This is a genomic window from Burkholderia sp. BE17 (assembly GCF_009362305.1).
Taxonomy (GTDB): domain Bacteria; phylum Pseudomonadota; class Gammaproteobacteria; order Burkholderiales; family Burkholderiaceae; genus Burkholderia; species Burkholderia pyrrocinia_C.
The window spans coordinates 1-54,838 of sequence record NZ_WHNU01000059.1; the positions used below are offsets into that span (position 1 = coordinate 1).

Sequence of the window (54,838 nt, forward strand, 5' to 3'; positions counted from 1 at the left end):
GGGCAGGCGTGGGCACGGCGAAGATCGAATGACGAGGAACGTCCACCAGTATAAGTGGATGCCGCCCGGCCTGCCGGCAGCGTCACATCGGTCCGCAGATGCGCGATGTGATCTCGCTCGTCCATCACGCAACCGACATCGATTCGTTCATGCAGGCCGGCGATATCCGCAACACCTGCTTCGCCGGGCCCTGTCCGGTCCGGTCACGACGGCGATCCAGGTCGAGCGTCTCTACCATCCGGATCTGCAGATCGAGATCACGGCTGCGGCCGGAATCCCGCTGGCGCGGTTTCGCCGGCCTTCGCCTCATGCATGAATCGCAGCCGCCTCGCGCGGCGTTGCGCGCCGGCCGGGGCATACCCGGCCGGCAGCGCACGCGAAACCCGCGCTTACTTCGACGGCGCACCCGGCTTCACGGCATCCGCGCCCGACTTGTCGCCCAGCGGCTGCCACGCGGCGCCGAGCGCATACCAGTCGATGCGGCGCGTGAGCGTCATGATGCCGGCGAGGATCGCGAACAGCAGCAGCGAACCGAGCATCAGCGCGTTGTCCTCCGACAGCAGCAGCCCGTAGAGCGCCGCATACAGCATTGCGAGCAGCGCCGCGAACGTCGCGCCGCGCTTCACGCTGTGCAGCACGAACGACAGGTAGAAGCCGAGCAGCCCGATGCATGCGCCGCTTGCCGCGAGATACGCATAACCGAACGCGATATGCTCGGACAGGCTCAGCAGCAGCAGGAAGAACAACGCGAGCGACAGGCCGACCAGCAGGTACTGGATCGGGTGAATGCGCAGCCGCTTCACGAGTTCGTACATGAAGAAGCTCGCGAACGTGAGCATCACGAACAACGCGCCGTACTTCGTCGCGCGTTCGGCCTGCAGATAGACGTTCACGGGTTCGATCACCGATACCGACGCCATCTCGATCGCGCCCTCCCCGTTGCCGGTCGCGACCTGCTCGCGCGCCTTCGTGTTGAACGACGTCACGTGCCAGTTGCCGGTGAAGCCGTGCGCATCGATCGTGCGCTCGCCCGGCAGGAACGCGCCGCCGAAGCTCGGATGCGGCCACGTCGATTTCAGCGAGAAATCGTTCTGGTCGGCCACCGGTGCGAACGCGACGGATTCCGCACCCGCCAGCGGCAGGCCGATGCTGAACGGCACGACAGCCCCTGCGTTTGCGTCCGCCAGCGCCGCGAGATCGATATTCGCGTGCACACCCTGGCGCAGGCTGTCCAGCCGCGTACCCTGCTCCACGTCGAACCGCTTGCCGCCGAGGCGCAGGTCGGGCTGCGCCTTCAGCCCGCGAATGTCGCCGATGCCGATCGCGACATACGCGCTGTCGACCGCGAAGCTCACGTGGCCGTCGGCCTGCGGCAGCTTCTTCAGGTCCGGCAGCGCAAGCGTGCCCGTCAGCCGGCTATCCAGCCCGTACACGAGCGCCTTGTGGATGCCGCGATAGCGCACCTCGACGTTGAGCGTGCCGTCGACGTTCAACGTCTTCGGAAACACCAGCAGGCGCTTCGTCTCGCTTCTCAGGCTCGTTTTCGCCGCGCCGCCGGCCGGCGTGTCGTCGCGCACGCGCGTGACTTCCGTGTAATGCACGACGAGCACCGGCCCCGTCACCGTCTGTGGCCCCGCGTAGCTGGCCCAGATGCTCTGCAATGCGCTCTCGCGATACTCGGCGCGTTCCCGCACGATGCTTTGAACCATGTGCAGCGGGATCAGGATCGCCAGCGCGAGAAACGCGGTGATCACGGATTTGAACAACAGGACTCGATTCATTGCTGACGGGTACCGGAGTGGAAGATGCGGTCAGCATGAACGGCCCCGGTGAACGGCGATTGAAGCCGGTGTGAAGCGAATGTGTGGCGAACGTGAAGCGCGCTCAGCCCGGCGACGGCAGCGTGAGCGTCGCGCACGCGCCGCCTTCGTCGCGGTTCGCGAGCGCGACCTGGCCGCGATGCAGCATCGCGACTTCGCGGACGAAACACAGCCCGAGTCCCGTGCTGCGATCCTGCCCGTCGGGGCGCGGCAGCGAATAGAAGCGTTCGAACACGCGCGACAATGCATAGTCGGGCACGCCGGGGCCGTCATCGGACACGCGCACCACCGCGACATGCGCCCTGCCCGCCGGCTGCCGTTCGAGCGCGATCCGGATCGTGCTGCCTTGCGGCGCGAAATCCAGCGCGTTGTCGAGCAGGTTGCCGAGCGCCTGGCGCAGCAGGAACGGATCGCCTTCGACGACTGCCGGATCGGCCGCGTCGTTCGCGCCGTTCGCGTCGATCCGCAGGCTCACGCCGCGCTGGCGCGCGCGCGGCTCGATATCCTCGACGAGTTGCTCGAGCACCGGCAGCAGCGCGACCGGCTCGCGTACCGACAGGCGCTGCTTCTGCTCGACTTCGGCCAGCGCGAGCAGCTTGCGGATCATCTGTTCGAGGCGGCCGGCCTGGCGGCGGATGTTCTCGGTGAAGCGCCGGCGGTTCGCGACCGGCATCTCTTCCTGCAGCAGTTCCGCCGCGCCGCTGATCGCGGCCAGCGGGCTTTTCATCTCGTGCGTGAGCGTGTGGATATAGGTTTCGACGTACTGCCGGTCCTCCAGACGCTGGTGCATGCTCTCCACCGCGCGCCCGAGCTCGGCCAGCTCGTTCGCGCCCTGCAGCGGCATCGCCACGCGCTCGCCGGCCGCGATCGCGCGCGCATAGCGTTGCAACCGCCGCAGCCCGAGCACCAGCCACCATGTGCAGGCGGCGCCGATCAGGATCGCGCCGCCCATCAGCAACGCGCCATACAGCATGATCTTGCGCTGGCTGCGCGCGATGAACGGCTCGACCGTCTGGTTCGGTTTCGCGATCGTCAGCACGCCGATGATCTCGTTCCCGCGCCGGATCGGCGCCGCGACGTGCATCACGGTGCTGCTGTCGTCGTTCGGATCGGCACGCGTGCTGCGTGCGCCGTATTCGCCGCGCAGCGTCCGGTACACGTCGTTCCAGCGCGAATAGTCCTGCCCCACTGCGCTGCCGGTCGAGTCGTAGCGCACGATGCCGTGCACATCGGTGATGTAGATGCGGTAGCTGATCGTGTTCTTGTGCATGCCCCACACGTTCGCGCTGACCGGGTTCTCGTGCAGTTTTTCGAGCTGCCGCGCGAAGGCGCCGTCGGCGATATGCCCGTTCGCCATGTCGGCGGCGGCCAGCGTCGCCAGCACCTGTGCGACGTCGACGAGCGTGTCCTCCATCGCCTCGCGCACCCCCGGCTTCACCTCCTGCACGAACACGCGCAGCGTGATCAGCGCGGCAAGACCGACGATCAGGAAAAAACCGAAGAAGATGCGCAGGCCGATATGCATGGCGGTGCCCGTCGTTACGGTTGCAGCGAATAACCCATCCCGCGATGCGTGCGGATCGGGTCGCGCTCGGGATCGATCGCGCGCAGCTTCGCGCGCAGCGTCTTGATGTGCGTATCGACCGTGCGGTCGGCCGAATCGAGCGCCTCGTGCCACACGAGGTCCATCAACTGCTCGCGCGAATAGATGCGCCCCGGATGCCGGACCAGCAGCGCCAGCAGGCCGAATTCGTAGCGCGTGAGGTCCAGCGCGTGGCCGAGCCACGACACGCGCGCGCCTTCGGTGTCGAGCACGAAGCCAGACGCGGTTGGCGCGGTTGGCGCGGCCTGCGCCTCTGCCGGCGCGGGTGTCGGTGCCGGCGTGGCCGTGCGGTAGAAGCGCCGCAGGATCACGCGCACCCGCGCGGCCAGCTCGCGCGGCGAAAACGGCTTGACCACGTAATCGTCGGCGCCGATTTCGAGCCCGACGATCCGGTCGATTTCGTCATGCCGCGCGGTGAGGAAGATCACCGGCACGTCGGTGAACGTACGCAGCCGCCGGCACACTTCGAAGCCGCTGAGGTCCGGCAGGCCGACGTCGAGCACGACCAGGTCGAAGCGCGACTCGCGCAGGTGGTCGAGCGCCGCCTGCCCGAGCGTGCAGTGGACGGTCTGCATGCCGTCGGTGCCGAGGGCGTAGACGATCGTGTCCGCGATCGCCGTTTCATCTTCGACGATCAGGATCTTGGGCTGATTCATGGTCTCAGGCTGGGCTCGCACGTTTCCGGTGCGACATTGTACGCACGGCCGGCCGCGGCGCGAGCCGCGACGCGGCGAGCCCCGCCCGCGCGTGCTACGCCACGCGGCCGTTTACCGGAATCGACGCGCCGGTGATCGCCTGCGCATCGGCCGACAGCAGGAACCCGATCGTCGCCGCGATCTGTTCCGGCCGGACCCAGCGCGTGAAATCCGCGTCGGGCATGTCCGCGCGGTTCGGCGGCGTATCGATGATGCTCGGCAGGATCGCGTTCACCGTCACGCCGCGGTCGAGCAGTTCGGCCGCCAGCGCCTCGGTGAGACGCGCGACGCCGGCCTTCGCGGCCGCATAAGCGCCCATGCCCGCGCCCGCCTTGAACGCCGCGCCCGCGCCGATGTTGACGATACGGCCGGCCGGGCTCGCGAGCAGGTACGGCAGCGCGGCCTTCGACGCGTTCAGCGCGGTCTTCACGTTCAGCTCGTACATGCGGTCCCACGTGGCGGCGTCGCCGTCGGCGATCGTCTGCCATACGAACGCACCGGCGATGTTCAGCAGCGCGTCGACCCGGCCGAATTCGCGGTTTACCGATTCGAGCGCCCGTGCGGCGGCCTGCGGGTCGACCAGGTCGATGCCGCCGATGCGCAGCGCGTCGGCCGGCACGCCGGGCAGCGTCTGCGCAGCCGGCGCGGCGCCGCGGCCGATCAGCGCGACGCGGGCGCCGCGCTCGCCCAGCCATGCGGCCGTCGCGACGCCCAGATGACCGAATCCGCCGGTGATCGCGACTGCCTTGCCTTTCAGGTCGTGTTCCATCGATGTGCTCTCCTGGATCGAGGGTGGATTGTCGATGCGTGATGCATGGGTCATGCCGGCCAACGCACAGGCGTGCGCGGCTGGCGTTTCGACAGCGTAGCGCCGTTCACGCCTGCGTGCGCGCGGCGACGAGACTGCGGCGCAGCTCCCCCGCCGTTTCGCGCTGGTTGCCGGGACGCCAACCCGGCGGCGGCATCGCGAAGCGCATCGCTACCCACATGTCGCGGGCCGTCGCGATGTCGCAGGCGAGGCTCGCCCGGTGCTTGAGTTCGACGACGAACGGATTGCGTGAGCGGGTCGGCGTGACGAGGCGGTAGCGGCATCGCGCGTTGGCTCGTTCGGCTCGTCGGCTCGTCGGCGCGTCGGCGCGTCGGCTCGCTCGGCTACGCACAGCGACCAGGTGGCTGCCGACGGCGTCGGCGAGCCGACGCGCCGCGACTCCGCACGCGAGGCCCGGCAGGCACGCATGCAAACAGCCGGGCATAATGCGCGAGGCCCGTTCGGCGTGGCGCGAGCCGCGACCGGGCCGTGCCGGGCTACCCGACGCCTACGCCGATCCCGATCAAATACTGAACCTCAACCCGTCAATCCCATGCAAGTACTCGTCGTTGGAACCGGCAAGCTGGCCAATGAGCTGCTCGGCTCGCACAAGCTCGACCCGGCAACCTGTCGCGTGATGCGCTGGTCGGACAGCGCGCGAACCGATGAGCGGCGTAACGATGCCCGACGTGGCGACGCCCGATCGATCGTCGTGCATGCCGGTTCCGGCCGCGAACTCCCGGCCGCGATCGCGTTCTGCGAGGCCACCGCGTCGCCGCTCGTCGAACTGTCTACCGGCTCCGACGTCGAAACCGGAACGCACGGCTTCCCGGTCGTGCTGTGTCCGAACACGAACATCCTGATGCTCAAGTTCATGAGCATGCTCGAAACCAGCGGCCACCTGTTTCGCGACTGCGAGATCAGCCTGACGGAGTCGCATCAGGCAGGCAAGACGTCCGTCCCCGGCACGGCCGTCGGCATCGGCCAGTCGCTCGGCGTGCGGCCGGAAGACATCCGCTCGGTGCGCGACCCGAACGTGCAGCGCAGCGAATTCGCGATCCCCGACGACCAGCTCGGCCGCCACGCGGTTCACCGGATACGCATCGACGACGGCGCGTGCAGCCTGCAGTTCGAATCGCGCGTGTACGGCGCGACGCCCTACGCGGATGGCGTGTCGCGCATCATCGAGGCCGTCCGGCAGCACGATCTCGAGAACCGCCGCTATTCGATCGTCGAGTTCATCCGCAACGGCTGGCTGTAGTCGCGGCAATGTGCGGCGGGGCCGACGATCGCGCCGCCGCAGAACCCTGCCGGCGAAATCGCGCCACGGCCGCATCGGATGCCGGTTCGACGCCGCCGTCACAGGTCTGCCAGCACCGCGCCGCTCTCCGGCAAAGTCGCGCCGCCGTCGACGACGATCGTCTGCCCCGTGATGTACGCAGCATCGGCCGAGGCGAGAAACAGCATCGCGTTCGCGATGTCTTCCGGTTCGCCCATCCGCGCGAGCGGAATGTCGCGCGCGATCTGCGCCGCGACCGACGCGTCGCCGAGATTGCCGGCCGCCGGCGTGCGAATCATCCCCGGCTCGACACCGTTGACCGTCACGTTGCGGCGCGCAAGCTCCAGCGCCGCCGCGCGAATGAAGCCGTTCACGCCGGCCTTCGACGCAGCGTAGTGCGCGAGCCCCGGATAGGCGACGCGCGGCCCCGTCACCGACGACGTGACGAGCAGCCGCCCGCCCCCCGCACGCTCGAATGCGGGCAACGCGGCCTGCGCGAGCCAGAACAGCGCCGACAGGTTGACCGACAGCGTTCGCTCGAGCGTCGGCTCGTCGATTTGCGCGAACGGCGTCAGCGGAAAATACGCGGCATTGTGGACGACGACATCGAGCCGGCCGCCGTCGCGCTCGACCGCCCCGACCAGCGCGCGCAGTTCGTCGCGGCTGGCGGCATCCACCCGATACGCGCACGCATCGCCGCCCGCGCCGGCAAGCGCATCGGCCTGCGCGGCGGCGGCCTCGCCGTTCAGGTCGGCGAGCGCGACGAACGCGTCGGACTCCGCGAAACGGCGCGCGATCGCCGCGCCGATCCCTTGCGCGGCGCCCGTGACGAGCACGACACGCCCGCTGAAATCCGCACGCAGGCGGCCGCTGTCCGGCACGGCATTCATCGCTGCGCCTCGCCGCCGAGCGGATACACGGTTTCGTTCAGCACCTGCGCATGGGCACCGATCTGGAAATTCGACAGCGCGCCGAAATCGCCGCCCTGGTAGCCGAAGATCTTGCCGTCGGTCTTGCGCTGCGCGAGGTCGATCAGCACGACGCCGAACGTCGGCACCACCTTTTCGCGCCACACGAACAGATACAGCTCGTCGGCGATCCGGAAGTAGTGGCAGCGGTCGACGTCGGCCAGCCCGCCTTCGACGCCCTGCAGGCACTGCCACGCGTAGAAGTTCTCGTTCAGGTAGATGTGCTCGTAGCATTCGGTCGGGCTGTAGCGGTACATCGTCCGCTTGCCGATCAGTTCGCGCGTCGGCCCGTGCAGCGGCCCCGGCCGTGCGTGACCGCCGAGCGTGCCGTGCCGGAACGCCGCGTCGACGGCCGTCAGCGGCAGCCCGCGCGCGACGCGCGTGAACGCGTCGATGCGCGTGTCGGCTTCGGTCGGCAGCGTGCCGACGACCGACGTCCATACGCCGCTGTCGAGATCGATCACGAGGCTGACCGACGTCGCGCGGGCGGCCGTATCGATGTAGTCGACGAAGTACAGAGCGTCGCGCAGCCGCGTGACGCGGCACGGTTCGCGGCCGCCCGTGCCGGTCGCCGCGTCGCGCCACTGCAGCGCGCCCCGCTCGAACGTATAGACGCGCCAAGCGCCCGATACATCGCCGAGCGCCAGCGTACGCCCCGCGAGCGCGTCGACGGGCGCAAGGATGTTCGCTTCCGGCGCGAAGCCGTCCGCGAGCGCGCCAACCTGAATGAATACCGGATCCTGTCGTTCCACCTGCCGCCTCCCGCGCAGCTTCAGGCCCGGCGGGCCGTATACGCTGCTCATGTGTACATGGTGCGGGCTGCGCGCGCCGCGCGGTATCGGCCAAAAGGATGAAGGGCGCGCGGCGGCGGAACGCGCTAAAGTGCACGTGATCCGCGCCGCACCCGGCGCGAGGAGCGCACATGCACCGTGTCACCCACTACCGACGGACCGGCGAAGGCATCGAGGCGATCAGCCTCGAATCCGACCGCGCGTTTCCGCGCCACGCGCACGACGAATTCGGGGTCGGCGTGATCGTCAGCGGCGCGCACCGGTCGTGGAGCGGCCGCGGGCAGGTCGACGCGCTGGCCGGCGACGCGATCATGGTCAACCCCGGCGAAATGCACGACGGCTCCCCGATCGATGCCGGCACGGGCCGGCGCTGGCGGATGCTGTACCTCGCGCCCGCGCTGGTCGCGGGCGTCGCGGTAGAAGAAGGCCTCGGCGGCGTCGAGCTTGCGCATCCGGCGGTGCGCGACGCGCGGCTCACGGCTGCCGTCGGCCGGTTGCATGCGCGCATCGTCGCCGGGGAAACCCAGCCGCTGGCCCGCGACGAGGCGCTCGTGATGCTCGTCGCGGGGTTGCTCGCCCGGCACGCGAACCGCACGTTGCCGGCGGCCGGCGTCGCGCCGGCGATTCGTGTCGCCCGCGAACGGCTCGACGCGGCGCCAGCCGCGCCCGTTTCGCTCGCCGAACTGGCCGATCTGAGCGGCGTGAGCCGCTTCCAGTTGCTGCGCGGGTTTGCGCGCGAACTCGGCATCACGCCGCATGCCTACCTGATTCAGTCGCGCGCGCGGCTGGCGCGCACGCTGCTCGCCAGCGGCCTGCCGATCGCGGATGCCGCGGCCGAAGCCGGTTTTGCCGATCAGAGCCACCTGACGCGCGCATTCGCGCGCCAGTTCGGGATCACGCCGGGGCGGTTTACGCAGGCCGGTTGACGCCGGTGGCGTCCGCGCGCAACGCGATCGGGCGCATGGCGATCGAAGACGGGTTCCGCGTCGACGATCGTGGCTGCTGCTGCTTCGGCTTCGGCTTCGGCTTCGGCTTCGGCTTCGGCTTCGGCTTCGGCTTCGGCTGCGGCTTCGGCTTCGGCTGACACTAACACTGACGCACGCTCGCAAGGCGGCTCCGCGCACCGCCCTCGACATCCCCTCGCGCCCGCTGCAATTTCATTCAAGACGCGCACCGTCGCCGTACGCGACGATGCGGCGCATGAAGACACGACTGATTGGCTATCTCTATCTCGCCGCCGCGATGGCGGGCGTCGGCAGCACCGTCATCGCGAGCCGTCTCGCGGCCGGCGGCCTGCCGCCGTTCGCGGCCACGGCGCTGCGCTTCCTGATCGCGACACCGCTGCTGTTCGCGCTGATGCGCGCGCAGCGAATGCGCTGGCCGCGCATTTCCCCACGCGACGCCGTGCTGCTCGTCATCCAGGCCGCGGCGGGCGGCGTCGGTTATACGGTGCTGCTGATCAGCGGCACGAAGCTGTCGTCGCCGCTCGATGCGGGTGTGATGCTCGGCACGCTGCCGGCGATGTCGACGCTGATCGCGGCTGTCGTGCTGCGCGAGCGGCAGACGCCGCGCGACTGGCTGGCCGCCGCGCTCGCCACGGCCGGCGTGCTGTTCGTCACGTTCGCGCCCGGCCAGGCCATGCCGTCGCTCCAGACGCTTGCCGGCGATGCGCTGGTGCTGGCCGCCGTCGCGTGCGAAGCCGTCTTCATCCTGCTCAACCGGCGGCTGGCCGCATCGTTGCCGCCGCTCGCGCTGTCCACCGCGATGTCGGGCCTCGGCTTCGTGCTCGCCCTCGTGCCGGCCGCGTTCGAATGGCGCGCGGCGGCAACCGGCTGGACCGTCGGCGCCGTGTCGGCGATCGCCTACTACGCACTGGTGCCGACCGTGCTCGGCTACCTGTGCTGGTATGCGGGCTCCGCGCGCACGAGCGGCACCGAGGCCGCGCTGTTCACGGCGGTCGCGCCGGTCTCGGCCGTGCTGTTCGCGGTCGCGCTGTTCGGCGAGACGCTGACCGGCACGCGTGTCGCCGGCATCGCGCTCGTCGTCGCAGGCATGCTCGTCGGTGCGACGCGGCGGCGCGAACCGCCCGCGCACACCACCACGCGCGATGCGAAGCCGGCGAACTCGATACAGCCTGCAAGCCCCGCGCCGTCGGCGCAAACCGCCACCGACTGACCCGAACCCGCGCTCATGCAAAAACGACGGCCGCGCATTTCCGTCACATGGCCGGTCGATCCCCCTACTCTCGCAAAGCCGCCGGCGACTGTAGGAATGTGTCCGCGCGCCGCAAAACCGTTGCGCACCACCGCACAAGATGCAATATTCGCGTGGCCGGAACCTTTGACAACCATCTAACAACAAGCCGCCAAGCAATGAACAGGAAGGATGCCAAAACAAGAATCGCGGTGCTGCTGTCCGCGGGAACGAGGAAGGCCGACGTGCTGGCCGAGCTGTCCGGACAGGGGCTCAAGGATCGCGTGATCGCAAGCCTGATCGCGTCGCGGCCCGATCCGGAACGCTGTCGCAAGAACAAGGTGCACACCTGGATCCTGGTCGCGCTCGGCACCCTCCAGCTGGCGATCAGCCTCGTGCTCGCCTATTACTTCTCCGCCGCCGCCGGCGACCTTGGCGTGTCGGGCGCACTCGGCAATGGCCTCGTCGTCGTGTTCCTCGCGCTGACCGTGCCGCTGTCGCTGCTGTTCATCTGGGGCTTCGCGACCCATCGCGTCGGCGCGTATCACGCGTTCATCCTGCTGTCGCTGCTGCAGTTGCCGAAGACCGTCGCCGAGCTCGGACGCGATCCGTCAACCGCGCTGCCGGGCCTCGCGGTCACGCTGGTGCTGGTGGGCTACGTCTGGTTCGTGCGCAACCGGATGTTCCCCGACTACGGCTGGTTCACGCCGCGCAAGGTCGAAGGCCGCTATGCGTTCGTCGAACGCGCGTGACGCCACCGGCGTCAACGCCGCGCTGTCCAAAAAAATGTTCATCGTGGATTAGCGGGGAACGCGGGGCAGACTGTCGGCGGTCGGCCATATGGCGTCTTTCGCTCGTAGCGTCGCGTAGACATTCAAAGGTCGGGTCCAGTCGCGAACTGGACGTTGGTTTTCGCGAAGTCTGGATGTTGCACACCAACGGCCGCGCGGGTGAGCTGACAACGGCGACACGACATCCGTGCAGCACTGGTCGCACGTCGCGCACTCAATCCATATCTCTGCGCGGCCCGATCGTCAGAACTACCGCCCGGGGATAAAGAGCGAATTCAGTTCGAAGTCGTCGATGGAACCCGATGGCACAATGGCTTTTCCCTCGATTGCCGGCACGGCCAAAACCAGGGCTCGCGCGACACGGTGCGCTTCGACAGGACGAAAGGCCGCGGGAAGCAGCGGTCGCAGCAACTGGCTCAGCCAGATGCCGATCTTTTCGCCGTAGCGCGCAGGCTGTTTCAGAGCCTTCCGGTCTCCACGCAGGAACGAAGGCCGTACCACGACGAAGGTTTCGGGGCCTAGCGCGGCAAGTGCATCTTCGAGTTCGCCCTTGACGCGGTTGTAGAACACGATCGACCGTGCATTTGCGCTGATGGCGCTGACCATGCCAAACCGTCTTGCACCAGCCGCCAGACTGGCTTTCGCAACAGCAAGATTGGCTTCGAAGTCCACGGCGCGAAATGCGGAGCGGCTTCCCGCCTGCCTGATCGTTGTACCCAGCGCAAGATATGCTTCGTCGACTGGAGGCAAAGGCGGGATCGACCGGAAATCCACCAGGTGAACCGTCAGCTTTGGACTGCGTACCGCCAGTTCACGCCGGCATAGAGCATGCACCTCCGCCACGGAAGGATCGTCGAGCAGTTGCCGAAGGATATTGGCTCCCACGAGCCCTGTGGCGCCGGCAACCACAACCCGGCGATGAGACGGCGGCTGGCGTACATGCGCCAGATCGGATGACGACTGCTGGAACGAGGTTTGCATCATCTGTCAGCGGAGTGTTGCGTTGGAAATTGGCGCGTCCGGTGCGGAGCGTAGCACCTGCCGCCGCAGCCGGAGAAGCGCCTCCAACTGCGGAGCGGCGGACTTTGCCGCGTCGTAACCCGCCTGCCGCACACGCTCCCTTCCGGCTGCGTCCCGAGCGCCCGCGGGCGAAACGGCCGGCGCGATCAGGACGTCCGCTTCAGCCAGTTCGTTTTGTGCGATCAGTCAACTCTGGACCTGCGTGGTCCTCAGCACGATGGACACGATAGAAGTTGCGGGATATCGGGGACTGTGACAGTAAATGTCTACCGCGACGACGATGTCGGCACCCATGGCCCGCGCCACGCGGACGGGCACGACAGACGTGACCCCGCCGTCCACGAGCATACCGTCCCGATATCGCATCGGGACAAACACGCCGGGGATCGACGCAGACGCTCTCGCGGCCTCGCCTGCGTCCCCCTGCGTCCCCCTGCGTCAGGATGACGGGTATGGAGCGCTCGAGGTCACTCGCTACGGCTGCAAATCGCTTCGGAAAACGTTCGATGGGCTTGCCTGCCACAAGCGAGTCGACCCAGCGGGCGAGCGCTTCTCCCTTGACGAAGCCCATTCCAGCGGAAGTGAGATCCGCGAGCGAATAGACCCTGGTGTCTTCCGCGCTGGTCCATAGCTCGCCCGGCGAAGCGCCGGCAGCATAAGGCGCGCCGACAACGGCGCCGATGGATGCCCCGACCACGATATCGGGATCGAACCCGATCGCCTCCAGTGCCTGCAATACCCCGATATGGGCATAGCCGCGCAAGCCGCCGCCACCGAGGACGATCGCGACGACGGGCCGGTGACGGAGCGGGTCTGACGTCATGTCTGTCTCGGTCCGCATTTCCTCCAGCGTCATGCCGCGAAGACCGTCGTCGCGCGCCGCCTCGCTCGTGCTGGAAGGTCCCGCGCAGGACGTCGCCAGAAGCGCGCACAACAGGGCAGGTAGCACGCACCTCCATGACAGTTTCATCGGACCGTTCCAAAAGACCTGCCGGTAAACGCCCGTGGCATCCGGTCGTCCCTTGTGTCTTTCCCGCTGTATTGCGTTACCCATTCACGCGATGGAACACCCTGGTCTGTCCGAGGGCGGATATACCGAGGTAGCCGCGCAGATGCATCTTTCCGTCCTTGATGGTCGCCTTGCAGGTGTATGTGCGGCCCGAGGACCCGTCGTAGAGCGAGCCTCCGGTCCATTCACCGTCGTCCCAGCGAAGGCCGGACAGAAACACGATGTTCTTCAGCGAGCGGGAGCGCAGCGCAGGGTCGGGGTTCCTCGTGTCGAGCTTGAAGGTAACGTTATCGGACTCCACCACCTGATTTCCGTACAGCAGGCGTGCCTCGAAGGCGGCGCCTGCCTTGTACATTTCGAGCTTCACGCTGCCGTCGTCGGCTTCCCATATTCCAACGATCCCGTCGGCTGGAGCCTGCTGGGCATGAGCGGTTAGCGTGACAAACAAGCTCATGACAAAGAGCATCATGAAGACGGCCGATTGGCGTAAAACCAGGCTTGCGTTCATGCCGGTGATCCTATTGAGGGGTTTCGAGGAAGCAATCTCGTTCCGGGCGTCCGGCGGACCGCAGCCCTCACAGAGGCAGCGCACGCCGTCCGGCAGGACCGGCTCACGCACACGAGGCGTGATCAAGATTGCGACAGACGACCGGATCGTAAGGACTGAGCCCGGATCGCACAGTGGCGGATGACGCCGCTCCTGTTGCGAGTAGCGCCATTCTTCCCGGAACGGGAGGGCTGGGTGGCGGATCGCTTTCTGGTCGCCGTTCTCGCCATGGCGCGAATTGCGACCTTTGTGGCGTCTTTCGTTAGTGCGCCGGCGCCGTGCGGAGAGTAACGTTCACTCCAGTCAGAACTCGCTGAGAGACCACGATGTTTGATAGAAGCAAGAAGACGGCCCTCGTGACGGGCGCCTCCTCGGGCATGGGCAAGGAAATCGCCCGGCAACTGATCCACGACGGCTTCCAGGTCTACGTGGCTGCACGGCACGTCGACAGGATGATCGACCTGGAACGCCTCGGCGCGAGGCTGCTGCGCATGGACCTTTCCCGCGAAGCAGAGATCGTGTCGGCAGCCGGGACAATTCTCAGGGAAACCGGCGGAGTGGACGTGCTCGTCAACAACGCCGGGTTCGGGCTGTACGGGCCGGTGGAGGACATCGGCATCGAGGAGGCGCGATACCAGTTCGAGGTCAACGTGTTCGGCACGGCCCGCCTCACGCAGTTGCTCCTGCCTGCCATGCGCGAGAAGGGAAGCGGCACGATCGTCAACATCACGTCGATGGGCGGCAAGATCTATACGCTGCTCGGCGCGTGGTATCACGCGACGAAGCATGCCCTCGAAGGCTGGTCGGATTGCCTGCGGCTCGAGCTCGCGCCGTTCGGCATCCGCGTCGTGATCGTGGAGCCCGGTCTGATCGAGACGGGGTTCGGCGACGTGGTTTCGCGCAGCCTGCTGGCCCGCTCCGGCAGCGGTGCCTACGCGAAGCTGACCCAGGCTGTCGCAAAGTCGACGCAGCAAGCCTATGGCAACGGACGCGGTACCGACCCGGGTGTCATCGCCAACGTGGTATCGCAGGCCGTGCGCGCGAAAAAACCGCGCACGCGATACGTCGCCGGCAAGTACGCGAAACCGATGATCCTGATCCGCGCCTGGTTTGGCGACCGCATGTTCGACCGCATGATCATGAGCCAGATGCGCTAGGATGGTCCGCGCGCCCGTCACGGGCCGGGCGCGCACGCGCGGCAAAGGCTATTCCACGTAGAGGCGACGATGGGCGCAGTCATGGCAGACAGATGCAAGATACCGCAGGCGTTCTGGCGCGCGATTGCGCACGCCGGCTTGCCGCCGGCCGCGGTACTGCGCCAGGCCCGGTTACCCGCCACGCTGCACCTGAATCCGCAGGCGCTTGTGAGTACCGAGCAGTACTTCGCGCTATGGAAAGCGATCGGGCAGCTGGCGCCCGAGCCTGGTCTGGGCATCGCGCTGGTGACCCGGAGCGAAGCCGAAACGCATCCCCCTTTCCTTCTTGCCGCATTCCATGCCCGGGACTATCGCGATGGCCTCGAGCGGGTAGCCCGCTTCAAGAGGCTCTGCACGCCGGAGCAGCTACACATCTCCGAAGACGGCGCCGAATGTACGCTCACCTCGCAGTGGCCCTACGCAACTGAACCCGAACCCGCCGTTGCCACCGACGTCACGTTTGCGACGCTGCTCGAGCTCGGCAGGCGGGGCACCGGGCAACACCTGACTCCGCGCCGCGTGGAGTTCGTTCGCACAGGCCCCAAGGAAGAGGTCTACCGCGAGTATTTCGGCTGCCCGATTCGCCACGGCGCGTCGCGCAATGCGCTCGTGCTGAAGTCGGCCGATCTGGACCGTCCGTTTCCCGGCCACAACCCCGAACTGCTCGACATGCTGACCCCCGCACTTACGGCAGCGCTGGGGGAAATCGAAGCGCGCAGCTCGATCCGCGAGCAGGTGAAAGTCGTACTCAAACGATGCCTCGCAAGCGGCCGGCTGGAACTGTCGGACGTGGCGAGCGACCTCGGGATGAGCGAGCGGACGCTGCAACGGCGCATCACGGACGAAGGCACGACATTCCGGGATCTGCTTGCCGAGGCTCGACAGGAGCTCTGGCGCCGGTTGCTCGCGGACCCGGCGGCGGGCATCGATGAGGTTTCCTGCCTGCTGGGTTACCAGGACACGAGCTCGTTCTATCGCGCGTTCCGCGATTGGGAGGGCGTCACCCCGAACCGCTGGCGCGAACTGAATTCGCCGGGCATTGCCGCCGAACCGATCTGACGCGCCCCCCGCACGCTCTTTGCCCAAACTTCTCTCCGTAGCTTCGACTCGTTGCCGGCCATGCAAAGACCGGTGGTCGAAGCTGTCCTGCAGTCCGCCACAGTGAAGCAGCTGCTGCGCTGCGGCGCACGTCACGTCCATTCGATTGGCGCCGGGTGCAACGGGCATGGCGCGCTCTGCCAGTGCATCCGATCTGGCAAGGCGGTACAAATCTGCCTGCAACAGCTATCCATTTCGAGAGGCATTCCATGACAGAAAAAGTGTGGTTCATTACCGGTGCATCCCGCGGCTTTGGCCGCATCTGGGCCGAGGCGGCACTCGCGCGAGGCGACAAGGTCGCCGCGACGGCGCGACAGCTGGCCAGTCTCGACGGGCTGGTCGAACGTTATGGCGACGCGGTGCTTCCTCTCGCGCTCGATGTCACCGACTCCGCTCAGGCTGGCCACGTCATCGCGCAGGCACATGCGCACTTTGGCAGGCTCGATGTCGTCGTGAACAATGCGGGCTACGCACTGGTGAGCGCGATAGAGGAAGCGAGCGAAGCCGACGTTCGCGCCGAGTTCGAAACCAACTTCTTCGGCGCCTGGCGCGTGATCCGGGCTACGTTGCCGTTTCTGCGCGAGCAGCGCCAGGGCCACATCGTTGGCGTATCGAGCGTTGCCGGCATTGTGGCGGGGCCTATCGTCGGTTTCTATCACGCCTCCAAATGGGCGTTCGAAGCAATGCACGAGAGCCTCGCGCAGGAGGTCAAGGACTTCGGGATCAACGTCACGCTGCTCGAACCCGGCGCATTCGCCACCGATTTTTCGAGTCAGGCATCGCTGAAACTGGCGGCCGGCAACGATGCCTATGCCGCTCTCCGGGCACGGGTCTTTTCGTCCAGTGGACAGATCGATTTCGGCGACCCCCGCTCGACCGCTCAGGCTGTCCTTGAGATCGTCGATACGGCCAATCCGCCATTGCGTCTCTTTCTCGGCACCGAAGGGCTTCCTGTCGCGCGTTCCGCATACGCCGAGCGTCTTGCCACCTGGCAGGCGTGGGAGCCGGTCTCGAGTGCGGCGCAAGGCAATTCGAGGCGGCAGGATATTTTGCTGTGAAAGCAGGCAGTTCCCACGTCCAGCCGTGCCGGCCCGAGATTCATCGAGCCGCAATGCCTGCATAACGGCTGGGTGTCGCTTCGCACCAGGCCAATCCGCCATCCCAATCACTGGATTTCATCGACCGGACAACCGATGCCACTTCACTTCTCCTGCACGATGTGCGGTCGGTGCTGCCGGGACCTCCGGGTGCCGCTCGGCCTTTCCGAAGCGCTGGACTGGCTGCGCGATGGCGGTGAAGTGCAGCTACTCTGTGAAGCCATTCCCTGGCTGGTCGAGCCGGCGGCGGATGATCTGGCCGCCGCCTACAAGTTCCGGCGCTCGTTCGCGGCGTTAAGCGGTACGTTACCGTTGCGCGTTATCGTGACGGTCGTGGCTGCGTTCGAAGGACCGTGCCCCCATCTGCAACCCGATCTGGCATGCGGCATTTACGAGCGGCGGCCGCGCGTATGCCGCATTTATCCTGCCGAGATCAACCCGTTCATCGAACTTCGCCCGGCTGGAAAGGCATGTCCACCGGATGCTTGGAGCGATCGTCATCCTGTGCTGGAAGCGTCGGATCGATACGTGGAGCCGTCGCTTGTGGCAGGCATCGACGCTTTCCGAGACGCGGACGTGGGCGATGTTGGCGCGAAACTGATGCTGTGTGCCGTCCTTGGCGTGAGTTCGACTGCGCTCGCCAATGAGGGTTTCGTCGCTGTGTTGGTGGAACGCGAGGCGATGATGCGGGCAATCGGGACTGCAATCGATAGGGCCGAAGCCATCGAGGGCAACGCGTGTGCGGAATCTTGGACCGTCGTTTCGAATCGCCGCCGGTCCCGTGAGGCGCTCGCCTCGGTCGACGCTCGTACCGTAGCACCCGAAGCGTTGCCTGCCCAACAAAAGTATCTGGGATTTCACGCGTCCAGCGACGATTAATCAGCGCCTCTTGGCCAGCAATCGAGCCCCGGGCGCGCATGATGTTTGCGATGCCAAATTGAGGTAGCAGTCTGCGCGAAGATGGATGTCGGACACCGCCTCAAAGCCGTCATTGAAGTTCCGCTGATCCGAAGGGTGGGTTCGGGTCGGCAAGCACCATCCACGGAATTCCGCAAAGAACCAAAAAAAGCGCCGGGCCGCCCCGCAATCGCGGGACGGCCCGGCGCCTTCTGCATTCCGGAACCGGTCGGCTTACTTGGCCTTTTCGGCCGTATCGCTGATCGCCTGGCCACCCTTCGAAATGTCCTGGCCCACGCCGGCGACCGTATTGCAACCGGCGAGCGCAGCGGTCACAACCAGCAACATTGCAGCAATCGTACGCGTCATTCTCATTCTCCTTCGAATCAACAAGCCCGACCGGGCGAATCGTTTGCGGCATGGCGCCCTGCCGATGCAGGGCACGGGGCCTGACCTGATTATACGGAGACGAACGCCGCGCGCCAGTAAGAGCCCGTCGAGCGTCATACGTGCCGCACAACCCGATCACGCAGATTTTCCTTGACTTCACTGCGCCACGAACTAATATACGCACCGCGTATATTTTCCGTCAGGAGCCGCCGATGACCGTTCCCCAGCAAGCCTTCCTCCGCGACGCGATGCGCCGCCTCAACATGACCCGCGAAGCGTTCGCCAATCGCATCGGCGTCAGCCGGCGCGCGCTCGATACCTGGCTGCTGCCCGACGATTCGCAGGAATCGCGCGGGATGCCCGAGATCGTCGAGCGCTTCGTGTCGGAAATCGTCGAGCGTTCGGCACCGGAAGGTGGGGGCTATACGCAAAGCGTAGACAACCACGGGCTCGCGAAGCAGTTCCTGTTCGAAGGCAAGCCGCAGTTGCTGTCGGTCGACCAGTTCTCGCGGGAGTCGGTCGAAGCGCTGTTCCGCGTGGCCGACGTGATGCAGCCGATCGCGCGGCGCCACAAGATTTCGCGCGTGCTGGAAGGCGCCGTGCTCGGCAACCTGTTCTTCGAGGCCAGCACGCGGACGCGCGTGTCGTTCGGCGCCGCCTTCTGCCGGCTCGGCGGCTCGGTGTGCGACACGACCGGCTTCACGTTCTCGTCGATGGCCAAGGGCGAATCGATCTACGACACGAGCCGCGTGATGGCCGGCTACGTCGACGCGCTCGTGATCCGCCACCCGGAGAAAGGCTCGGTGGCCGAGTTCGCGCGCGCGACCAACCTGCCCGTGATCAATGGCGGCGACGGCCCCGGCGAGCACCCGAGCCAGGCGCTGCTCGATCTCTATACGATCCAGCGCGAGTTCTCGCGGCTCGGCAAGATCGTCGACGGCGCGCACATCGCGCTGGTCGGCGATCTCAAGTACGGCCGCACCGTGCACTCGCTCGTCAAGCTGCTCGCGCTGTACCGCGGGCTCAAGTTCACGCTCGTGTCGCCGCCGATGCTCGAGATGCCCGCCTACATCATCGACCAGATTTCGACGAACGGCCATGTGGTCGAACAGACGACCGATCTCGCGGCCGGGCTGCGCGGCGCGGACGTCGTCTACGCGACGCGGATCCAGAAAGAGCGCTTCACCGACGAGTCGTTCGAAGGCTACACGCCGGATTTCCAGATCAACCAGGCGCTCGTCGACTCGGTCTGCAAGCCCGACACGCTGATCATGCACCCGCTGCCGCGCGACAGCCGGCCCGGCGCGAACGACCTGTCGGTCGACCTGAACCGCGACCCGCGCCTCGCGATCTTCCGGCAGACCGACAACGGCATTCCGGTGCGGATGGCGATCTTCGCGGTGCTGCTCGGCGTCGAAAACCTCGTGCAGCATTCGATGCGCGACGCGACGTGGCGCCCGCCGGCATATCTCGGGCCGGAGGACGCGGTGTTTCACGGAGTCGATTGAGCAGCACCGGAGGTCTCGCGCCCGCCTGCCATCGCTTCAGGGGCCGGACGCACATGCCTGACGCAGAACGCGCCGTGTTGCACGGCGCGTTTTTAATTTCGGCGCAGTTTTGGAGGCTGGCAACCGGGCGCTACCGCACCCACGGATCGATCACGCGAAGCCCCACCGCCTCGAACGGTGCGACATCGCGCGTGGCCACGAGTGAACCACGACACAGTCACTCTACCCGGCCCGACAAGCCCGTCACATCTAGCCATTCGGCCATTCGTCACGTCCCAACCACCCCGTAACATTCGTCAACAATCCCGTCACAAACGCGAACAAGAACGCTTCTCATTCAGCGATAAATTACATAGAATGCCGACTGAAAACAAATCGTAATAATTCCCGGCGGTGTGCACCTTTCCGTAGCGCCCAGCCTCCGGGGCCACATCGCGAGGTCGAAGCGCACCATGAAATCCCGTTCCGACGAGCTGAAGCTCGGCAAATTCACCACCCTGTGCAGCGTGCTCGCCGCGAGCCCCGCATTCGCCGACGGCACGCCGCCGCCGCCCCCGTCCAGCACCGAAGGCCATCTCGCGCCGATCGAGATCCAGGGCAAGACCGAGCACAGCTACAAGGCCGACTTTTCCGCTTCCGCGAAATTCACCGCGCCGCTCGTCGACACGCCGAAGTCCGTCACCGTGATCCCGCAGGAACTGATCCGGAACAGTGGCGCGTCGACGCTGACCGAAGCGCTGCGCACCGTGCCCGGCATCACGTTCGGCGCCGGCGAAGGCGGCAACCCGCTCGGCGACCGTCCGTTCATCCGCGGCTACGACACGCAAGGCAGCATGTTCGTCGACGGCATGCGCGACACGGGCGCCACGACGCGCGAGATCTTCAACACCGAACGCGTCGAGATCACCAAGGGTTCCGACGGCGCATACGGCGGCCGCGGCGGCGCCGGCGGCAGCATCAACCTGATCACGAAAACCCCGCACCTCGGCACGACGGCCAGCGCGAGCGCGGGCCTCGGCACCGACCGCTATCGCCGCTTCACGGCCGACGGCAACTGGCAGTTCGCCGATCACGCCGCATTCCGCCTGAACCTGATGAGCCACAACAACGACGTCGCCGGCCGCGACGCCGTCAACAACGAGCGCTGGGGCGTCGCGCCGTCGATCGCATTCGGCCTCGGCACGCCGACGCGCGTGACCGCGAGCTACTACCACCTGTCGACCGACGACATGCCCGACGGCGGTATCCCATACGTCTACGGCTTCAACATCCCGAAGGGCGTCACCGACGGCCCGGCAAACGTCGATCGCCACAACTTCTACGGCCTGCGCGACCGCGATTTCCGCAAGACCACGTCGGACATCAGCACGATCAAGATCGAGCACGACATCACGTCGTCGCTGACGATCCGCAACACAACGCGTTACACGGAATCGACGCAGGACTACATCTGGACGCAGCCCGACGACAGCCAGGGCAACGTGGTCAACGGCAAGGTCTGGCGCCGCAACAACAACCGCAACAGCTCGATCAACAGCATCGCGAACCTGACCGAGCTGTTCGGCGAATTCCGCACGGGCCCGTTCAAGCACAGCTTCACGACCGGCATCGAGCTGACACGCGAATGGGGCAAGCGCGACACGTACACGGTCGCGACCGGCACCGGCAAGATCTGCCAGAACGGCATCGGCGCGGCATCGGGCTACAACTGTACGAGCCTCTGGTCACCGAACTCGAACGATCCGTGGGCCGGGTCGATCACGCGCGACAACGACTACGCGCACGCACGCACTGTGACGAAGTCGATCTACGGCTTCGACACGATCGAGCTGACGCCGCGCTGGCAAGTGAACGCCGGTCTGCGACTCGACGACTACTCGACGCGCTTCACCGATACCGCCGCCAAGGGCGGCAAGACCTACACCCGCGACGACACGCTCGTGAACTGGCAGGCCGGCCTCGTGTTCAAGCCCGCGCAGAACGGCAGCATCTACGCGTCGTATGCGACGTCGTCGACACCGGCCGGCATGCTGCTCGGCGAAGGCAGCGAAACGCAGTCGCTCACGCCGGGCCGCGGTGGCGTGGGCCCCAACGCCGACCAGATGTCGCCCGAAAAGAACCGCAGCATCGAGCTCGGCACCAAGTGGAACGTGCTGAACGACAAGCTCGCGCTGACCGCCGCGCTGTTCCAGATCGACACGACGAACGCGCGCGTGACGCTGCCGAACAACCAGTATGCGATGGTCGGCAACAAGCGCGTGCAGGGTCTCGAGCTCGGCGTCGCCGGCCAGATCACGAAGCAGTGGCAGGTGTTCGGCGGCTACACGTACATGAAGAGCGCGCTGCGCAACAACGGCAAGGACGCGGCGAACGACGGCAACCGCTTCCCGAATACGCCGAAGCACAGCCTCACGATGTGGTCGAACTACGACGTGACGCCGAAGTTCACGGTCGGCGGCGGCGCGTTCTACATGTCGGAAGTATTCGGCGATCCCGCGAACCAGCGCGCCGTGCCGTCGTACTGGCGCTTCGATGCGATGGCGCAGTACCGGATCAACAAGAAACTCGACCTGCAGCTGAACGTGAACAACCTGTTCAACCGTACGTACTTCGACCAGGCATATCCGGCGCACTACGCGTCGATCGCACCGGGCCGCTCGGCGTTCGTCACGCTGAACGCGCGCTACTGATCGATGGAGGCCGTGTCGCTGAAGGCGCTCGCGTCGGTATCGCCGCGCGAGTTCGCCGACATCCTGGCCGGGCCGCCCGAGCGCGCCGCCGCGTGGGTCGCGGCGGCGGCCGACAACGGCATCGTCGATGCGCAGGCCGTCTACGGGCAGTACCTGCTCGACGGCCATGGCGTGGCACGCGATCCGGCTGCCGCGTTCAACTGGTTCCGGCACGCCGCGCGGGCCGGACATCCGATGGCGATGAACATGCTCGGCCGCTGCTACGAGTTCGGCTGGGGCACCGCCGCGTGCGCGCCGGTCGCCGTGTACTGGTACCGGCTCGCCGCGCAGGCGGGGCTCGACTGGGGCATGTACAACTACGCGACGGCGCTCGCGCTCGGCAACGGCGTCGACGAGAACCGCGCCGACTCGCTCGACTGGTTCCGCCGCGCGGCCGCGCTCGGCCATGCGAAATCGATCAACCTGATCGGCGGCTTCTACGAGGACGGCTGGGTCGTGTCCGTCGACACCGACGCCGCGTTCGACCACTATCGCCGCGCGGCCGTTGCCGGCGACTTCCGCGGCCAGTTCAACTTTGCGCGGCTGCTCGCCGAGCGCGGGCGCATCGACGAAGCGCTCGTCTGGCTCGCGCGCGTGCCGGCCACCGCGACGCCCGCGTTTATCGCGAAGATGCACGCGTATCTCGCGTCGTCGCCGCTCGACGCATTTCGCTCGGCGGCGCTGCAACTGGCGCCGCACGCAATGGAATCCGCATCATGATGCTTCATATCCCCGGCGTATTGACCAAGCCGCAGGTCGCGCAATGCCGCGACCTGCTCGATGCGGCCGAATGGGTCGACGGCAACGCGACATCCGGCGCGCAGTCGGCGCTTGCCAAACGCAACCGGCAGTTGCCGGAAGGCTCGCCGGCTGCGCGCGCGGTAGGCGATGCGATCCAGGATGCGCTCGCGCGCCATCCGCTGTTCTTTTCGGCGGCGCTGCCGCTCAAGGTGTTTCCGCCGCTGTTCAACCGCTATGAAGGCGGCGAGACATTCGGCACGCACGTCGATAACGCGATCCGGCTGCTGCGCGGCACGGATTTCCGCGTGCGCAGCGATCTGTCGGCGACGCTGTTTCTCGAGGAACCCGATGCGTACGACGGCGGCGAACTGTGCGTCGAGGATACCTACGGCGTGCATCGCGCGAAGCTGCCGGCCGGCGATCTCGTGCTGTATCCCGCGTCGAGCCTGCATCACGTGACGCCCGTTACACGCGGCGAGCGCGTTGCGTCGTTCTTCTGGATCCAGAGCATGGTGCGCGACGATGCCGACCGCACGCTGCTATTTCAACTCGATACGCAGATTCAGCAGCTTTCCGCGGACAAAGGTGCGCACGACCGGGGCGTGATCGCGCTCACCGGGATCTATCACAACCTGCTGAGACGGTGGGCGGATGCCTGAGCCATGTGGCGGGCCCCCCGCAACATCCTGAAACGCGTGCCCCCTTCCGGCCAAGCCAGCCCACCGTCCAACGCAGCCGCCCTATGCCCGCTGCAGGATATCGATCGCCTTGTCTGCATCGTCCACCGAATCGACCGCGAAATAGGCAATGAACTGGGAACCCAGCACGGCGGCCGACACGCCACGGAGATTGATCGCGCCGTCCGCGAGCATCTGGGTCAACTGCCCGATGACGCCCATTTGATCCAGACCCATTACGCGGACGGAGTGAACGCTCGGGGTGACGCTGAACCCCACCTGCGTGGCCGCGCGAATCACCGCGTCTCCCTGCAGCGGCGCGACAAACACGACACCCTTGCCCGGCGCCTCCGATGTGCGGCGTGCGACGATGAACTGCAAGTCTGCGCCGGCAGTCCGCAGGGCACCTAATACTGTCGCGAGGCCACCCGGCTTGTCGTCGATGGTCGCCGACCAGACATCGACACGTTCTACGCTCAGTTCCATGGCGTCCCTCCCGCCTGAGAACTCGGATAGAAAAAATCTAGGTCACTGCAAGCATGCAAGCAAGGCGAGCAGCGTCTTCCGCCCCTCGTTATCGACGCACCCGGTCGCGCTTTGCATGCATCCGGTGACGCCTGACCTTCGCGACTTGCCTTCCTCCGCCGCACCGCCATAAAATGACCATCGTCACATGACCAGGTCCATATCATGATGCCGCACGCTCCCGTTTCGAAATCCGAATTCAAGGCTCGCGCACTCGAATACTTCCGGCTCGTCGAGTCGTCGGGCGAAAGCCTGATCGTCACCGATCACGGCAAGCCGACGCTCGAGATTCGGCCGTATCACGCACGCGAGGCTCAGCCGTTGGACATGTTGCGCGGCTCGGTCATGCGCTACGACAATCCTGTCGATCCGATTGCGGAAGATGATTGGGAGGCGTCGCGGTGATCGTGCTGGATACGCATGCATTGGTGTGGTGGGTGGCGGGCGATCCTTCGCTCAGCAAGAAAGCGCGAAGCGCGATCGACCGCGCGCGGGGCGAAGGCGCGCTCGCCGCATCCGCGATCTCCGCGTGGGAGATTGCGATGCTGGTGCGCAACGACCGTCTCGCACTGACGATGGATGTCGACGCGTGGCTCGCCACCGTCGCGCAGATCGACGGCATGCGCTTCGTGCCCGTCGACGCCGACATCGCCGCGAAATCCACCACGCTGCCCGGCACGTTCCACAAGGATCCGGCCGACCGGATGATCGTCGCCACCGCGCGGCGGCTCGGCGCACCGCTCGTCACCCGCGACGAAAAAATCCGCGCTTATGCGCACGTGAAAACGCTCTGGTGAGCATCGCGCAGTCGCAGGCCAATCCACACCGCCCGCCCGCGCCAACTCCGACATGTTGGCGTTTCGTCTGACCAGATCGACCATAAGCGTGCACGCGCAACGCATTCATCGGCCGCCGGGCCGCGCGAAACCGCCACGTACTGATCGCCGCATTGACCGGCGCCGGCTTCACGAATTACCCGTTCGAATGGTGGCACTGGTCGTTCGGCGACCGCTATTGGGCCGTCATGCAGCGTGAATCGCACGCGATTTACGGCCCCGTCGAGGAAAACATGCTCGACGATGGTGCGCGATGACAGTCTTTCCGACCTGACGGGCGCGACTCGGTAACATCCTCACTTGCCGATCCCCGCCCGCTCCCGCACAATCGCAGCACCTGTCTCACTCCCCCCGCGCCGATGTCCTATGCGTCACTCGTCACCGGCGTCCTGCTCGCCGGCGGTCTCGGTCAACGTTTCGATCCAAGCGGTCTGCAGAGCAAGCTGCTCGCGCGGCTTCCCGACGGCACGCCGGTCGCGGTCGCGGCCGCCCATCGTCTCGCGGCGGCCACGGCCGACGTGATCGCCGTCGTGCGTCCCGGCGCCGAAAAACTCGCGATTCTGCTGAACGAAGCCGGTTGCCAGGTCGTCTATGCGCCCGACGCGTTGCGCGGCATGGGCGCGAGCCTCGCGGCCGGCGTGCGCGCCACGCCCGAATCGAACGGCTGGCTCGTCGCGCTCGGCGACATGCCGTGGATCGCGCCATCGACCTACGAAGCCGTCACGCGCGCGCTCGACACCGACGACACGTCGATCGTCGCGCCCACGCATCGCGGCGTGCGCGGCCATCCGGTCGGCTTCGCCGCGCACCATTTCGATGCGCTCGCCGCCCTCGACGGCGACACGGGCGCCCGCGCGCTGTTCGCCAGCGCATCGGTGAAACTGCTCGACGTCGACGATCCCGGCATCCTGCGCGATGTCGACACGCCGCAGGATCTGCGCTGACCGCGATCGCGCGGACCACGCAACGCATGGCATTACAGGATCCCGCTCGATGATCGAGCAATCGCCGATTCACGGATTTCGCCGACGGCCGACAACCCGCCGCAAGAATCCCGCTGCAAACGCTCGCCCGATTGCCTATAACGAAGACGAGGCGCACCCTCCGCGCCGCCGCCGTCACGCATTGCACGAGCCCTCCATGACCGACCACACGACCCCGACGCCCGAGCCACCGGCCGACCCGAACCGCGATCCGGAAGACGACCCGCTGTCGTCGCCGCCGGGTCATCACCACGACAACCCGCAGCAGCCGGACGGACCGCCGAGCAAAGACCCGGTCTAGCCGTGCGTCGGCCGTTCCGCACATTCGCCCCTATTTCCCGTCATGCGCGATCGACGGCAGCCGGCCGGCCGCCACCCGTCAACGCATGACATGGCCTATCGCGCCGTATACCCGCCGTCGATCGGCAGCGACACGCCGCTGATCATCGACGCCGCATCGCTCAGCAAAAACAGGATCGGCTCGACGACCTCGTCCGGCTCCGCAAATCGCCCGAGCGGAATCGCCGCCAGCACCGGCGCGCGCTTCTCCGGTTCGCTCCACGCGAACTGCGCCATCGGCGTGAGCGTGACGGTCGGGTTCACGCTGTTCACACGAATGCCGTGCGGGCCGAGCTCGATGCACAGCACGCGCGTGATCGCGTCCATCGCCGCCTTCGACGCGCAATAGCTCAGATGCGCGGGCAAGCCGACGAGCGCGGCCTGGCTCGATACGTTGACGATGCTGCCCCGCACATGCGCGGCGCTGCGTCCGTCGCGCGCGATCATCTTCCGTGCAACCGCCCGCGCCACGAGTGCCGCGCCGCGCGCATTGACGGCCATCACGCGGTCGAAATGCTCGGCGCTGACCTCGAGCGCCGGTTCGAGCGACGCGATCCCCGCGCAATTGACGAGGCCGTCGAACACATCGTGCGCGGCGAGCGCGGCATCGATCGCGTGTTCGTCGCCGCCGACATCGATGCGCAACGTATCGCACCCGGTTTCGCCGGCGAGCGCATCGAGCGCGGCCATGTCGCGCGCTGCCGCGACGACCCGCGCGCCCGCCTGCGCCAGCGCAACCGCGCATGCGCGCCCGATCCCGCTCGATGCGCCCGTGACGAGCATCCGCGAGCCGCTGAAATCGAATCGTGTCTTCATGATGATGTGTGCAGTTCGTGCATGATCGGCTTGAGTGCCGGATACAGCGCCGTGTAAAGCCCGAAGCGCGCCGCATACGCTTGCGCATGTTCGGCATCGGGCCGCGCGCGCTCGACGAGCGTGACCCAACCGCCCTGCGCGTCGTCGTGCGACACGAGCCCCGCCCCGACACCCGCGAGCAATGCCGCCCCCATCGCGGCTTCGACATCCTGCTCGATCGTCCACACCGGAAAGCCCGTCACGTCGGCAATGATCTGCATCCACAGCGCCGAATGCGCGGCCCCGCCGACGACGATCAGCCGGTCGTCCAGCGCCCCCGCCCCGCGGCGGCCGGCCTCGATGTTGTGCCGCAACGCGAACGCGACGCCTTCGAGCACCGCGCGATAAAGGTGCGCCCGCGTATGGGCAAGACTCAGCCCGACGAACGCGCCGCTCGCCTTCGCATCCCACACCGGGCTGCGCTCGCCCATCAGGTACGGCAGGAACAGCACGCCGTCGGCACCGGCCGGCACGCTTGCGGCCGCCTCCTCGAGCAGCACGTGCGGATCGCCATGCGGCAGCAGGCGTGCCGCATCGATTTCCGCATGACAGAACTGGTCGCGAAACCACGCGACCGACGCGCCGGCCGTGATCGCACCGCCGAACACGTACAGGTCGCGCTGCCCGTCGAACACGTGCGGCATGCTGACGAGCCCGTGCCGCGCATCGACGTGCCGGTTCACGTAGCCCCAGCACATGCTGGTGCCGATCATCGCGACATGCTGCCCGGTGCGCGTCGCGCCGGCCGCGAAGGTCGCGACAGCCGCATCGACGCCGCCCGCGACGACGGGCGTGCCGGCCGGCAGCCCGAGCTGTTCGGTCCACTGCGACAGCAGCCCGCCGACGATCTCCGTCGAATCGACGAGCCGCTCCGGCATCATCGTCGCCGGAATGCCGAGCATGTCGAGCGCATCGTCGGACCACTCGCGGCGCGCGACGTCGTACACGCCGCCGATGTTGCCGGCCGAGCTGTGATCGACCGCGACCTCGCCGGTCAGCAGATAGATCACGTACGCGTTCGGCGGCAGGAAATAACGCACGTTCGCCCACACGTCCGGCCGCTGGTCGCGCAGCCACAGCATCTTCGTGAAGCCGTAGTAGCTGTCGACGCCGTTGCCCGTGATCACGCGCAGCCGCTCGACGTTCACGTGCTCGCCGACCCAATCGACTTGCGCGGTCGCACGCCGGTCCATCCAGATCAGGCACGGATGGAGCGGCCGCATGTCGCTGTCGACCGGAATACCCGAGCCGCCGTACAGGCTGCTCACGCACACCGCGCGGATCGCATCGGCCGGTACGCCATGCGCGCGCGCATCGCTCACGCAGCCGGCGACGCATTCGAGCACGGCGTCGAACCACACCTGCGGCCATTGCTCGGCCCACAGCGGGCGCGGCGTATCGGGCTGGTAGCCGGCCGAGCGCCGCGCGACGATCGTGCCGTGCCGGTCGACGAGCAGCGCCTTGGTGCTCTGCGTGCCGATATCGACGCCTATCACGTATTCCATGATGTCTCCGGTGAGGCGCACGCCGGCCGTCAGCGGGCCGGCTTCAACAGCACCTTGATCGATTCGGGCGATTTCGCGACGCGGATCGCGTCGTCCCAGTCCTCGAGCGCGAAACCGTGCGTGACGATGCCTTTCGACGTGACGAGCCCGCGCGCAAGCAGGTCGATCGCGACCGGATAGCAGTATGGCCCGAGGTGCGCGCCGCGCACGTCGAGTTCCTTGCGATCGCCGATGATCGACCAGTCGACGGTCGCATCCTCGCCGAACACGCTGAATTCGACGAAGCGGCCGAGCTTGCGGATCAGGTCGAGCCCCTGGTTCACGCCAACCGGCGCGCCGGTCGTCTCGATGTACACGTCGCAGCCGTAGCCGTCGGTCAGCGCGCGGACGATCTCGCGCGCATCGTCGCGCCGCGGGTTGATCGTCACGTCGGCGCCGTACTCGCGCGCGAGTTCGAGCCGTTCGTCGATCAGGTCGATCACGACGAGTTTCTTCGGCGTCTTCAGGTGCGCGACCTGCGTCATCATCAGCCCGAGCGGGCCCGCGCCCGCGATCACGACGACGTCGTCGAGCTGGACGTCGCCGCGGTTCACGGTATGGATCGCGCACGACAGCGGCTCGATGATCGCGGCATCCTCGAGCGATACGCCGAGCGGGATCCTGTGGACGATCGCGGTCGGCGGAATACGCATGTATTCGGCCATCCCGCCGTCGGCGACGTCGCGCTGGAAGCCGAAGATGTTGTGCACTTCGCACATCCAGTACTGGCCCGACTTGCAATAGCGGCACTTGCCGCACGGCACGATCTGCTCGGCGATCACGCGGTCGCCCAATGCCACGCCGAAATGCTCGGCTGCGCCGTCGCCGAGTGCTTCGACGTACCCGAAAAATTCATGGCCGGGAATCACGGGCGCCTTCACCCACGGATTCGGGCCGCCCCAGAACATCTTCGCGCCCGTATAGCATTTGCAGTCGCTCGCGCAGATCCCGCACGCGGCGATGCGGATCACGAGCTCGTTCGCGCCGGGGCGCGGCTTCGCGACCTGTTCGACGCGATAGTCCTCGGGGCCGTGGCAGACGACCGCGGTCATCCGCGGCTGGGCTTCGGGTGTCGTCATGAGTTGTCTCTCTCGTTGATGATTCGGATATCTGATCGATCGCGCTCGATCACGCGTTACCGCGATCGTTCTCGGCTGATATAGATCGCGAGCAGGATGATTCCGCCCTTGATCACGTTCTGCACATACGGGTTCACGCCGATCATGTTCAGCCCGTTGTTGAGCACGCCGAGCAGCAGCGCGCCGACCAGCGTGCCGAGGATCGCGCCGCGCCCGCCGGAGATCGACGTGCCGCCCATCACGACGGCCGCGATCGCGTCGAGTTCGAAGCCCACGCCCGCGTTCGGCTGCCCGCTCATCAGCCGGCCCGTCAGCACGATCGCGGCGAGCGCCGACGTGAGCCCGGCCAGCGTGTAGACGATCAGCTTCACGCGTGCCACGCGCACGCCGGTGAGCCGCGTCGCCTGCTCGTTGCCGCCGATCGCATACACGTAGCGGCCGAACGGCATCCGATCGAGCAGCAGCCACGCGATCGCGTAGACCACCAGCATGATCAGCACGGGCGCCTGGATGCCGAGTACCTTGCCGCTGCCGAAGAACGCGACCCGGTCGGGCAGCCCGTCGATCGGATAACCGCCCGTGTAGATCAGCGCGATGCCGCGTGCGATGCCCATCGTCGCGAGCGTGACGATGATCGGCGGCATCCCCGCGAACGCGACGAACACGCCGTTCAGGAAGCCGAACCCGAAGCCGACCGCAATCCCGATCGCGAGCGCGGCGACCGCGTTGACGCCCGCGACCATCAGCCCGGCCGCCAGCGTGCCCGACAGCGCCATCACCGAGCCGACCGACAGGTCGATCCCGCCCGTCAGGATCACGCAGGTCATGCCGACCGCGATGATCGCGTTGATCGACACCTGGCGCAGCACGTTTTCCAGGTTCGCGGCGGACAGGAAGCTCGGGCTCGCGATCATCATCGCGATGCACACGACGACGAGGCCGACGAGCGGATAGAACAGCGTCGAACGCCGCAATTGCGCCCACATCGCGCGGGGCGGCGGCGCAGCGCCGTTTGCGGCGTTGGCCGCAAGCGTCGTGGAAGGCGTGGAAGAAGAGTCAGGCAGGTTCATGGGTCGCTCCTCGCGTGCCGGCCGTGGCATGGGTCATGACCGTGTCGGGATCGATCTCGTCGCCTTCGAGCGTCGCCTCGATGCGGCCCTGCCGGAACACGGCGACGCGATCGCACATGCCGACGATTTCCGGCAGCTCGGACGAGATCATGATGATGGCGTAGCCGCGCGCGGTGAGTTCGCGCATCAGCCCGTAGATTTCGGCTTTCGCGCCGACGTCGATGCCGCGCGTCGGCTCGTCGAAGATCAGCACCGACGTGTGATGGTTCAGCCAGCGCGCGATCACGACCTTCTGCTGGTTGCCGCCCGACAACGTCGCGACCTCGGTGTGGATCGACGGCGCCTTCACGCCGACGCGCCGCATCACGTCGTGCGTCGCGCGCGCCTCGCCGCGGCGGTCGATCAGCCAGCGCATCGACCGATACTTGCCGAGGTTGTTCAGCGAGATGTTGTCGCGGATCGAGAACGACGTGACGAGCCCTTCCGTCTTGCGGCTTTCCGGCAGGATGCCGATGCCCGCGCGCAGCGCGTCGGCCGGATCGCCGAGCTTCGCCGCCGCGCCGCGCACGCGCACGTCCTTGCGGTGCGCACGCGTCGCGCCGATTACCGCGAGCGCGGTTTCCGTGCGGCCCGAGCCGACGAGCCCGGCGAAGCCGAGGATCTCGCCGGCCCGCAGCGCGAAGCGGTTCACCGGGCCGTCGCGCTCGATCTGCAGCGCATCGACTTCGAGCACGGCCGGCGCGTCGGCCGGCAGCGCGGGCTTCGGCGGAAAGCTGCTTTCGATCCGGCGGCCGACCATCATCCGCACGAGCTGTTCGACGTCCGTGCGCGCGACGTCGGTCGTCGCGACGTACTGGCCGTCGCGCAGCACCGTGATGCGGTCGCACACCGTAAAGATCTCGTCGAGGTGATGCGAGATGAAGATCATCGCGACGCCCTGCCGCTTCAGCTCGCGCATGATCGCGAACAGGTGCTCGGCCTCGGCCGGCGTGAGCGTCGCGGTCGGTTCGTCGAGAATCAGGATGCGCGCGTCGAGCGACAGCGCCTTGCCGATCTCGACGAACTGCTGCTGCGCGACCGACAGCGCACGGATCGGCGCATCGAGATCGATCGACACGCCGAGCCGCGCGAAAATGGCGGCCGCCGCGCGGCGCATCCGCGTGCGATCGCGCGCGCCCCAGCGATTGCACAGCTCGCGGCCGAGGAACAGGTTGTCGACGGCGTCAAGGTGCGGGATCAGGCTGAATTCCTGGAACACGATGCCGACGCCCGCCGCGACCGCCTCGTGATAGTTCGCGAAATGGCGCGCGGTGCCGTCGATTTCGATCGTGCCGGCATCCGGTTGATGGATGCCGCACAGGATCTTCATCAGCGTCGACTTGCCCGCGCCGTTCTCGCCGAGCAGCGCGTGGATCTCGCCGCGCGCAATCTCGAGATGAATGTCCGACAGCGCCTTCACGCCCGGAAAACTTTTCGTGATGTGGCTGAGCCTGAGTATCGTTTCCATCGGCTTCTCCGTGCGAAGGGCGCCGGCCATGCCGCCGCCCTTCGCGTCGCATCGCACGTCGTTCACCAGCTGAAGCCCTTCGCGTTGCTGCGATCGACGACCTTCACGTCGACCGGAATCGCCTTCGGCACCGTCGCGCCCCACTTGCGCGCGATCGCGATGCCGAGCGCGATGCGCACCTGGTCGGCCGGGAATTGCGCGGTCGTCTCGATGAATTTCGAGTTCGGCTTCTGGATCGCCGCGATCGCCTCGGGCGCACCGTCGACGCTGGTCAGCTTGATGTCCTTGCCGGAACCCTCGATCGCCGCGAGCGCGCCCATCGAGCCGCCGTCGTTCACGCTGAAGATGCCCTTCAGGTTCGGACGCGCGGAGATCATGTTCTCGGTTACCGACAGCGCGGTCGCGCGCTCCTGCTTGCCGTTCTGCGTATCGACGAGCTTCACGTTCGGGAATTTCGCAAGCCCGGCCTTGCAGCCGCGCACGCGTTCGAGGATCGGCACGACCGGAATGCCGTCGAGGATCGCGACCTCGCCGCTGCCGCCGATCGCCTTCGCGAGGTATTCGCACGACATCACGCCCGCGTCGTAATTCTTCGAGCCGACGAACGAATCGACCGGGCCGTTCGCGTTCGCATCGACGGCGACGACCACCGCGCCGGCCTTCTTCGCCTGCGTGATCGCCGACTGGATGCCGGTCGAATCGGTCGGGTTCACGAGCAGGATGTCGATCTTCTTCTGCAGCATGTCCTCGACGTCGCTCACCTGCTTGCTGACGTCGTGATGCGCGTCGGTCACGACGACCTGCGCGCCGATCGACGTGGCCGCATCGTTCAGCGCCTTCTGCATCGTCACGAAATACGGGTTGTTCAATTCCTGGAACGTCATGCCGATCCGCAGCGGCGCGGCATGCGCGGCGGCTGCGGGCAGCAGGGCCGCGAACGCGGCGAGGGTCGCCATCCGGGCGGTGCGGCTGAATGAAGAAGCGGGCGATGCGTGCGTCATGACGGTGTCTCCATTTATGTGCGGCTTTTTCGGGTTGAACGAGCCCCTCGCGACGTGAGCGACGCGATCGGCTGGGTGAAACGGCGTGAAAAAGTCAGGCGGGCGGCGGCCCGGCGATCATCCGGGCTGCGGCGCGAGTTCGGGCGCGCCGGGCGTCAGCACACGCGGCGGCATCGGGTTGCCGGTGGGCGCCGCGTGCAGCGCGAGTTCGCGGCTGCGCGCGTTCAGGCGCTGCAGCGCGCGGAACTCGGACGGCGCCATCCCCTTCACCGAGCGGAACTGGCGGTTGAAGTTCGATACGTTGTTGAAGCCGGACTGGAAGCAGATGTCGGTGATGTTCGCGTCGTCGGCAAGCAGCATCTGGCACGCGGATTCGATCCGCAGCCGGTTCACATACTGGACGAACGGCATGCCCGTGTGGCGGTGGAACGCGCGCGAGAATGCGCTGACGCTCTGCCCGGTCAGTTGCGCGAGTTCGGACTCGCGCAGTTCGGATGCGAGGTTCTTGCCGATATACGACAGCGCATGGCTGAGCCGCGTCGGCGTGACGTCCGCCTGGTCGTATGCGGGGCTCGCGAGCAGCGTGCGCTCGTCGGCGCCGCAAAGCCGTTCGACGATCATCATGAACAGCGCGATGCGGCGCATGCCGCGCGCGGCATGCAGTTCGTCGAACAACGGCGCGATCGCGGCGCTCGTCGCATCGTCGAAGCCGACGCCGCGCCGCGCGTCGTCGAGCAGCGCCTGCGCATCGCGGCATTCGGGAAACGCGTCCATGCAGCGGCGCACGAACGCCGGGGCGAACTGGATCACGAGATTGCGGCGCTCGACGGTTTCGCCTTCGGCCATGTCGCTGACCCAGTTGTGCGGCAGGTTCGGGCCGAGCAGCACGAGATGGCCGGGGCCGAACGAGCCGATGTGATCGCCGACGAAATACTTGCCGCTGGTCGCGACGATCAGGTGCAGTTCGAATTCGGGATGGAAATGCCAGCGGATCGTGCGATACGGGTAGCCGTGCGACCAGACCTTGAACGACTCGTCGCGTCGCACTTCGACCACTTCGAGATCGGGGTGCATCATGTTGGCGTCTCCATTCCCATGCATCGTCGGCCGGCCTGTTCGGCTGTACGCTCGTGTGCCGCGCATTTCGCATGTTTCGCGCGGCGACGCGACCGGTCGCATGGGAAGCAATGTAGGTCGATCGAGCGCGCGGCTCCACCAACTTTACGCCTGATTTCCGATACTTTTTTGCGCATTCCGGCCGCAAACGGCGCCGGATGGCAAATTTGTGCAGCGCGGAACGGCACCGGGGCAGCCGCCCGGCGGCCAGCCGCCGGGCCCGGGCGAAGTGACGGTGCCAATGCCGATGCCGGCGATTACGCGGCCGCGTGCTCGCGCGCCGTGCGCACCTCGTACGTCTTCAGGTGGTTGTATGCGATCCGCAGCAGCGACAGCGCATCGGCCGCCTGCGGGTCGCTGCGTGCGAGCAGGTCGCCGATCACGTGATCGGCTTCGACGCGCGCATGGTTCTCGACGTCGCGCAGCATCGACGCGGTCAGCGGCGACGGCGTCAGCACCATCCGCTGCATCCGCTCGATCGCCGCCGGGTCGAGCCGTTGGCCGTTGTGTTCGGCGATCGCACGGCATTCGCCGAGCATCGTCTCGAGCAGGCGGCGGCCGTCCGGCGCGGCGAGAATGTCGCCGATCGAGCCGCGGAACAGCGACGTGCTCGCGGCAAGCGTCGCGAGGAATACCCACTTTTCCCACATCCGCGCGGCGATGTCGTCGCTGAGCGTCGCGTCGAAGCCCGCGCCGCCGAGCACGTCGGCCACCGCGCGCACACGCGGCGATTCACCGCCCACGAGTTCGCCGAACGACACGCCGTGCGTGTCGTTCAGGTGCACGATACGCTGCTCGCGATCGAGCGTCGCCGCGATCACGCACAGCCCGCCGAGCACCTGCGCGGCACCGAACCGGTCGCGCAGCACGTCGAGATGGCGCATCCCGTTGAGCATCGGCAGGATCAGCGTGTGCGGCCCGACGAACGGTGCGAACGACGCGATCGCATCGTCGAGGCTGTACGCCTTGCAACTCAGCAGCACGAGGTCGAACGGCGCAACCCCGGCGCCGGCATCGCCCGCGCGCACGGTCTGCACGTTCGCGAGCGTCAGGTCGCCGCGCGGGCTGCGGATCAGCAGCCCATCGCGCGCCAGCGCGGCCGCGCGGCCGTCGCGCACCAGGAACGTCACGTCGCGCCCCGCCGCGGCCAGCCGGCCGCCGAAGTATCCGCCGACCGCGCCGGCCCCTACCACCAGAATTCGCATCGTTGCCTCCTTTCGGTTTCATTCGGCGCCGCGCCGCCGCCAACCCGGGCGCCCGACGCGCGCAGTCGCTCCGACAGTATAGCGATGCCCGTTATGCATATGCATAGATGCCCGTGCCGACGTCGAACGCATGAGCGGCCGCGCCGTCTCTAGGGGATTTCCCGCCTACGGCGAAGCGTGTCGCACGCCGTCAAGATACTTATCCCGTCGCGCCGTTCCGGCGAGCATCCTCGACTGACCGACCCCATACCATGCGCAACCTTTCCCTGAATCAGAAACTCGCCTCGATGATCGTCATCCTGTGGCTCGGCCTGCTCGTGATCGCCGGGCTCGGCGCGTGGCAGACGCGCGCATCGATGATCGCGGACCGCCGCGACCAGCTCGCGTCGCTGGTCGCGCAGGCCGCGAGCGTGACCGACCATTACTACAAGCTGTCGCAGCAGAACGCGATGCCGGAGGCCGACGCGAAGCAGAAGGCGCTCGAGGCGATCGCCGCGATGCGCTACGGCGCCGACGGCTATATCTCCATCAACGACTCGGAGCCCGCGATCGTGATGCATCCGATCAAGGCCGAGCTCAACGGCAAGGACATGTCGAACTTCACCGATCCGAACGGCAAGCACCTGTTCGTCGAGATCGTGAAGGCCGGCAACATGGAAGGCGGCAAGGGCTTCGTCGAATATCTGTGGCCGAAGCCGGGCGCCGACAAGCCGCAGGAGAAAACCAGCGCCGTGCAGCGCTTCGCGCCTTGGGACTGGTATCTGGTGACGGGCATGTACATGAACGACGTGCACTCGGCCGTGCTCGCAAGCGTCGGCCGCTGGCTCGCGATGACGGCCGTGCTCGGCGCGATCGCGACTGCCGTGATGGTGCTGGTGCTGAAAAGCGTGCGCGCCAGCCTCGGCGGCGAGCTCGAGGTCGCGCTCGACGCCGCGCAGCGCATCGCCCAGGGCGACCTGACCGCGCGCGTCGCCGTGAAGCACGACGATCGCGGCAGCCTGCTGCATGCGTTGCACACGATGCAGGGCGGGCTGATCGACATGGTGTCGCGTGTGCGGATGGGCACCGAGAACATCAACGTCGGCGCGAGCGAGATCGCGTCCGGCAACACGGACCTGTCGCAGCGCACCGAGGAACAGGCGGCCGCACTCGTGCAGACCGCATCGAGCATGGACCAGATGACCGCGAACGTGAAGCAGAACGCGGACAGCGCCGCGCAGGCCGCATCGCTCGCCGGCGAGGCCGCGCAGGTCGCGACGCGCGGCAGCGCGGTGGTCGACGACGTCGTGCGCACGATGCACGAGATCACCGGCCGTTCGCACAAGATCGGCGACATCATCGGCGTGATCGACGGGATCGCGTTCCAGACCAACATCCTCGCGCTGAACGCGGCCGTCGAAGCCGCGCGCGCGGGCGAACAGGGCCGCGGCTTCGCGGTGGTCGCGGCCGAAGTGCGCTCGCTCGCGCAACGCTCGGCGACGGCCGCCAAGGAGATCAAGTCGCTGATCGTGTCGTCGAACGAGACCGTCGAGCACGGCGCGGCGCTCGTCACGCACGCGGGCGAGACGATGGCCGAGCTCGTGCAGTCGGTGCGCCGCGTGAACGAGATCCTCGACGAAATCAGCCACGCGTCGCGCGAGCAAAGCGCCGGGATCGAGCAGGTCAATCGCGCGGTGGGCGAAATGGACCAGGTCACGCAGCAGAACGCGGCGCTCGTCGAACAGGCGGCCGCTGCCGCGCATTCGCTTCGCGATCAGGCAGAAGCGCTGCGCGACGCCGTTACGCGGTTCGCGTTGCCGGCCTGACGGCGCCGGCACGACACCGCACGCGCCAACTCACGCCGAGCCACCAGCCCGCCGCACGGCCGCCCCGGTGCCGAGCCCCAGCCCGGCCGCCCGCTGGATCAGCTCGACGTCGTTGTTCGCGCCGAGCTTCTTCATCGCGCTGATCTTCTGCGCGCTGACCGTCTGCTTGCCCTTGCTCAGGCGCTGCGCGATCGTCTTGATCGGCACGCCCGACAGATACAGGCGAATCACCTCGATCTCGCGCGCCGACAGCTTCACGTGCGCCTCGCCGCGCTCGTCGATCGCGTCGACCGCGCGCCTGACGCACGGCGACAGGTAGCAGCCGCCGCTGTAGCTCGAATGGATCGCCGTGACGATATGGCCGACTTCGTCGAACTTGCTGACGATGCTCACGCCGCCGATCGCGAGGATCGACCGGAAGATCAGCGGGTTCTCGTTCCCGACCAGCGCGACGATCCCGGCGTTCGGACGCGTGCGCCGCAGCCAGTCGAACAGCGCGAGGCCGTCCATCTGCTCGTCGCCGCGGATCGAATAATCGACCAGCACGATGTCGCAATCGACACCGCCGAGCGACGCAACCAGCTCGGCCGCGCTCCGGTAGACCGCGACGAGCTCAATCGCGCAGGCGCTGCCTGCGACCTGCTCGACGCCGGCCAGCGTCAACGGCCAGTCGTACGCGAAAACGATGCGAACATTGAATTTCCTCATGCGCAGTTCCTGGTGGTTCACCGGCCGTGCGGCGCGGAACGCACCCAGCCGGTTTGGCGTTGAAAGGATGTTCGGGATATTTTTATCCCGAAGATCGATTCTATGAAGCCGCGCGCGAGCGGGATATCGGACGGCATCGGGATCGGTCGCCAGGGACGTAATACGAGTTTGATATTTGCGCCGGGTCAGGCGCCCGGCATCGGCCGGATGGCCGGCATTGCGCCGCGCGCGGCCGTTGCGCCCCGCCAGCAGGTAAAATTGCGGCCTTTGCATGCCACTCCGGGCACCCGGCGGCAAGCGATGCGCCGATGACGGCCGCGCGCCACCGCCCTTTTACCGGCTGCCCATACTCCGGCTGCCCGTACTCCCAGCTTTCCTCATGACCGAATCCGACCTGCAATCCGACGACACCTCCATCCACGAAGACGGCCTCTGGCGCGACAACGGCTGGACCGCCCGCATCATCAAGAACGAAGACGACGACGGCTGGGCCGTCGAGATGATCAAGGACGGCGAGTCCGAACCCGCGCTCGTCGGGCCGTGGACCATGGGCCGCGACAAGAAGAACCCGAAGCCGATGGACGCGAACGCGTTCCGCACGCTCGTGAAGACCGCGACCGAGGTGCTGATGCGGCACGAGCAGCAGCGGCGCGCGATGCTGCACAAGGAAGTGTCGGTTCAGGGCGAGGACGGGCAGGAGGTGTCGGTGACGCTCGACATCGTGCCGGACGAGTTCGAGCCGTACGCGCAGCTCAAGGCGTTCGATCCGTACGGCGAGTTGCTGGCCGACGCGAAGGTATCGGCCGGATTCAAGCTCAGCAAGGCCAGCGCCGAGCGTTGGGTCGCGTCGGGCTTCGAACGGCCGGCCTGACCGGGCGCAGCGCGGCGCGCCGCGCGATCAGGCGCCGGCGCCCTGCCGCGCGCGCTGCAGCCGGCGCTCCGCCAGCTTGCGCCGCACGAGCTGCTCGAACTGCTGCGTCGCGACCTCCGGATCGCGCGCGGCCAGCCCGAGCGCGTTGCGCGCGAGCTGGATCGGCGTCAGCACGACGCCCCACGGCAACCCCCACCAGCCGAGCGTGGCCGATGCAAGCAGCGCGACCGCCTGCTTCTTGCGGCCGCAGCGGCGGCAGCACACGTGGCGCCGCGTCGCCCAGCGCGTGACGAACACCAGCGACACGACGCGATGCGACGCGTGAACGTCGACCGGATGCCCTTCGCGCAGGCAGATCGGGCACGGCCCGTACCGCCAGTCGTCGACGTACTGCCGGACCTTCGCGTCGGGCACCCGTTCGGCCTCGACGACGATCGGATGCGCGTGCGCGCACGCCGGACTGCAATAACGGCGGCCGTCGACCGACCGCCCGCCGACCAGGAACGTCCTGCCGCAGTGACTGCACTCTGTCACGATAACCTCGGATAAGCGTGTTGCGCCGCGTGCCGGCCGCGCACGCATCGATGCGCCGGCGGTCCGGACGGGCCGTTTCTTGTTTTAACGGCCGCCGTCGCACGGTCTTGAGCGAACACGCGCCACCGCGCGTCCGCCGTGCAGCCCGTGCGCGGTCATCAGGCGGTATAGCGTCGCGCGCGAAATGCCCAGTTCCGCCGCGACGTCCGCATGCCGGTAACGGTGACGCAGCAGCGTTTCCTCGATCGCGCGCCGTTCGGCCTGCCGGCGCACTTCGGCGAGCGTCGGCGGCTGCCGCGACGCGTACTGGTGCAGTTCGAGATCGGCGGCCGAGATCATCGGGCCGTTCGTCATCACGATCGCGAACCGGATCCGGTTGATCAGCTCGCGCACGTTGCCGGGCCACGGATAGTTGTGGATCGCCCCGACCGCGCACGGCATGAAGCCGCAAATCCGGTACGAACTGTCGCCGCGATAGCGCCGCAGCACGTCATCGGCGAGCAGCATGATGTCGCGACCGCGCACGCGCAGCGGCGGCTCGTCGATGCGCAGCACGCACAGGCGGTGGTACAGGTCGGCGCGGAACCGCCCCGCCTGCATCGCGGCCTCGAGATCGACGTGGGTCGCCGACACGATCCGCACATCCACCGGGATCGACGCGTGAGCGCCGAGCCGCTCGATCTTGCCTTCCTGCAGGAACCGCAGCAGGCTCGCCTGGCTCTCGAACGGCATGTCGCCGATTTCGTCGAGAAACAGCGTGCCGCCATGCGCGGCCTCGATGCGGCCGATCTGGCGCTGGTGCGCGCCCGTGAACGCGCCGCGCTCGTGGCCGAACAGTTCGGCCTGCAGCAGCGTCGACGGAATGGCCGCGCAGTTCACGGCGACGAACGGCGCCGCGGCGCGCGCCGACTGCCGGTGGATCGCCGCCGCCGTCAGTTCCTTGCCGGTGCCCGATTCGCCGGCGATGAACACGGTGGTATCCGTGTTCGCGACCTTGCGGATCGTCGCGAACAGCCGGCGCATCGCGTCGCACGAGCCGATCATCGTGCCGCCGGGCGGCGGCGCCTCCGCGGCCGGGTCGCCGTCCACAAGCTTCAGCATCCCGTACGCATGGCCGACGAGATAACCGATCGTCGTGTAGGCCGTCGCGTTGCGCACGTAGTCGAAACAGCAGCGGCGGATCAGGCGCGCGATGGAAATGTCGCGCAGCCGCTCGGCGTCGGCGAGGGCAACCCAGCCGACGCGCGGGTCGCGCAGCAGCGCCTCGAACGACGCGACGTCGGGCGACGCGACGCTGCCGAAATCGACGATTCCCGCATGCGGGCGGTTCGCCCTGACGAGGTTGAGTGCGTCCGCAACGGTTTTCGCGCGCCACACGTCCCAGCCGCGCAACGCGAGACAGTCGACGAGCGCGGCATCGTGCTGCTGCGACAGGTAGACGAGCGGCCGCGACGGCACGACATGGTTGCACCGGATGGCGAGGAACGGCATCTTGCCGGACTCCCGTTCGACATCCTGCGGGCCTGACACCCTCATCTGGAAGCAATGGTTCACGATGGCCTCGCCGTTTAGGGTTGTATGTCGGACGGCCGTTGCCGGATCGCATGTGACGGGGTCTCGTGGTCCCGCGGCGCGGCGCCGGCCTGTCCTCGGATTGATGTTTCGTTATCGGCAGAACACGACGCGCTGCGTGTAGATCTGCGGCTCGACGACCGGCTTCGCCGCCCCGTTGAGATCGTCGCGATAGGCGCGGTAGGTCTTGCCGTTCACCGTCACGTCGGTCGCGCGGGCCGTCTCGATCCTGTCGAGCCCGTTGCGCCGCCACTCGCTCACCCGGTCTGCCGCCGACACGCTCGGCTCGCCGGCGATCTTCTGCGTGATCGCGCTGCCGTCGCTCCACGGCTGCGTCTGCATGTCCTCGGCGTGCTGCATCGCGCCGACCGTCTTGCCCGTCGGCGCCGGCCCGTTCTGCGCTGCGAACGGTGCGCCGCGGCCATACACCGGCGATTGCCACGATGGCGCGTGGCCTTGCTCGGGCACCATGTAAATCATCTGCGGGTCGCCGATCATCATCATCGGTGCGCATGCCGTGTTGTCGGAGCGACCGAGCGTCGTCAGCGCCTGCTGGACGCTCGCGGCGTTCGCGACGGTCTGCTCGCTCAGGATGACGAAGACCGCGGGATTCTGAAAAACCGACTGCGCAGCGGCTTGCACGCCGACCAGCAGCAAAGCGACCAGAAAGATCCTCATGATTGAGGCCTCCTTGCATCCTCGTCAGGCAAAAAGAGGTGTTGACCTCGGGGATGGGACCAACACCCGCCAAATCGGCAACGACCGTCGCGCATCGGGTCCGAACGACAGCCGTGCGACCGGCGCTCCGGTCGCACGGCTGCCCGACCCGCGTGCTTACGACGACGTGCTCGTCGAGATGACCGCCGGCGCCGGCGCGGCCGGAGCAGCCGGTGCGGCCTGCTGGTCGACCGTGGCCGGCGGCAACGCCTTCGCCGGATCGGTCAACGCCGACATGTCGGCAGGCTGCGCAGGTGCGGCCGCGGATTCGACCGCGTCCGGCACCTTCGCGTCGGCGGCCGGCATGTCGGCCGCAGGCGCGGCAGCGCCAGGCTGTGCGGCTTGCGGCGCGGGCGCCTCGGCAGCAGCTTGCAGCGCCGGCTCGGCGGCCTTCGCATCGGCCGCGGGCGCCGCGATGACGGCAGCGGCCTGCGCTGCGTTGTCGGTCGCGGCCGGCATCGGCTCCGGTGCCTTGTCGGCGACACGCTGCACGGGCTCGGGTGCCTTGTCGGCGACGGCCGGTGCAGGCTCGGACGTCTTGTCGGCGGCGACCGACGCAGGCTCGGGTGCCTTGTCGGCGACAGCCGGTGCAGGCTCGGGCGCCTTGTCGGCGGCGACCGACGCGGGCTCGGGTGCCTTGTCGGCAACAGCCGGTGCTGGCTCGGGCACCTTGTCGGCAACGGCCGGTGCTGCGATGACGGCTGCCATCGCGGCTGCCGGCGCGACCGCGGCCTCGGCTGCGGCTGCGACAGCCGGTGCAGCAGCAACCGCAGGTACGGCGGCTCCCGGCGCTGGCTCGGGCGCCTTGTCGGCAACGGCCGGTGCGGCGATGACGGCTGCCGCCGGCACGGCTGCCATCGTGGCGGCCGGCACGACCGCGGCTGCGGGTGCGGGTGCGGGTGCGGGTGCGGGTGCGGCTGCGACAGCCGGCGCAGCAGCAACCGCAGGTACGGCGGCTCCCGGTGCAGCAGCTGCAACGACCGGCGCGGCAACTGCCGGTGCAACAACCGCCGGCGCCGCGACTGCCGGTACCGCGGCAACCGGCGCGATCGCCGGCACGGGCACCGGGACGGGAATGGGCGCGGCCTGCACCGCCGTCGTCGCCACCGGGCGTGTCTGCGCCGGCGCGGCTGCGTCGATCGGTGGCAGGCCCATGCGGTTGCGCACGATCGGATCGTGATACTTCACGTCGTCGGCGACGGTCGCTTCGGCGCTGGGCGCGACGTTCGAACGCGCGAGCGGCGCGGTCGTGCCCGGGCACAGGTGCCCGGTCGCTTCCACCGCGCGCCGGTTCGCGTCGCTCTGGCAGAGCAGCGCGAGCGCCACGTCGGTCAGGCCCATCGCGCGGAATTCACGCGCATCGAGACGACGGACGCAGGCCTGGTCGACCAGCGTCGTGCCGCCCGTCGCGCCGAACCCCGGGAACGACACGCCCACGCTCACCGACCCCATGCAGGTGTCGGACAGCGTGGTCGTGAGGCCGGGCGCCTGGATGGACGGGTTCGTCTTGATCGTCTGCGTACCCGAATAATTGACGTTTTCCGACGCCTGGGTGTTGTACGGGTTGGTGCCGGGCGAGCCGGGCGCCTGGAGCGCGCTCACGCTCTGCGGCGTCACGTTCGAGCCGCCGCTCGTGCCGGACGGCATCGTCACGTTCACATTCACGCTCGAATTGCCGCTGCCGCGAACCCCGCTGCTACTGGCGGCATTGCCGCCGCGCGAGCTCGTGGTATTGGTGTTCGTGCTGATGCTCGAGCCGCCGCCCTGGCCGATCGCCGTCGACGACGTCGAGGACTGCGCGCTCGAAGTCGAGTCCGCTGTTTGCGCCTGGGCGCCGATCGTGGTCATCGCGAACATCGCCGCGCATGCCACCTTGATCCTGTTGCTGTTCATTTCACTCTCCGGACGTGGATTGACCTCCCACCCAGGCAACCGTGCTACTTCCCCTGAATGACTTCAGTTTTTGCTGCTTCCCCGAACTGCTTCCAGCCGCTGCCCAGCTGGGACCACGAGCCGGCCGACATACCCTGCCACTGCTGGGCGTCCGGTCCGCCGATGGCACTGCCCGACGAAAGCGCTTGTCGTTCTGACGGTTTGATTGTCTGGTCAGGGTTGTTTGACGTCTGCATATTCGATTGCACACCATCGGCAGCACGGTCAGCGCCATACGCCGTCAGAGACGCGAGCATCAGAGCGGCGGCAATCAGTTTCTGCTTCATGCCAACTCCTTACGGGGCAACAATGCGGGAAAAGAGACCAGCGTCGCTGGGAAACTGGCCCCTCCCACACCTGACTAATGACTGCTTCCGGTCGCGCTGGAACTGCCCAGGCTTCCGCCCGATGCGGACGGCGAGCCGGCCGGACCGGTACTCCATGCGGTCGACGAGTTGTAGTGATTCGAACCCGTGATCGCGCCCGACCCGCCACTGCCCGTGAGCCCGGCGGCACCCGCGTTGGCAATGCCCTGGTCGTTCGCACCCGTTGCGGTGTAGTGGTTCGCGCCGAGTACGATCGTGGCGGTCACCCCTCCCGACAGCGCATTCGCGTTCTCGTTCGTGCTGCCGTTTCCGCCGAACGAGCCTGCGGCACCGATACCGCCGCCTGCCGCGAACGCGCCCCCGTTCATGCCCGAACCGCTGGCCGTCGAAGTCGAGTTGTGAAACGCGGATGCCGTGCCGGTGGAACCAGCGGGTGTCACGGTACTTCCTGCATTCGCGCCCGCCGTCGAAGTCGAATTGCTGGTATAGCTGCCGGAGCCGACCAGTACCGAACCGGAAACACCCGCCGCAACGGATTGCGTCTGGTTGGTCGTGGACGAACCGGCTGCCAATGCAGCCGACGAGATGACGGTGAGCGCTGTCGCTAATATGACGTTGGCTTTCATAGCAATCCCTTGCTGTGAGGAAGTTCGGCGGAGGGGGAGCCGGGCCTGCCCGCGTAGAGCGAAACCCGGCATCCGTACCGCCAGCCAATGACGAACGCTACGCGTCGCGGCCTAGTGGTGAAGCGTCCAGCCGATCGAGCCGGCATTGGCGCCGCTCGTGCCACCAGCCTGTGCACCGCCGAAGCCGAAGCCGCTGACCGACGACGATTGAGTGTGGTTGGTGTACGAGATCGAACCGCTGCCCGGGCCGCCGGCAAATGCACCGGCTGCGCCGAGTGCCGCGCCGGAATCGGTCGCGGTGAAATGACCGAACCCTGCAACACCGGCCATCGTCGAACCGCCACTCGTCGAGTTGCTGCTCGACACCGTGCCGCTAGCTGCGAACGCTGCACCCGAAACGGCCAGAACTGCTGCTGCAATCAGAAGCTTCTTCATGGTCGACTCCAAAACGGCGTGGACGAAATGAGCCCGGAAGATCGCACGCCATCAACCTTCCTGACTTGAGCAATCCTCAAAAACTAAGGATTACTACCAAATTACGAGATTCCTGCTTTCTTTGAAATTCAGGTCTTTTTGATTTTTTGTCCAGACGAAGTCTGTTTTTTGTTTTTAAGTTGCCCAAAATTTATTAAAGCGTGTTTTCAATTATTTTTATTAACATTGGATATTTGGTGAAAACACTCTAATTCGATCAACCGGAATTACGCACACACATTTCCGGCCCGCGATTTTCGACACCCCGCCGGAAAAAAATGCCGGCACCGGCACCCGTTTCCGGAATCTAAAATGAGCGAATATATTTACCACCGCAAAATGCAGAGCCGCTCAAAATGCGCTCTTTAGCCGAGCGGAAAATGGCCTGCATTGCAGCCAGATGACATGTCTGCTCCCTGAGGGAGCGACGCAAGGTTCCCGGATAATCCGGCCGACAGGCGTTTGATCTAATCCGGCCGGCGCCGGTATTGGCCCGGCGCGATCGAAACTGCCTTGCACGGTTGAAGACGAATCGGTGTCACGCCGTTCGGCACGAACTGGCCGATCCATCCGGGTGAACTGAATGAAGGTGAGCACCGCTGTCGCCCGGCTGCCGCGCGGAGCGACAACCGCTCCAGCACGCGCAGCGCGCGGAGGGCAGGCAATCGGCAAGGTCCGCCCCGCGACGCTGGCACTGCGTCGCAAGCGACACCCCGAACTTCCCGACTGCCCCTATGGGGCGCAAAGAACGCGCCGATCAAGCCACTGCTTGTAGTCTTCATCGCCGTTTCCCCGACTGGCTTATTGACGAGTTGGCCGCCCCCACATCGTTGTTGCATCGTGTCGACCGCTCGCCGGTGCGTCTAGTAGCGCAAGCAGCGTGCCACGCGTTATTCCGCCGCTCATTGCGCGTACTGAACGGCCGCCGCGCCGGCACGCATCGCCGGGAACGTCATTTTTGGTTTCAGGAATGTATCGCAACGACGGTCAGGCACACGCGGCGATCGTTGCGCGTCGCGAAGCAATGCCTCGATTTGACGGACGAAACCGGCACGCCGGCCCTCGCCGGACGGCCAGGCGAACGAGTGTTTCAAACCTGAGAAGCGCATCGCCACGCATGGCCCGCTACATCCGCTTTTCCGCCTGCGAATCCTGCGTCGCGGCACGTGCGGAGGGCCTCCAAGGCCCCTGCCGAACGGGAAGCAAGGCGTGCGGCGCCCTGTTCCAGAGGCCCGCGCGGCCGCCTCCCATGCGCCGGAGCCACGCATTCGTCTCGACAGACGAAACGGATTTGATTCATCCGTGAAAATACCGACACGATCACACGACGACGATGTTGCGATCTCGACGATTACCGGTGTAACAACCAAACCGAATTGGAGCGCGGAATTCCGACTGCGGCCGTCGCAACGGCTTTTCACGTTCATTCGATCCGCCCTTCGCACCTTGAACTGCCAGGCGGGCAATAAGTTGCAGAGCCGTTTTCAAGCATTTATCCGCGCCCTTCTCATCGTTGAAACAAAACGATTCAACGCCTTTTTCCACATCAGAAATCCCGCAAGCGCCTGATTTACCGAACATTTCGTCGAATCGAATCGCATCGATCCGGCCATCGCCCGGGTCATTTTCCTGTCCCAACGGTTCATGCGTGAAACACAACGCGCATATCGCGCGGCAATTTCTCGCCCTCGCCGCGCACAGCGGGATTGCGCCGTCCATGGCATGCCGATTGCCTGATTTCCGGTTCTCACCGAGCGGCACGCCACGGCACACGGATCACGGACGGCGGCCGCTCGTCAATCAGCGTGTCGGGGAAAAGGCGATGAAGATCACCACCGATCGATCGGCGCTCGCGTCGTTCAAGCATCAACGGGGTTGCCTGCGAAACCGGAGCGCCTAGCGCCGCGACAGGCGCTTCGTCGACATCAGCACGTGAGGACCAGCGCTTGCCGAAACGATACCGGTGCAGCGGGATGGAACATGTGCGCGCCGCCGTCGAGTAAATCGACGTGGGCTTCTGGAGATGACCGACGAAGGAACAAGCCATGAATGACAGGGTCGCGCCGCGCTACTTCGACGCGGCCGGCACGCCGGCGCAGCCGGACACCGATCATGCGGACCTGTAGTACTTCGAAGCAGTCGCGCGCGACATCGCATCGAACCTGGCCTGCTTCGCGGTCGTCGTCGCCACGTCGACGGTACCGGTCGGCACGAACCGGATCGTCAAGCCGATCGTCGAGCACTGCGCGCCGGCCGCCCGTTCGCGCCAGCCGCTGCCGCGTCAGCCGAGCAGTTCCTTTTTCCGCAGGTGCACGACGTCGCGCATCGGCGGCGCGCCGAACAGCCGGCTGTATTCGCGGCTGAACTGCGACGCGCTCTCGTAACCGACGACGGCAGCCACCGACCCGACGTCGCCGCCCTGCCGCAGCAACAGCCGGCGCGCCTCGTGCAGCCGCAACTGCTTCTGGTATTGCAGCGGGCTCAGCGTCGTCACGTGCTTGAAATGGTGGTGCAGCGACGACACGCTCATGTTGACCGCCTGCGCGAGCGACTCGACGCGCATCGGCTCCGCGTAGTGATCGCGGATCCATTCGATCGCGCGCGCGATCCGGTGCGTCTGGCTGCCCGCGATCGCCATATGCCGCAGCCGCGTACCCTGCCCGCTCGTCATCAGCCGGTACAGCAGTTCCTTTTCGATCAGCGGCGCGACGACCGGAATGTCGGCCGGCGTATCGAGCAGCCGCAACAGCCGCAGCGCGGCGTCGAGCAGCGGCGGCGTCAGCTCGGCGAGCGCGATCCCTTCGCCTTCGGGGCCCGCGTCGGGCTCGGGCAGCCGCATCTCGGCCGCAAGCTCGACGATGCGCTGCGGATCGAGCGTCAGCGACAGGCACAGGTATGGCGCGTCCGGCGACGCGCGCGTCACGCGCGACAGGATCGGCAAGTCGATCGACGTAATCAGGCAATTCTGCGTGTCGTATTCGTAGGCCTGGCCGGCCACGATCACGCGCTTCGCACCCTGCGCGGCGATCACGAGCGCGGCACGCGACACGCCGCAGCCGAGATCGACCGGACGCGTGTGCCGATGCAGCATCAGGCCCGGCACAGCGGTCGAATGCGAGCCGTCCGCCGGCGCGAAGCGGCCGATCAGCAACGCCAGCTCGCGCCGCCCGGATTCGCGCGACGCCGCGATATCGGTCATGTCCATGACGAATCCTCGATTGATTTCCCCATGTCGCGGGAGCATAGCGAAACGGCCCGCACCGCGCCCGGGATTTGCAGGATTGTTCAATAAATTTGCAGGATTGGGTAGACGCAAAAACCGGCTGCTCGCGCACACTCAGGGCCTGCTCACGCTCATAGCGGGCTTGCGAACGTGCGTTGCCGGTCGTAGTGCAAGGAGTGAGGAGCGCCGTTTGGCCGAACCAAACAAGCGACGATCGACGCCGCAATACGGCCGGCAACGCACGTTCCCCTGTTTTGCAAAAATCATTCGTGGGGCTGGCCCCCAGAAGGGCCGATCGCTACGTCATGCTCCTCGCGAATACGTCGAGTATTCGCTTCGTCGCATTCCTTGCGCTCGCCCTTCTGGGGGCCAGCGCAAGCCCGCTATGAGCGTGAGCAGGCCCTGTAACCGGCCGCATGCCGGGTTTTCCCCACGGAGACATACAACATGCCTACCTCGTTTGTCCTGAACGGCAAGAACGTAACGCTCGATGCCGATCCGTCGATGCCCGTCCTCTGGGCGATTCGCGAACACGCGGGACTGACCGGCACGAAGTTCGGCTGCGGCATGGCGCAGTGCGGCGCGTGCACGGTGCATCTCGAAGGCCAGGCCGTCCGCTCGTGCGTGCTGCCGCTCGCCGGCATCGCGGGCAAGCACGTCACGACGATCGAAGGCCTGCAAAGCAAGCCCGCGCAGGCCGTGCAGGCCGCGTGGGTCAAGCTGCAGGTTCCGCAATGCGGCTATTGCCAGTCCGGCCAGATCATGTCGGCCACCGCACTGCTCGAACAAAACCCGAAGCCGACCGACGCGGACATCGACGCCGCGATGAACGGCAACCTGTGCCGCTGTGCGACCTACGCCCGCATCCGGGCCGCGATCCACGACGCGGCCGCGACGCTCGGAGCCTGACCATGACGATCGAACTCGACAACCGCGATTCGGTGCGTCCGTCACGCCGCACCTTCCTGAAGGCCGCGGGTACCGCGGCCGCCGTCAGCCTGACCATCGGCTTCGAATGGGCGGGCCTCGGCCGCCGCGCGCTCGCCGCGACCGCGCCCGCCGCCGATTTCGCGCCGAACGCGTTCCTGCGCATCACGCCCGACGGCGCCGTCACGGTCATCGCGAAGCACCTCGAAATGGGCCAGGGCGCCTATACGGGCATCGCGACGATCGTCGCCGAGGAGCTCGACGCCGACTGGTCGAGCGTGCGCGTCGAAAGCGCGCCCGCCGATGCGAAGCGCTATGCGAACCTCGCGTTCGGCACGATGCAGGGCACGGGCGGCAGCTCGGCGATGGCGAACTCGTGGCAGCAGTTGCGCGAAGCGGGCGGCAAGGCCCGCGCGATGCTCGTATCGGCCGCCGCGGCCCGCTGGAAGGTGCCGGCCGGCGAGCTGACGACGGCGAATGGCGTCGTCACGCACGCGAAGAGCGGCAAGACGGCCGCCTACGGCACGCTCGTCGCCGACGCATCGAAGCTGCCCGTGCCGGACAAGGTCACGCTGAAGCAGCCGGCCGATTTCAAGCTGATCGGTCAGCGGATTCCGCGCGTCGACGCATCGGCAAAATCGAACGGCACCGCGCATTTCACGCTCGACACGACGTTCCCCGGCATGCGCGTCGCGCTGCTGCAGCGCCCGCCGCGCTTCGGCGCGACCGTGAAGTCGTTCGATGCGACGGCCGCGAAGGCCGTGCCGGGCGTCGTGTCGGTCGTGCAGGTGCCGGGTGGCGTCGCGGTCGTCGCGACGGGCTTCTGGGCCGCGAAGCAGGGCCGCGACGCGCTGAAGGTCGAATGGGACGAGTCGAACGCGGAGAAGCGCGGCTCGGCCGAGATCATGCGCGAATACCGGCAGCTCGCCGACCAGCCGGGCACGTCGGCGCGCAAGGACGGCGATGCCGACGCGGCGATCGCGGGCGCGGCGCGCAAGATCAGCGCGACGTACGAATTCCCGTATCTCGCGCACGCGCCGATGGAGCCGCTCGACGCGGTCGTCAAGCTGACGGCCGGCAGTTGCGAGATCTGGGCCGGCGACCAGTTCCAGACGGTCGACCAGGCCAACGCGGCCAAGGTCGCGGGCCTGAAGCCGGAGCAGGTGCGGATCCACACGCTGTACGCGGGCGGCAGCTTCGGCCGGCGCGCGAACGCGTGGTCGGACTATGTGGTCGAGGCCGTGTCGATCGCGAAGGCGCTCGGCGCGGACGGCAAGCCCGTCAAGCTGCAGTGGACGCGCGAGGACGACATCCAGGGCGGCTACTACCGGCCGATGTACTTCCACAAGCTCGACGCTGGCCTGACCGCGGACGGCCGGCTGGTCGGCTGGCGCCACCGGATCGTCGGCCAGTCGATCCTCGCCGGCACGCCGTTCGAGGCGTTCATGGTGAAGAACGGCATCGACGCGACGTCGGTCGAGGGCGCGGCGAACCTGCCGTACGCGGTGCCGAACGTATCGGTCGAGCTCACCACCGCGAAGACGGGCGTGCCCGTGCTGTGGTGGCGCGTGGTCGGCAGCTCGCACACGGCGTACGCGGTCGAGGCGTTCATCGACGAAGCCGCGCACACCGCCGGCAAGGATCCGTATGCGTTCCGCCGCGACCTGCTCGCGAAGGAGCCGCGCATGCGCGCGGTGCTGGAACTGGCCGCGCAGAAGGCCGGCTGGGATCCGGCCAAGCCGCTGCCGAAAGGCCGCGGGCGCGGGATCGCGGTCGCCGAGGCGTTCAAGAGCTATGTCGCGCAGGTGGCCGAAGTATCGGTCGACGCGGACGGCAAGGTGAAGGTCGAGCGCGTGGTGTGCGCGGTGGATTGCGGGACCGCGATCAATCCCGACATCGTCGCCGCGCAGATGGAAGGCGGCATCGGCTTCGGGCTCGGCGCGGCGCTGCACAGCGCGATCACGCTGAAGGACGGCCAGGTCGAACAGCGCAACTTCGACGGCTACCACGTGCTGCGGATGGCCGAGATGCCGAAGGTCGAGGTGCATGTCGTACCGTCGGCCGAGGCGCCGACCGGGGTCGGCGAGCCGGGCGTCGCGCCGATCGGGCCGGCGGTCGCGAACGCGATCTTCGCGGCGACGGGCAAGCGGCATTACGCGCTGCCGTTCGATTCGGCGGATAGCGCGAAGGCTTGATGGGCCGGAATGCCGGCCGGGGGATGGAAACGTCGCTCGGCCGGCGTTCTTTGTCGAAGCGCGTCCGATGCAGGGTTCCATGTCGGCAAAAAATTGCCCTAACCAATTGATTTATATAGATCATTCATCAAACCCGGTAGGGTTCGATGTCGGGTTCGCCGTCCGGCAAAAACCATGTGCCGCCCACCCCGAATCCCGCCTCCCTCGCACGTTACGTCGAACGTAACGCCCGTAACGTCGCCACTCGATGCTACGTAACATTCCTTCACTATTGCTCCGCCCTCTTCCTCCCCCGTCCCGCGCCCCGCGTTAAAAATTCTTTTAAATTCAAGGCCTCCGCATCGCATGCCCCGGCATCGTCGTCCGCCGCAGCCTGACCATCCCTACCCTGGCCCGGAAGTTGCAGGAGATGACCCGCAAACACTCCTTAATGGACATGCGAGGGCCACCATGGATTGCAAATACCTGTACATCGACAACATAAAAATCAACTTCGTGCGCCGCACGATCGAAATCGACAACGAAGTCATCGACGTTACGCCGCGCGAATTCGACGTCGTCGAATTCCTGCTCGACAACATGAACAAGATCGTGCCGCGGCAGGCAATCCAGGAAGCCGTATGGGGCCGTGAACTCGCCGTGTCGTCACGCACGCTCGACACTCATATCTCGCGAATCCGTTCGAAGCTGCAGCTCGATCACGACAAGAACCTGCGGATCATCCCGATCTACGCGGTCGGTTATCGCCTCGTGCTGTTCGGTGCGGCAATGACGCACGTCGAGCGCCATGACGCGGCGCCGATCCTGCGCGCCGCGCCGCAAGCCGTGATGGCCGCCGACTACGCTTGACGATTCGCCCGCGCGCCGCCCGCTCGCGGCGCGCCGGCAACGCACCTCCCCACCGCGCTGCACACGTCCGCAGCGCTTCGCGGCCTGCTCGTCGGATGCGGCCTCCGCACGCCGCCCTGCCCGCCAGCCAGTCGCGACCCGACCGCCGCCTCCGGGCGGCGGTCGCTTTTGGCCGCGCACCGCCGCGCACCACGCTTCGTGGCATTCCATCGCGCCGCGTCACGCTTCGTAGCGCCCCGCGTTCCCCGACGCCGCGCGATGCACGCGACTACGGATTCCGGCGCGGCACGCGGCCATGGCCGTCCCTACAATCGACGCAGCAGCCGCGTGCCCGTCCGCGCCACCGGCCCCATCACAACCCGTCGAACCAACGCCGAATCCGCCCCGATCCCGCCGTGCCTGCGCAGTTCCTGACGAATGCCGACGCTGGCGACGCCGCGAACCCGGCCATGCCCGCCGCTTCCGCACCGCCCGCCGCTGCGCCGGCCGCGGTCGCGCTCGACGCGTCGCCCTACCTGCCGCGCCTGTCCGCCGCCGCCGCGCGCGGGCTGTCGCACGCGTACTGCGCGACCGGCGCCGTTCCGGTCACGCTCGGCGAGCATGCGTACGAGCTGCGCTGGCGCGTCGATGCCGAGCCGGCCGCCGACGCGCATGCATACCGCTTCGTCGTCGGCCCGGCCACCGGCACGCTGTGGATCGATCCGGTCGCGGAAACGGAATGGCTCGGCGACGCGGCCGATCCGGCCGTGCCGGCCGTGATTCGCGCGGCGCTGCTCGCCGACCTGTGCGCGCCGCTCACGGCCGTGCTGCAAGCCGCGACGCGGCAGCGCGTGGAACTGCTGCCGCCACCCGCGAGCGCACCCGCCTGGCGCGCATTGCCGGCCGCGCTGCGCTTCGAGCTGCGGCGCGCCGACGGCGCATGGCGCTGCCACGGCGCACTGCTGTTCGACGCGCCCGATGCGCTGGCCGTGTTCTTCGCGACCGCGCCGGCCGCGCTCGCCGACACGCGCGCGGCCTACGCGAACCTGCCCGTGCCGCTCGTGTTCGAGATCGGCCGCACCGAGCTGACGACGGCCGAGCTGGCCGACGTCGTCGGCGGCGACATCATCGCGATCGAGCGCTGGCAGGCGCACGAGCAGAACCTGCTGTGCGTCGCGCGGCTGCCGGCCGCGCCGGCATGGGAGATCACCGGACGGCCGTCGGGCAACCGGCTGACTGTCGAACGAATCAGGGAGATGCCTTTGGAACCGACCCGCACCGACACCGCGCCCGCGACGGCGCACGACGCGCCGCCCGCCGATGCGCCGCGCACGCTCGACGGCCTCGCGGTCGACTTGCGCTTCGAACTGCCGCCCACGTCGATGCCGCTCGGCGAGCTGAGCGCGCTGCAGCCGGGCGCCGTGATCGAGCTGCAGCAAGGGATCAACCAGAGCGTGATCCATCTGGTCGCGAACGGGATGCTGATCGGCACCGGCCACCTGATCGCGGTCGGCCAGAAACTCGGCGTGCGGGTCGTCACGCTGACGCAGCCCGCGCCGCGCGAGCGCTGAACGATGGGCAACCTGCCGAATCCGGTCGCGCTGATCGCGGTGATCGCCGCGCTCGGCATCGCGCCGTTCGCGGCGCTGATGGTGACGAGCTACACGAAGCTCGTGGTCGTGCTCGGCCTGTTGCGCTCCGCGCTCGGGATCCAGCAGGTGCCGCCGAACCTCGTGCTGAACGGCATCGCGCTGATCCTGTCGCTGTTCATCATGGCGCCCGTCGGGATGTCGATCCGCGACGCGCTGCAGGCGCGCCACTTCGACGCGTCGGGGCAACTGTCGACCGCCGACGTCGGCGCGCTCGCCGATGCCGCGCTGCCGCCGATCAAGGATTTCCTCGTGTCGCATACGCGGCAGCGCGATCGCGAATTCTTCGTGCGCACCGCGACGTCGGTCTGGCCGAAGAACCGCGCGGACGGCATCAAGGACGACGACCTGCTCGTGCTGGTGCCGAGCTTCACGCTCGCCGAGCTGACGAAGGCGTTCCAGATCGGTTTCGTGATCTATATCGTGTTCATCGTCGTCGACCTGCTGGTCGCGAACATCCTGCTCGCGCTCGGGATGCAGATGATCTCGCCGACGACGATCTCGGTGCCGTTCAAGCTGCTGCTGTTCGTCGCG

Annotated in this window: 57 protein-coding genes and 3 pseudogenes (1 of these 60 cut by a window edge); 27 read left to right on the plus strand and 33 right to left on the minus strand. The window is 67.1% G+C overall.

Annotated elements, in window-relative coordinates; translation table 11 throughout:
- Positions 1–86: 86 nt before the first annotated feature.
- Positions 87–316, plus strand: a pseudogene (locus GD429_RS41425) (Rid family hydrolase); the annotation flags it as partial.
- 73 nt (positions 317–389) lie between these two features.
- Here GD429_RS41425 and creD read toward each other — a convergent pair.
- The 5 genes from creD to GD429_RS41430 form a co-directional block, all read right to left on the minus strand.
- Entirely contained in the window at positions 390–1,781 is a 1,392-nt protein-coding gene (creD, locus tag GD429_RS36115; RefSeq protein ID WP_152864478.1) for a cell envelope integrity protein CreD, read from the minus strand.
- A gap of 103 nt (positions 1,782–1,884) precedes the next feature.
- Positions 1,885–3,345 (minus strand): two-component system sensor histidine kinase CreC, encoded by a 1,461-nt coding sequence (gene creC, locus GD429_RS36120; RefSeq protein WP_152864480.1) that lies wholly within the window; start codon positions 3,343–3,345, stop codon positions 1,885–1,887.
- A gap of 14 nt (positions 3,346–3,359) precedes the next feature.
- Positions 3,360–4,079: a two-component system response regulator CreB gene (creB, locus tag GD429_RS36125; protein WP_152864482.1), complete on the minus strand. Its 720-nt coding sequence runs from the start codon at positions 4,077–4,079 to the stop codon at positions 3,360–3,362.
- 94 nt (positions 4,080–4,173) lie between these two features.
- On the minus strand, positions 4,174–4,887 hold the full coding sequence (locus GD429_RS36130) for an SDR family NAD(P)-dependent oxidoreductase (protein ID WP_152864484.1): 714 nt from the start codon (positions 4,885–4,887) through the stop codon (positions 4,174–4,176).
- Positions 4,888–4,993: 106 nt separating this feature from the next.
- The gene (locus GD429_RS41430) at positions 4,994–5,371 is read right to left on the minus strand and encodes a hypothetical protein (protein WP_227792008.1); all 378 of its coding nucleotides are present in this window, start codon (positions 5,369–5,371) and stop codon (positions 4,994–4,996) included.
- Between the two features lie 108 nt (positions 5,372–5,479).
- Here GD429_RS41430 and GD429_RS36140 point away from each other — a divergent pair, with 108 nt between their 5' ends.
- Positions 5,480–6,187 carry a dihydrodipicolinate reductase C-terminal domain-containing protein gene (locus GD429_RS36140; RefSeq protein WP_152864486.1) on the plus strand — a complete coding sequence of 236 codons (708 nt, stop codon included), beginning with the start codon at positions 5,480–5,482 and terminating at the stop codon, positions 6,185–6,187.
- A 98-nt stretch (positions 6,188–6,285) separates the two neighbouring features.
- Here the strand turns inward: GD429_RS36140 and GD429_RS36145 are convergent, their stop codons facing one another.
- Together GD429_RS36145 and GD429_RS36150 are read right to left on the minus strand one after the other, a co-directional pair.
- Entirely contained in the window at positions 6,286–7,095 is an 810-nt protein-coding gene (locus GD429_RS36145) for an SDR family oxidoreductase (protein ID WP_152864488.1), read from the minus strand.
- Entirely contained in the window at positions 7,092–7,976 is an 885-nt protein-coding gene (locus GD429_RS36150; RefSeq protein ID WP_152864490.1) for a molybdenum cofactor biosynthesis F family protein, read from the minus strand. Before GD429_RS36150 ends, GD429_RS36145 begins: the two co-directional genes overlap by 4 nt.
- A gap of 119 nt (positions 7,977–8,095) precedes the next feature.
- On the opposite strand from GD429_RS36150, the gene GD429_RS36155 reads away from it, so the two are divergent.
- The 4 genes from GD429_RS36155 to GD429_RS36165 all read left to right on the plus strand — a co-directional run bounded on the left by GD429_RS36155 (position 8,096) and on the right by GD429_RS36165 (position 10,909).
- Complete coding sequence (locus GD429_RS36155; protein WP_152864492.1) at positions 8,096–8,890, plus strand: AraC family transcriptional regulator; 795 nt, start codon at positions 8,096–8,098, stop codon at positions 8,888–8,890.
- A 35-nt stretch (positions 8,891–8,925) separates the two neighbouring features.
- On the plus strand, positions 8,926–9,048 hold the full coding sequence (locus GD429_RS41715; protein ID WP_265334706.1) for a hypothetical protein: 123 nt from the start codon (positions 8,926–8,928) through the stop codon (positions 9,046–9,048).
- A gap of 116 nt (positions 9,049–9,164) precedes the next feature.
- Entirely contained in the window at positions 9,165–10,139 is a 975-nt protein-coding gene (locus tag GD429_RS36160; protein ID WP_227792010.1) for a DMT family transporter, read from the plus strand.
- A gap of 197 nt (positions 10,140–10,336) precedes the next feature.
- Positions 10,337–10,909: a permease gene (locus GD429_RS36165; protein ID WP_152864496.1), complete on the plus strand. Its 573-nt coding sequence runs from the start codon at positions 10,337–10,339 to the stop codon at positions 10,907–10,909.
- 288 nt (positions 10,910–11,197) lie between these two features.
- Here the strand turns inward: GD429_RS36165 and GD429_RS36170 are convergent, their stop codons facing one another.
- The 4 genes and pseudogenes from GD429_RS36170 to GD429_RS36180 form a co-directional block, all read right to left on the minus strand.
- Positions 11,198–11,932, minus strand: coding sequence for an NAD(P)H-binding protein (locus GD429_RS36170; RefSeq protein ID WP_227792019.1), 735 nt, complete (start codon positions 11,930–11,932; stop codon positions 11,198–11,200).
- 222 nt (positions 11,933–12,154) lie between these two features.
- The gene (locus tag GD429_RS42190; protein WP_415748975.1) at positions 12,155–12,346 is read right to left on the minus strand and encodes a hypothetical protein; all 192 of its coding nucleotides are present in this window, start codon (positions 12,344–12,346) and stop codon (positions 12,155–12,157) included.
- A gap of 118 nt (positions 12,347–12,464) precedes the next feature.
- A pseudogene (locus tag GD429_RS42195) lies at positions 12,465–13,022 on the minus strand (patatin-like phospholipase family protein); the annotation flags it as partial.
- On the minus strand, positions 13,015–13,485 hold the full coding sequence (locus tag GD429_RS36180; protein ID WP_152864497.1) for a DUF2147 domain-containing protein: 471 nt from the start codon (positions 13,483–13,485) through the stop codon (positions 13,015–13,017). The gene GD429_RS36180 and the pseudogene GD429_RS42195, both read right to left, overlap by 8 nt.
- Positions 13,486–13,850: 365 nt before the next feature.
- On the opposite strand from GD429_RS36180, the gene GD429_RS36185 reads away from it, so the two are divergent.
- The 4 genes from GD429_RS36185 (at position 13,851) to GD429_RS36200 (ending at position 17,794) form a co-directional block, all read left to right on the plus strand.
- Positions 13,851–14,681, plus strand: a complete 831-nt coding sequence (locus tag GD429_RS36185) for an oxidoreductase (protein WP_152864499.1) — start codon at positions 13,851–13,853, stop codon at positions 14,679–14,681.
- A gap of 69 nt (positions 14,682–14,750) precedes the next feature.
- Entirely contained in the window at positions 14,751–15,779 is a 1,029-nt protein-coding gene (locus tag GD429_RS36190; RefSeq protein ID WP_152864501.1) for an AraC family transcriptional regulator, read from the plus strand.
- 248 nt (positions 15,780–16,027) lie between these two features.
- Entirely contained in the window at positions 16,028–16,876 is an 849-nt protein-coding gene (locus tag GD429_RS36195) for an SDR family NAD(P)-dependent oxidoreductase (protein ID WP_152864503.1), read from the plus strand.
- Positions 16,877–17,035: 159 nt separating this feature from the next.
- Positions 17,036–17,794: a YkgJ family cysteine cluster protein gene (locus tag GD429_RS36200; protein WP_152864575.1), complete on the plus strand. Its 759-nt coding sequence runs from the start codon at positions 17,036–17,038 to the stop codon at positions 17,792–17,794.
- Between the two features lie 252 nt (positions 17,795–18,046).
- Here GD429_RS36200 and GD429_RS36205 read toward each other — a convergent pair whose 3' ends face one another.
- Positions 18,047–18,181, minus strand: a complete 135-nt coding sequence (locus GD429_RS36205) for an entericidin A/B family lipoprotein (protein WP_021158165.1) — start codon at positions 18,179–18,181, stop codon at positions 18,047–18,049.
- Positions 18,182–18,414: 233 nt separating this feature from the next.
- On the opposite strand from GD429_RS36205, the gene GD429_RS36210 reads away from it, so the two are divergent.
- The gene (locus tag GD429_RS36210) at positions 18,415–19,710 is read left to right on the plus strand and encodes an aspartate carbamoyltransferase (RefSeq protein WP_152864505.1); all 1,296 of its coding nucleotides are present in this window, start codon (positions 18,415–18,417) and stop codon (positions 19,708–19,710) included.
- A gap of 130 nt (positions 19,711–19,840) precedes the next feature.
- On the opposite strand, the pseudogene GD429_RS41925 reads toward GD429_RS36210, so the two are convergent.
- Positions 19,841–19,918 (minus strand): annotated as a pseudogene (locus GD429_RS41925) (VapC toxin family PIN domain ribonuclease); the annotation flags it as partial.
- Between the two features lie 244 nt (positions 19,919–20,162).
- Between GD429_RS41925 and GD429_RS36220 the strand changes: the two are divergent.
- From GD429_RS36220 to GD429_RS36230, 3 genes are read left to right on the plus strand one after another with little or no spacing between them, the layout of a single operon-like run.
- The gene (locus GD429_RS36220) at positions 20,163–22,400 is read left to right on the plus strand and encodes a TonB-dependent receptor (RefSeq protein WP_152864507.1); all 2,238 of its coding nucleotides are present in this window, start codon (positions 20,163–20,165) and stop codon (positions 22,398–22,400) included.
- 3 nt (positions 22,401–22,403) lie between these two features.
- The gene (locus tag GD429_RS36225) at positions 22,404–23,159 is read left to right on the plus strand and encodes a tetratricopeptide repeat protein (protein WP_152864509.1); all 756 of its coding nucleotides are present in this window, start codon (positions 22,404–22,406) and stop codon (positions 23,157–23,159) included.
- Positions 23,156–23,839, plus strand: a complete 684-nt coding sequence (locus GD429_RS36230) for a Fe2+-dependent dioxygenase (protein WP_152864511.1) — start codon at positions 23,156–23,158, stop codon at positions 23,837–23,839. The genes GD429_RS36225 and GD429_RS36230 overlap by 4 nt, the downstream gene beginning before the upstream one ends.
- Positions 23,840–23,920: 81 nt before the next feature.
- On the opposite strand, the gene GD429_RS36235 is transcribed toward GD429_RS36230, so the two are convergent.
- Positions 23,921–24,343 carry an amino acid-binding protein gene (locus GD429_RS36235; RefSeq protein WP_152864513.1) on the minus strand — a complete coding sequence of 141 codons (423 nt, stop codon included), beginning with the start codon at positions 24,341–24,343 and terminating at the stop codon, positions 23,921–23,923.
- A gap of 204 nt (positions 24,344–24,547) precedes the next feature.
- On the opposite strand from GD429_RS36235, the gene GD429_RS36240 reads away from it, so the two are divergent.
- From GD429_RS36240 to GD429_RS36260, 5 genes are all read left to right on the plus strand, one after another.
- The gene (locus GD429_RS36240) at positions 24,548–24,787 is read left to right on the plus strand and encodes a type II toxin-antitoxin system Phd/YefM family antitoxin (protein WP_152864515.1); all 240 of its coding nucleotides are present in this window, start codon (positions 24,548–24,550) and stop codon (positions 24,785–24,787) included.
- Positions 24,784–25,179, plus strand: a complete 396-nt coding sequence (locus GD429_RS36245) for a type II toxin-antitoxin system VapC family toxin (RefSeq protein WP_321575108.1) — start codon at positions 24,784–24,786, stop codon at positions 25,177–25,179. The genes GD429_RS36240 and GD429_RS36245 overlap by 4 nt, the downstream gene beginning before the upstream one ends.
- A 107-nt stretch (positions 25,180–25,286) precedes the next feature.
- On the plus strand, positions 25,287–25,475 hold the full coding sequence (locus tag GD429_RS36250; protein WP_321575109.1) for a M15 family metallopeptidase: 189 nt from the start codon (positions 25,287–25,289) through the stop codon (positions 25,473–25,475).
- Between the two features lie 102 nt (positions 25,476–25,577).
- Complete coding sequence (locus GD429_RS36255) at positions 25,578–26,162, plus strand: NTP transferase domain-containing protein (RefSeq protein ID WP_152864521.1); 585 nt, start codon at positions 25,578–25,580, stop codon at positions 26,160–26,162.
- Between the two features lie 49 nt (positions 26,163–26,211).
- Positions 26,212–26,502, plus strand: a complete 291-nt coding sequence (locus GD429_RS36260; protein WP_152864523.1) for a hypothetical protein — start codon at positions 26,212–26,214, stop codon at positions 26,500–26,502.
- Between the two features lie 95 nt (positions 26,503–26,597).
- Here GD429_RS36260 and GD429_RS36265 read toward each other — a convergent pair whose 3' ends face one another.
- The 8 genes from GD429_RS36265 to panE all read right to left on the minus strand — a co-directional run bounded on the left by GD429_RS36265 (position 26,598) and on the right by panE (position 35,917).
- A complete protein-coding gene (locus GD429_RS36265) occupies positions 26,598–27,356 on the minus strand; it encodes an SDR family oxidoreductase (protein WP_152864525.1) in 759 nt (252 codons plus the stop codon).
- Positions 27,353–28,900, minus strand: a complete 1,548-nt coding sequence (locus GD429_RS36270) for an FGGY-family carbohydrate kinase (protein WP_152864527.1) — start codon at positions 28,898–28,900, stop codon at positions 27,353–27,355. Before GD429_RS36270 ends, GD429_RS36265 begins: the two co-directional genes overlap by 4 nt.
- A gap of 29 nt (positions 28,901–28,929) precedes the next feature.
- Positions 28,930–30,018, minus strand: a complete 1,089-nt coding sequence (locus tag GD429_RS36275; protein WP_152864529.1) for an alcohol dehydrogenase catalytic domain-containing protein — start codon at positions 30,016–30,018, stop codon at positions 28,930–28,932.
- Positions 30,019–30,074: 56 nt separating this feature from the next.
- Entirely contained in the window at positions 30,075–31,088 is a 1,014-nt protein-coding gene (locus GD429_RS36280; RefSeq protein WP_152864531.1) for an ABC transporter permease, read from the minus strand.
- A complete protein-coding gene (locus tag GD429_RS36285) occupies positions 31,075–32,595 on the minus strand; it encodes a sugar ABC transporter ATP-binding protein (RefSeq protein WP_152864533.1) in 1,521 nt (506 codons plus the stop codon). The genes GD429_RS36280 and GD429_RS36285 overlap by 14 nt, the downstream gene beginning before the upstream one ends.
- Before the next feature lie 62 nt (positions 32,596–32,657).
- Positions 32,658–33,596 carry a substrate-binding domain-containing protein gene (locus tag GD429_RS36290; protein WP_152864535.1) on the minus strand — a complete coding sequence of 313 codons (939 nt, stop codon included), beginning with the start codon at positions 33,594–33,596 and terminating at the stop codon, positions 32,658–32,660.
- Between the two features lie 117 nt (positions 33,597–33,713).
- Positions 33,714–34,673, minus strand: a complete 960-nt coding sequence (locus GD429_RS36295) for an AraC family transcriptional regulator (protein ID WP_152864537.1) — start codon at positions 34,671–34,673, stop codon at positions 33,714–33,716.
- A 296-nt stretch (positions 34,674–34,969) separates the two neighbouring features.
- Entirely contained in the window at positions 34,970–35,917 is a 948-nt protein-coding gene (gene panE / locus GD429_RS36300; protein WP_152864539.1) for a 2-dehydropantoate 2-reductase, read from the minus strand.
- A 251-nt stretch (positions 35,918–36,168) separates the two neighbouring features.
- On the opposite strand from panE, the gene GD429_RS36305 reads away from it, so the two are divergent.
- On the plus strand, positions 36,169–37,722 hold the full coding sequence (locus GD429_RS36305) for a methyl-accepting chemotaxis protein (RefSeq protein WP_152864541.1): 1,554 nt from the start codon (positions 36,169–36,171) through the stop codon (positions 37,720–37,722).
- Positions 37,723–37,752: 30 nt separating this feature from the next.
- On the opposite strand, the gene GD429_RS36310 is transcribed toward GD429_RS36305, so the two are convergent.
- Entirely contained in the window at positions 37,753–38,430 is a 678-nt protein-coding gene (locus tag GD429_RS36310) for a response regulator transcription factor (protein WP_152864543.1), read from the minus strand.
- 379 nt (positions 38,431–38,809) lie between these two features.
- Here GD429_RS36310 and GD429_RS36320 point away from each other — a divergent pair, with 379 nt between their 5' ends.
- Positions 38,810–39,301 carry a hypothetical protein gene (locus GD429_RS36320; protein ID WP_152864547.1) on the plus strand — a complete coding sequence of 164 codons (492 nt, stop codon included), beginning with the start codon at positions 38,810–38,812 and terminating at the stop codon, positions 39,299–39,301.
- Positions 39,302–39,328: 27 nt separating this feature from the next.
- Here GD429_RS36320 and GD429_RS36325 read toward each other — a convergent pair whose 3' ends face one another.
- The 4 genes from GD429_RS36325 to GD429_RS36340 all read right to left on the minus strand — a co-directional run bounded on the left by GD429_RS36325 (position 39,329) and on the right by GD429_RS36340 (position 43,771).
- Positions 39,329–39,835 carry a hypothetical protein gene (locus GD429_RS36325; RefSeq protein WP_321575105.1) on the minus strand — a complete coding sequence of 169 codons (507 nt, stop codon included), beginning with the start codon at positions 39,833–39,835 and terminating at the stop codon, positions 39,329–39,331.
- A gap of 84 nt (positions 39,836–39,919) precedes the next feature.
- On the minus strand, positions 39,920–41,326 hold the full coding sequence (locus tag GD429_RS36330; protein ID WP_415748974.1) for a sigma 54-interacting transcriptional regulator: 1,407 nt from the start codon (positions 41,324–41,326) through the stop codon (positions 39,920–39,922).
- 174 nt (positions 41,327–41,500) lie between these two features.
- Complete coding sequence (locus GD429_RS36335) at positions 41,501–42,085, minus strand: hypothetical protein (RefSeq protein WP_152864553.1); 585 nt, start codon at positions 42,083–42,085, stop codon at positions 41,501–41,503.
- A 156-nt stretch (positions 42,086–42,241) separates the two neighbouring features.
- The gene (locus GD429_RS36340; RefSeq protein WP_321575110.1) at positions 42,242–43,771 is read right to left on the minus strand and encodes a chemotaxis protein CheA; all 1,530 of its coding nucleotides are present in this window, start codon (positions 43,769–43,771) and stop codon (positions 42,242–42,244) included.
- On the opposite strand from GD429_RS36340, the gene GD429_RS41930 reads away from it, so the two are divergent.
- Positions 43,758–44,078, plus strand: a complete 321-nt coding sequence (locus GD429_RS41930; RefSeq protein WP_244130694.1) for a hypothetical protein — start codon at positions 43,758–43,760, stop codon at positions 44,076–44,078. The two genes, GD429_RS36340 and GD429_RS41930, sit on opposite strands and share 14 nt — an antisense overlap.
- Here GD429_RS41930 and GD429_RS36345 read toward each other — a convergent pair.
- The 6 genes from GD429_RS36345 to GD429_RS36380 all read right to left on the minus strand — a co-directional run bounded on the left by GD429_RS36345 (position 44,062) and on the right by GD429_RS36380 (position 48,687).
- Positions 44,062–44,343 (minus strand): hypothetical protein, encoded by a 282-nt coding sequence (locus GD429_RS36345; protein WP_152864557.1) that lies wholly within the window; start codon positions 44,341–44,343, stop codon positions 44,062–44,064. The two genes, GD429_RS41930 and GD429_RS36345, sit on opposite strands and share 17 nt — an antisense overlap.
- 74 nt (positions 44,344–44,417) lie before the next feature.
- Positions 44,418–45,008 (minus strand): hypothetical protein, encoded by a 591-nt coding sequence (locus GD429_RS36350; protein ID WP_152864559.1) that lies wholly within the window; start codon positions 45,006–45,008, stop codon positions 44,418–44,420.
- A 111-nt stretch (positions 45,009–45,119) separates the two neighbouring features.
- Positions 45,120–45,443 carry a hypothetical protein gene (locus GD429_RS36355; protein ID WP_152864561.1) on the minus strand — a complete coding sequence of 108 codons (324 nt, stop codon included), beginning with the start codon at positions 45,441–45,443 and terminating at the stop codon, positions 45,120–45,122.
- 1,359 nt (positions 45,444–46,802) lie between these two features.
- The gene (locus GD429_RS36365; RefSeq protein ID WP_193727289.1) at positions 46,803–47,201 is read right to left on the minus strand and encodes a hypothetical protein; all 399 of its coding nucleotides are present in this window, start codon (positions 47,199–47,201) and stop codon (positions 46,803–46,805) included.
- Positions 47,202–47,407: 206 nt separating this feature from the next.
- Positions 47,408–47,725 carry a hypothetical protein gene (locus GD429_RS41440; RefSeq protein ID WP_227792022.1) on the minus strand — a complete coding sequence of 106 codons (318 nt, stop codon included), beginning with the start codon at positions 47,723–47,725 and terminating at the stop codon, positions 47,408–47,410.
- A gap of 38 nt (positions 47,726–47,763) precedes the next feature.
- Positions 47,764–48,687, minus strand: coding sequence for an AraC family transcriptional regulator (locus GD429_RS36380; RefSeq protein ID WP_152864565.1), 924 nt, complete (start codon positions 48,685–48,687; stop codon positions 47,764–47,766).
- A gap of 465 nt (positions 48,688–49,152) precedes the next feature.
- Between GD429_RS36380 and GD429_RS36385 the strand changes: the two genes are divergently transcribed.
- The 5 genes from GD429_RS36385 to sctR all read left to right on the plus strand — a co-directional run.
- Complete coding sequence (locus GD429_RS36385) at positions 49,153–49,614, plus strand: (2Fe-2S)-binding protein (protein ID WP_006480868.1); 462 nt, start codon at positions 49,153–49,155, stop codon at positions 49,612–49,614.
- A 2-nt stretch (positions 49,615–49,616) separates the two neighbouring features.
- Positions 49,617–51,827 (plus strand): xanthine dehydrogenase family protein molybdopterin-binding subunit, encoded by a 2,211-nt coding sequence (locus GD429_RS36390; RefSeq protein ID WP_152864567.1) that lies wholly within the window; start codon positions 49,617–49,619, stop codon positions 51,825–51,827.
- Positions 51,828–52,277: 450 nt separating this feature from the next.
- Entirely contained in the window at positions 52,278–52,676 is a 399-nt protein-coding gene (locus GD429_RS36395; RefSeq protein WP_152864569.1) for a winged helix-turn-helix domain-containing protein, read from the plus strand.
- Between the two features lie 395 nt (positions 52,677–53,071).
- Entirely contained in the window at positions 53,072–54,226 is a 1,155-nt protein-coding gene (gene sctQ / locus GD429_RS36400) for a type III secretion system cytoplasmic ring protein SctQ (protein ID WP_321575106.1), read from the plus strand.
- Between the two features lie 3 nt (positions 54,227–54,229).
- Positions 54,230–54,838 carry the 5' portion of a type III secretion system export apparatus subunit SctR gene (gene sctR, locus GD429_RS36405; RefSeq protein WP_034180501.1) on the plus strand. It continues 66 nt past the right edge of the window, so 609 of the gene's 675 nt are visible here — the first part of the coding sequence; its start codon is at positions 54,230–54,232; its stop codon lies beyond the right edge, outside the window.

What these genes read in the sequence shown, in the direction of transcription:
- creD (WP_152864478.1), bottom strand. Translation starts at nt 1,781, where the DNA reads ATGAATCGAGTCCTGTTGTTCAAATCCGTGATCACCGCGTTTCTCGCG.
- creC (WP_152864480.1), bottom strand. Translation starts at nt 3,345, where the DNA reads ATGCATATCGGCCTGCGCATCTTCTTCGGTTTTTTCCTGATCGTCGGT.
- creB (WP_152864482.1), bottom strand. Translation starts at nt 4,079, where the DNA reads ATGAATCAGCCCAAGATCCTGATCGTCGAAGATGAAACGGCGATCGCG.
- GD429_RS36130 (WP_152864484.1), bottom strand. Translation starts at nt 4,887, where the DNA reads ATGGAACACGACCTGAAAGGCAAGGCAGTCGCGATCACCGGCGGATTC.
- GD429_RS41430 (WP_227792008.1), bottom strand. Translation starts at nt 5,371, where the DNA reads ATGCCCGGCTGTTTGCATGCGTGCCTGCCGGGCCTCGCGTGCGGAGTC.
- GD429_RS36140 (WP_152864486.1), top strand. Translation starts at nt 5,480, where the DNA reads ATGCAAGTACTCGTCGTTGGAACCGGCAAGCTGGCCAATGAGCTGCTC.
- GD429_RS36145 (WP_152864488.1), bottom strand. Translation starts at nt 7,095, where the DNA reads ATGAATGCCGTGCCGGACAGCGGCCGCCTGCGTGCGGATTTCAGCGGG.
- GD429_RS36150 (WP_152864490.1), bottom strand. Translation starts at nt 7,976, where the DNA reads ATGAGCAGCGTATACGGCCCGCCGGGCCTGAAGCTGCGCGGGAGGCGG.
- GD429_RS36155 (WP_152864492.1), top strand. Translation starts at nt 8,096, where the DNA reads ATGCACCGTGTCACCCACTACCGACGGACCGGCGAAGGCATCGAGGCG.
- GD429_RS41715 (WP_265334706.1), top strand. Translation starts at nt 8,926, where the DNA reads ATGGCGATCGAAGACGGGTTCCGCGTCGACGATCGTGGCTGCTGCTGC.
- GD429_RS36160 (WP_227792010.1), top strand. Translation starts at nt 9,165, where the DNA reads ATGAAGACACGACTGATTGGCTATCTCTATCTCGCCGCCGCGATGGCG.
- GD429_RS36165 (WP_152864496.1), top strand. Translation starts at nt 10,337, where the DNA reads ATGAACAGGAAGGATGCCAAAACAAGAATCGCGGTGCTGCTGTCCGCG.
- GD429_RS36170 (WP_227792019.1), bottom strand. Translation starts at nt 11,932, where the DNA reads ATGATGCAAACCTCGTTCCAGCAGTCGTCATCCGATCTGGCGCATGTA.
- GD429_RS36180 (WP_152864497.1), bottom strand. Translation starts at nt 13,485, where the DNA reads ATGAACGCAAGCCTGGTTTTACGCCAATCGGCCGTCTTCATGATGCTC.
- GD429_RS36185 (WP_152864499.1), top strand. Translation starts at nt 13,851, where the DNA reads ATGTTTGATAGAAGCAAGAAGACGGCCCTCGTGACGGGCGCCTCCTCG.
- GD429_RS36190 (WP_152864501.1), top strand. Translation starts at nt 14,751, where the DNA reads ATGGGCGCAGTCATGGCAGACAGATGCAAGATACCGCAGGCGTTCTGG.
- GD429_RS36195 (WP_152864503.1), top strand. Translation starts at nt 16,028, where the DNA reads ATGACAGAAAAAGTGTGGTTCATTACCGGTGCATCCCGCGGCTTTGGC.
- GD429_RS36200 (WP_152864575.1), top strand. Translation starts at nt 17,036, where the DNA reads ATGTGCGGTCGGTGCTGCCGGGACCTCCGGGTGCCGCTCGGCCTTTCC.
- GD429_RS36205 (WP_021158165.1), bottom strand. Translation starts at nt 18,181, where the DNA reads ATGACGCGTACGATTGCTGCAATGTTGCTGGTTGTGACCGCTGCGCTC.
- GD429_RS36210 (WP_152864505.1), top strand. Translation starts at nt 18,415, where the DNA reads ATGACCGTTCCCCAGCAAGCCTTCCTCCGCGACGCGATGCGCCGCCTC.
- GD429_RS36220 (WP_152864507.1), top strand. Translation starts at nt 20,163, where the DNA reads ATGAAATCCCGTTCCGACGAGCTGAAGCTCGGCAAATTCACCACCCTG.
- GD429_RS36225 (WP_152864509.1), top strand. Translation starts at nt 22,404, where the DNA reads ATGGAGGCCGTGTCGCTGAAGGCGCTCGCGTCGGTATCGCCGCGCGAG.
- GD429_RS36230 (WP_152864511.1), top strand. Translation starts at nt 23,156, where the DNA reads ATGATGCTTCATATCCCCGGCGTATTGACCAAGCCGCAGGTCGCGCAA.
- GD429_RS36235 (WP_152864513.1), bottom strand. Translation starts at nt 24,343, where the DNA reads ATGGAACTGAGCGTAGAACGTGTCGATGTCTGGTCGGCGACCATCGAC.
- GD429_RS36240 (WP_152864515.1), top strand. Translation starts at nt 24,548, where the DNA reads ATGATGCCGCACGCTCCCGTTTCGAAATCCGAATTCAAGGCTCGCGCA.
- GD429_RS36255 (WP_152864521.1), top strand. Translation starts at nt 25,578, where the DNA reads ATGTCCTATGCGTCACTCGTCACCGGCGTCCTGCTCGCCGGCGGTCTC.
- GD429_RS36260 (WP_152864523.1), top strand. Translation starts at nt 26,212, where the DNA reads ATGATCGAGCAATCGCCGATTCACGGATTTCGCCGACGGCCGACAACC.
- GD429_RS36265 (WP_152864525.1), bottom strand. Translation starts at nt 27,356, where the DNA reads ATGAAGACACGATTCGATTTCAGCGGCTCGCGGATGCTCGTCACGGGC.
- GD429_RS36270 (WP_152864527.1), bottom strand. Translation starts at nt 28,900, where the DNA reads ATGGAATACGTGATAGGCGTCGATATCGGCACGCAGAGCACCAAGGCG.
- GD429_RS36275 (WP_152864529.1), bottom strand. Translation starts at nt 30,018, where the DNA reads ATGACGACACCCGAAGCCCAGCCGCGGATGACCGCGGTCGTCTGCCAC.
- GD429_RS36280 (WP_152864531.1), bottom strand. Translation starts at nt 31,088, where the DNA reads ATGAACCTGCCTGACTCTTCTTCCACGCCTTCCACGACGCTTGCGGCC.
- GD429_RS36285 (WP_152864533.1), bottom strand. Translation starts at nt 32,595, where the DNA reads ATGGAAACGATACTCAGGCTCAGCCACATCACGAAAAGTTTTCCGGGC.
- GD429_RS36290 (WP_152864535.1), bottom strand. Translation starts at nt 33,596, where the DNA reads ATGACGCACGCATCGCCCGCTTCTTCATTCAGCCGCACCGCCCGGATG.
- GD429_RS36295 (WP_152864537.1), bottom strand. Translation starts at nt 34,673, where the DNA reads ATGATGCACCCCGATCTCGAAGTGGTCGAAGTGCGACGCGACGAGTCG.
- panE (WP_152864539.1), bottom strand. Translation starts at nt 35,917, where the DNA reads ATGCGAATTCTGGTGGTAGGGGCCGGCGCGGTCGGCGGATACTTCGGC.
- GD429_RS36305 (WP_152864541.1), top strand. Translation starts at nt 36,169, where the DNA reads ATGCGCAACCTTTCCCTGAATCAGAAACTCGCCTCGATGATCGTCATC.
- GD429_RS36310 (WP_152864543.1), bottom strand. Translation starts at nt 38,430, where the DNA reads ATGAGGAAATTCAATGTTCGCATCGTTTTCGCGTACGACTGGCCGTTG.
- GD429_RS36320 (WP_152864547.1), top strand. Translation starts at nt 38,810, where the DNA reads ATGACCGAATCCGACCTGCAATCCGACGACACCTCCATCCACGAAGAC.
- GD429_RS36330 (WP_415748974.1), bottom strand. Translation starts at nt 41,326, where the DNA reads ATGCCGTTCCTCGCCATCCGGTGCAACCATGTCGTGCCGTCGCGGCCG.
- GD429_RS36335 (WP_152864553.1), bottom strand. Translation starts at nt 42,085, where the DNA reads ATGAGGATCTTTCTGGTCGCTTTGCTGCTGGTCGGCGTGCAAGCCGCT.
- GD429_RS36340 (WP_321575110.1), bottom strand. Translation starts at nt 43,771, where the DNA reads ATGCCGTCCGGCACGAGCGGCGGCTCGAACGTGACGCCGCAGAGCGTG.
- GD429_RS36345 (WP_152864557.1), bottom strand. Translation starts at nt 44,343, where the DNA reads ATGAAGCAGAAACTGATTGCCGCCGCTCTGATGCTCGCGTCTCTGACG.
- GD429_RS36350 (WP_152864559.1), bottom strand. Translation starts at nt 45,008, where the DNA reads ATGAAAGCCAACGTCATATTAGCGACAGCGCTCACCGTCATCTCGTCG.
- GD429_RS36355 (WP_152864561.1), bottom strand. Translation starts at nt 45,443, where the DNA reads ATGAAGAAGCTTCTGATTGCAGCAGCAGTTCTGGCCGTTTCGGGTGCA.
- GD429_RS36365 (WP_193727289.1), bottom strand. Translation starts at nt 47,201, where the DNA reads ATGGACGGCGCAATCCCGCTGTGCGCGGCGAGGGCGAGAAATTGCCGC.
- GD429_RS36380 (WP_152864565.1), bottom strand. Translation starts at nt 48,687, where the DNA reads ATGGACATGACCGATATCGCGGCGTCGCGCGAATCCGGGCGGCGCGAG.
- GD429_RS36385 (WP_006480868.1), top strand. Translation starts at nt 49,153, where the DNA reads ATGCCTACCTCGTTTGTCCTGAACGGCAAGAACGTAACGCTCGATGCC.
- GD429_RS36390 (WP_152864567.1), top strand. Translation starts at nt 49,617, where the DNA reads ATGACGATCGAACTCGACAACCGCGATTCGGTGCGTCCGTCACGCCGC.
- GD429_RS36395 (WP_152864569.1), top strand. Translation starts at nt 52,278, where the DNA reads ATGGATTGCAAATACCTGTACATCGACAACATAAAAATCAACTTCGTG.